This is a genomic window from Lactococcus termiticola, from assembly GCF_003116835.1.
GTDB classification, from domain to species: Bacteria; Bacillota; Bacilli; order Lactobacillales; family Streptococcaceae; genus Lactococcus; species Lactococcus termiticola.
The window spans coordinates 1-57290 of record NZ_BFFO01000002.1; the positions used below are offsets into that span (position 1 = coordinate 1).

61 protein-coding genes are annotated in these 57290 nt (G+C 47.0%); 60 read left to right on the forward strand and 1 reads right to left on the reverse strand.

Annotated features, from left to right (window positions below):
• The 16 genes from NtB2_RS01415 to NtB2_RS01490 form a co-directional block, all read left to right on the forward strand.
• The coding region (locus NtB2_RS01415) for an integrase core domain-containing protein (protein ID WP_165814932.1) at nt 1-305 on the forward strand (305 nt) is incomplete at its 5' end.
• A 318-nt stretch (nt 306-623) separates the two neighbouring features.
• Nucleotides 624-1064, forward strand: a complete 441-nt coding sequence (locus NtB2_RS01420) for a MarR family winged helix-turn-helix transcriptional regulator (protein ID WP_109245164.1) — start codon at nt 624-626, stop codon at nt 1062-1064.
• Nucleotides 1065-2042 carry a beta-ketoacyl-ACP synthase III gene (locus NtB2_RS01425; protein WP_109245165.1) on the forward strand — a complete coding sequence of 326 codons (978 nt, stop codon included), beginning with the start codon at nt 1065-1067 and terminating at the stop codon, nt 2040-2042.
• 71 nt (nt 2043-2113) lie between these two features.
• Nucleotides 2114-2338, forward strand: coding sequence for an acyl carrier protein (locus NtB2_RS01430; RefSeq protein ID WP_109245166.1), 225 nt, complete (start codon nt 2114-2116; stop codon nt 2336-2338).
• Nucleotides 2339-2435: 97 nt separating this feature from the next.
• Nucleotides 2436-3356 carry an ACP S-malonyltransferase gene (fabD, locus tag NtB2_RS01435; protein ID WP_109245167.1) on the forward strand — a complete coding sequence of 307 codons (921 nt, stop codon included), beginning with the start codon at nt 2436-2438 and terminating at the stop codon, nt 3354-3356.
• Between the two features lie 2 nt (nt 3357-3358).
• Entirely contained in the window at nt 3359-4090 is a 732-nt protein-coding gene (gene fabG / locus NtB2_RS01440; protein ID WP_109245168.1) for a 3-oxoacyl-[acyl-carrier-protein] reductase, read from the forward strand.
• A gap of 61 nt (nt 4091-4151) precedes the next feature.
• A complete protein-coding gene (locus tag NtB2_RS01445; protein ID WP_109245169.1) occupies nt 4152-4346 on the forward strand; it encodes a hypothetical protein in 195 nt (64 codons plus the stop codon).
• 12 nt (nt 4347-4358) lie between these two features.
• Entirely contained in the window at nt 4359-5585 is a 1227-nt protein-coding gene (gene fabF / locus NtB2_RS01450) for a beta-ketoacyl-ACP synthase II (protein ID WP_109245170.1), read from the forward strand.
• Between the two features lie 8 nt (nt 5586-5593).
• Nucleotides 5594-6058 carry an acetyl-CoA carboxylase biotin carboxyl carrier protein gene (gene accB / locus NtB2_RS01455; protein WP_109245171.1) on the forward strand — a complete coding sequence of 155 codons (465 nt, stop codon included), beginning with the start codon at nt 5594-5596 and terminating at the stop codon, nt 6056-6058.
• On the forward strand, nt 6055-6237 hold the full coding sequence (locus NtB2_RS01460; RefSeq protein ID WP_109245172.1) for a hypothetical protein: 183 nt from the start codon (nt 6055-6057) through the stop codon (nt 6235-6237). The genes accB and NtB2_RS01460 overlap by 4 nt, the downstream gene beginning before the upstream one ends.
• Nucleotides 6238-6246: 9 nt before the next feature.
• The gene (fabZ, locus tag NtB2_RS01465) at nt 6247-6681 is read left to right on the forward strand and encodes a 3-hydroxyacyl-ACP dehydratase FabZ (RefSeq protein ID WP_109245173.1); all 435 of its coding nucleotides are present in this window, start codon (nt 6247-6249) and stop codon (nt 6679-6681) included.
• A 9-nt stretch (nt 6682-6690) separates the two neighbouring features.
• Nucleotides 6691-8058 (forward strand): acetyl-CoA carboxylase biotin carboxylase subunit, encoded by a 1368-nt coding sequence (gene accC, locus NtB2_RS01470; protein ID WP_109245174.1) that lies wholly within the window; start codon nt 6691-6693, stop codon nt 8056-8058.
• Nucleotides 8059-8168: 110 nt separating this feature from the next.
• Nucleotides 8169-9017, forward strand: coding sequence for an acetyl-CoA carboxylase, carboxyltransferase subunit beta (gene accD, locus NtB2_RS01475; RefSeq protein ID WP_109245175.1), 849 nt, complete (start codon nt 8169-8171; stop codon nt 9015-9017).
• Complete coding sequence (gene accA / locus NtB2_RS01480) at nt 9010-9765, forward strand: acetyl-CoA carboxylase carboxyl transferase subunit alpha (RefSeq protein ID WP_109245176.1); 756 nt, start codon at nt 9010-9012, stop codon at nt 9763-9765. The genes accD and accA overlap by 8 nt, the downstream gene beginning before the upstream one ends.
• A gap of 173 nt (nt 9766-9938) precedes the next feature.
• Complete coding sequence (locus tag NtB2_RS01485) at nt 9939-10667, forward strand: hypothetical protein (RefSeq protein ID WP_125194929.1); 729 nt, start codon at nt 9939-9941, stop codon at nt 10665-10667.
• A 98-nt stretch (nt 10668-10765) separates the two neighbouring features.
• Nucleotides 10766-10966 carry a hypothetical protein gene (locus tag NtB2_RS01490; RefSeq protein WP_109245178.1) on the forward strand — a complete coding sequence of 67 codons (201 nt, stop codon included), beginning with the start codon at nt 10766-10768 and terminating at the stop codon, nt 10964-10966.
• A gap of 48 nt (nt 10967-11014) precedes the next feature.
• Here the strand turns inward: NtB2_RS01490 and NtB2_RS01495 are convergent.
• Nucleotides 11015-12141 (reverse strand): IS3 family transposase gene (locus NtB2_RS01495; RefSeq protein WP_109245179.1). Its coding sequence is split into 2 segments (ribosomal slippage): nt 11015-11925 and nt 11925-12141, totalling 1128 coding nucleotides; the frame shifts between segments, so codons are not numbered across the junction.
• Nucleotides 12142-12197: 56 nt separating this feature from the next.
• On the opposite strand from NtB2_RS01495, the gene NtB2_RS01500 reads away from it, so the two are divergent.
• From NtB2_RS01500 to NtB2_RS01710, 44 genes are all read left to right on the forward strand, one after another.
• Nucleotides 12198-12530: a MoaF-related domain-containing protein gene (locus NtB2_RS01500; RefSeq protein ID WP_109245180.1), complete on the forward strand. Its 333-nt coding sequence runs from the start codon at nt 12198-12200 to the stop codon at nt 12528-12530.
• 224 nt (nt 12531-12754) lie between these two features.
• Nucleotides 12755-13690, forward strand: coding sequence for an HPr(Ser) kinase/phosphatase (gene hprK, locus NtB2_RS01505; RefSeq protein WP_109245181.1), 936 nt, complete (start codon nt 12755-12757; stop codon nt 13688-13690).
• A 3-nt stretch (nt 13691-13693) separates the two neighbouring features.
• A complete protein-coding gene (gene lgt / locus NtB2_RS01510; RefSeq protein ID WP_109245182.1) occupies nt 13694-14488 on the forward strand; it encodes a prolipoprotein diacylglyceryl transferase in 795 nt (264 codons plus the stop codon).
• Between the two features lie 388 nt (nt 14489-14876).
• Nucleotides 14877-17240 (forward strand): formate C-acetyltransferase, encoded by a 2364-nt coding sequence (pflB, locus tag NtB2_RS01515; protein ID WP_109245183.1) that lies wholly within the window; start codon nt 14877-14879, stop codon nt 17238-17240.
• A gap of 803 nt (nt 17241-18043) precedes the next feature.
• A complete protein-coding gene (locus NtB2_RS01520; RefSeq protein WP_109245184.1) occupies nt 18044-18520 on the forward strand; it encodes an ArsC/Spx/MgsR family protein in 477 nt (158 codons plus the stop codon).
• Between the two features lie 115 nt (nt 18521-18635).
• Nucleotides 18636-19067, forward strand: coding sequence for a peptide-methionine (R)-S-oxide reductase MsrB (gene msrB / locus NtB2_RS01525; RefSeq protein WP_109245185.1), 432 nt, complete (start codon nt 18636-18638; stop codon nt 19065-19067).
• Between the two features lie 102 nt (nt 19068-19169).
• Nucleotides 19170-19883, forward strand: a complete 714-nt coding sequence (gene purC, locus NtB2_RS01530) for a phosphoribosylaminoimidazolesuccinocarboxamide synthase (protein WP_109245186.1) — start codon at nt 19170-19172, stop codon at nt 19881-19883.
• Nucleotides 19883-20125 carry a phosphoribosylformylglycinamidine synthase subunit PurS gene (gene purS, locus NtB2_RS01535; RefSeq protein ID WP_109245187.1) on the forward strand — a complete coding sequence of 81 codons (243 nt, stop codon included), beginning with the start codon at nt 19883-19885 and terminating at the stop codon, nt 20123-20125. The genes purC and purS overlap by 1 nt, the downstream gene beginning before the upstream one ends.
• Nucleotides 20122-20808, forward strand: coding sequence for a phosphoribosylformylglycinamidine synthase subunit PurQ (purQ, locus tag NtB2_RS01540; protein ID WP_109245188.1), 687 nt, complete (start codon nt 20122-20124; stop codon nt 20806-20808). Before purS ends, purQ begins: the two co-directional genes overlap by 4 nt.
• Nucleotides 20808-23009: a phosphoribosylformylglycinamidine synthase subunit PurL gene (gene purL / locus NtB2_RS01545; protein WP_109245189.1), complete on the forward strand. Its 2202-nt coding sequence runs from the start codon at nt 20808-20810 to the stop codon at nt 23007-23009. Before purQ ends, purL begins: the two co-directional genes overlap by 1 nt.
• Before the next feature lie 445 nt (nt 23010-23454).
• Nucleotides 23455-24912, forward strand: a complete 1458-nt coding sequence (gene purF / locus NtB2_RS01550) for an amidophosphoribosyltransferase (protein ID WP_109245190.1) — start codon at nt 23455-23457, stop codon at nt 24910-24912.
• A 123-nt stretch (nt 24913-25035) separates the two neighbouring features.
• Nucleotides 25036-26028 (forward strand): phosphoribosylformylglycinamidine cyclo-ligase, encoded by a 993-nt coding sequence (purM, locus tag NtB2_RS01555; protein ID WP_109245191.1) that lies wholly within the window; start codon nt 25036-25038, stop codon nt 26026-26028.
• Nucleotides 26025-26576, forward strand: a complete 552-nt coding sequence (gene purN, locus NtB2_RS01560) for a phosphoribosylglycinamide formyltransferase (protein WP_109245192.1) — start codon at nt 26025-26027, stop codon at nt 26574-26576. Before purM ends, purN begins: the two co-directional genes overlap by 4 nt.
• 52 nt (nt 26577-26628) lie before the next feature.
• A complete protein-coding gene (locus NtB2_RS01565) occupies nt 26629-27594 on the forward strand; it encodes an L-lactate dehydrogenase (RefSeq protein WP_109245193.1) in 966 nt (321 codons plus the stop codon).
• A 40-nt stretch (nt 27595-27634) separates the two neighbouring features.
• Nucleotides 27635-28243 (forward strand): dephospho-CoA kinase, encoded by a 609-nt coding sequence (gene coaE / locus NtB2_RS01570; RefSeq protein WP_109245194.1) that lies wholly within the window; start codon nt 27635-27637, stop codon nt 28241-28243.
• Nucleotides 28233-28379: a 50S ribosomal protein L33 gene (rpmG, locus tag NtB2_RS01575; RefSeq protein WP_109245195.1), complete on the forward strand. Its 147-nt coding sequence runs from the start codon at nt 28233-28235 to the stop codon at nt 28377-28379. The genes coaE and rpmG overlap by 11 nt, the downstream gene beginning before the upstream one ends.
• A gap of 102 nt (nt 28380-28481) precedes the next feature.
• Nucleotides 28482-30029, forward strand: a complete 1548-nt coding sequence (purH, locus tag NtB2_RS01580; protein ID WP_109245196.1) for a bifunctional phosphoribosylaminoimidazolecarboxamide formyltransferase/IMP cyclohydrolase — start codon at nt 28482-28484, stop codon at nt 30027-30029.
• Between the two features lie 217 nt (nt 30030-30246).
• Nucleotides 30247-31098, forward strand: coding sequence for a polyprenyl synthetase family protein (locus tag NtB2_RS01585; RefSeq protein WP_109245380.1), 852 nt, complete (start codon nt 30247-30249; stop codon nt 31096-31098).
• 1 nt (nt 31099) lies between these two features.
• Nucleotides 31100-31909: a TlyA family RNA methyltransferase gene (locus tag NtB2_RS01590; protein ID WP_109245197.1), complete on the forward strand. Its 810-nt coding sequence runs from the start codon at nt 31100-31102 to the stop codon at nt 31907-31909.
• Nucleotides 31909-32358: an arginine repressor gene (locus NtB2_RS01595; RefSeq protein ID WP_109245198.1), complete on the forward strand. Its 450-nt coding sequence runs from the start codon at nt 31909-31911 to the stop codon at nt 32356-32358. Before NtB2_RS01590 ends, NtB2_RS01595 begins: the two co-directional genes overlap by 1 nt.
• 9 nt (nt 32359-32367) lie before the next feature.
• A complete protein-coding gene (gene recN, locus NtB2_RS01600) occupies nt 32368-34029 on the forward strand; it encodes a DNA repair protein RecN (RefSeq protein WP_109245199.1) in 1662 nt (553 codons plus the stop codon).
• Between the two features lie 8 nt (nt 34030-34037).
• Complete coding sequence (locus NtB2_RS01605; RefSeq protein ID WP_109245200.1) at nt 34038-34946, forward strand: DUF805 domain-containing protein; 909 nt, start codon at nt 34038-34040, stop codon at nt 34944-34946.
• A 47-nt stretch (nt 34947-34993) separates the two neighbouring features.
• A complete protein-coding gene (proB, locus tag NtB2_RS01610) occupies nt 34994-35797 on the forward strand; it encodes a glutamate 5-kinase (RefSeq protein ID WP_109245201.1) in 804 nt (267 codons plus the stop codon).
• Nucleotides 35772-37037 carry a peptidoglycan bridge formation glycyltransferase FemA/FemB family protein gene (locus NtB2_RS01615; protein WP_225867032.1) on the forward strand — a complete coding sequence of 422 codons (1266 nt, stop codon included), beginning with the start codon at nt 35772-35774 and terminating at the stop codon, nt 37035-37037. Before proB ends, NtB2_RS01615 begins: the two co-directional genes overlap by 26 nt.
• Entirely contained in the window at nt 37037-38257 is a 1221-nt protein-coding gene (locus tag NtB2_RS01620; protein WP_109245203.1) for an aminoacyltransferase, read from the forward strand. Before NtB2_RS01615 ends, NtB2_RS01620 begins: the two co-directional genes overlap by 1 nt.
• Nucleotides 38257-39303, forward strand: coding sequence for a peptidoglycan bridge formation glycyltransferase FemA/FemB family protein (locus NtB2_RS01625; RefSeq protein ID WP_109245204.1), 1047 nt, complete (start codon nt 38257-38259; stop codon nt 39301-39303). Before NtB2_RS01620 ends, NtB2_RS01625 begins: the two co-directional genes overlap by 1 nt.
• Entirely contained in the window at nt 39304-40470 is a 1167-nt protein-coding gene (locus NtB2_RS01630; RefSeq protein WP_109245205.1) for a peptidoglycan bridge formation glycyltransferase FemA/FemB family protein, read from the forward strand.
• Nucleotides 40471-40516: 46 nt separating this feature from the next.
• Nucleotides 40517-41449, forward strand: a complete 933-nt coding sequence (locus NtB2_RS01635; RefSeq protein ID WP_109245206.1) for a DMT family transporter — start codon at nt 40517-40519, stop codon at nt 41447-41449.
• A gap of 6 nt (nt 41450-41455) precedes the next feature.
• Complete coding sequence (locus tag NtB2_RS01640; protein ID WP_109245207.1) at nt 41456-42043, forward strand: DUF1054 family protein; 588 nt, start codon at nt 41456-41458, stop codon at nt 42041-42043.
• A 1-nt stretch (nt 42044) separates the two neighbouring features.
• Nucleotides 42045-43211 (forward strand): chorismate synthase, encoded by a 1167-nt coding sequence (aroC, locus tag NtB2_RS01645; protein WP_109245208.1) that lies wholly within the window; start codon nt 42045-42047, stop codon nt 43209-43211.
• Nucleotides 43212-43215: 4 nt separating this feature from the next.
• Nucleotides 43216-43452, forward strand: a complete 237-nt coding sequence (locus NtB2_RS01650; RefSeq protein WP_109245209.1) for a hypothetical protein — start codon at nt 43216-43218, stop codon at nt 43450-43452.
• A gap of 103 nt (nt 43453-43555) precedes the next feature.
• Nucleotides 43556-43906 carry a YxeA family protein gene (locus tag NtB2_RS01655; protein WP_109245210.1) on the forward strand — a complete coding sequence of 117 codons (351 nt, stop codon included), beginning with the start codon at nt 43556-43558 and terminating at the stop codon, nt 43904-43906.
• 11 nt (nt 43907-43917) lie between these two features.
• Nucleotides 43918-44046 (forward strand): hypothetical protein, encoded by a 129-nt coding sequence (locus NtB2_RS08780; protein ID WP_263970101.1) that lies wholly within the window; start codon nt 43918-43920, stop codon nt 44044-44046.
• Nucleotides 44047-44805: an ABC transporter ATP-binding protein gene (locus NtB2_RS01660; RefSeq protein ID WP_109245211.1), complete on the forward strand. Its 759-nt coding sequence runs from the start codon at nt 44047-44049 to the stop codon at nt 44803-44805.
• Between the two features lie 8 nt (nt 44806-44813).
• Complete coding sequence (locus NtB2_RS01665) at nt 44814-46775, forward strand: FtsX-like permease family protein (protein WP_109245212.1); 1962 nt, start codon at nt 44814-44816, stop codon at nt 46773-46775.
• 87 nt (nt 46776-46862) lie between these two features.
• On the forward strand, nt 46863-47555 hold the full coding sequence (gene aroD, locus NtB2_RS01670; protein WP_109245213.1) for a type I 3-dehydroquinate dehydratase: 693 nt from the start codon (nt 46863-46865) through the stop codon (nt 47553-47555).
• 95 nt (nt 47556-47650) lie between these two features.
• Nucleotides 47651-48949, forward strand: coding sequence for an adenylosuccinate lyase (purB, locus tag NtB2_RS01675; RefSeq protein ID WP_109245214.1), 1299 nt, complete (start codon nt 47651-47653; stop codon nt 48947-48949).
• A gap of 129 nt (nt 48950-49078) precedes the next feature.
• Nucleotides 49079-50977 carry a BglG family transcription antiterminator gene (locus tag NtB2_RS01680; RefSeq protein ID WP_109245215.1) on the forward strand — a complete coding sequence of 633 codons (1899 nt, stop codon included), beginning with the start codon at nt 49079-49081 and terminating at the stop codon, nt 50975-50977.
• Nucleotides 50978-51277: a PTS sugar transporter subunit IIB gene (locus tag NtB2_RS01685; RefSeq protein WP_109245216.1), complete on the forward strand. Its 300-nt coding sequence runs from the start codon at nt 50978-50980 to the stop codon at nt 51275-51277. It begins immediately after the preceding gene.
• Between the two features lie 19 nt (nt 51278-51296).
• Nucleotides 51297-52670 (forward strand): PTS ascorbate transporter subunit IIC, encoded by a 1374-nt coding sequence (gene ulaA, locus NtB2_RS01690; protein ID WP_109245217.1) that lies wholly within the window; start codon nt 51297-51299, stop codon nt 52668-52670.
• A 127-nt stretch (nt 52671-52797) separates the two neighbouring features.
• On the forward strand, nt 52798-54777 hold the full coding sequence (gene tkt, locus NtB2_RS01695; RefSeq protein WP_109245218.1) for a transketolase: 1980 nt from the start codon (nt 52798-52800) through the stop codon (nt 54775-54777).
• A complete protein-coding gene (locus NtB2_RS01700; RefSeq protein ID WP_109245219.1) occupies nt 54777-55031 on the forward strand; it encodes a hypothetical protein in 255 nt (84 codons plus the stop codon). The genes tkt and NtB2_RS01700 overlap by 1 nt, the downstream gene beginning before the upstream one ends.
• Before the next feature lie 98 nt (nt 55032-55129).
• Nucleotides 55130-55423 carry an ArsR/SmtB family transcription factor gene (locus NtB2_RS01705; RefSeq protein WP_109245220.1) on the forward strand — a complete coding sequence of 98 codons (294 nt, stop codon included), beginning with the start codon at nt 55130-55132 and terminating at the stop codon, nt 55421-55423.
• A gap of 67 nt (nt 55424-55490) precedes the next feature.
• Nucleotides 55491-56651 carry an MFS transporter gene (locus NtB2_RS01710; RefSeq protein ID WP_109245221.1) on the forward strand — a complete coding sequence of 387 codons (1161 nt, stop codon included), beginning with the start codon at nt 55491-55493 and terminating at the stop codon, nt 56649-56651.
• Nucleotides 56652-57290: the final 639 nt, after the last annotated feature.

Below are 57290 nucleotides of genomic sequence, written 5' to 3' on the forward strand. Positions count from 1 at the left end.
TGCTTCATTCTGACCAAGGGAGTCAATATACAAGTCACGAGTACAACCAGCTTCTTGAGAGTCATAAAATCAAACATTCTTACAGTCGTAAAGGTTATCCTTATCACAATGCGAGCCTTGAATCTTGTCATGGTCACCTTAAAAGAGAATGGCTTTATCGTCATTCTATTAAGGACTTCAATCAAGCTAAGCATGAGGTCTTTTGGTATATTGAGAGCTTCTATAATAATAATCGAATTCATCAAGGACTCAATTATTTAACGCCCAATGAATTCGAAAATAAACAACTAAAATTAGCCGCATAGGCAGAAAGGTAATTTACCCATTTTGGTGTCCAGTTTCTTGACTTAATGTCAAAGGTAATAAAAAAATCGCTAGATGGTATTATAAATAATAATTTTTAGATAATGACAAGATAAGGTTCAAGATAGCGTAATTTACAAATAAGTTGAAGTTTCAGCCTGCCTGACTGACACATAACACCCCAAAGAGCAGTTATCTTACCTCTCTACCAGACTCAACAAAACTGTCAAGCGACAGCAAAAGAATAAATTCTTGTAAAAAATATAATTTGTGATATAATTTGATACAGAAAACTATTAGCAGTATAAAACAGAGGCTTAATGAAAACAGATTTTGACCAGGTCAATGAATGGCTGATTCAGCTCTTCCACGACTTTATGATATTAGAAGAACAGTTCCTAAAAGAATCCGACTATTCTGAGGTCACAGTGAAAGAGCTCCAACAGCTGACACTGGTCCATACGCTGGGTTCTTGCCGGGCAACCGATATTGCCAAAAACCAGAAGCTGGCCCTCTCGACCATCACGATTACGCTCAACCGCCTAGAAAGCAAGGGCTACATCAAGCGGGACCGCTCTGAAAAAGACCGTCGGGTGACCCATGTCGCCCTGACTGACGAGGGAGAAGCCCTCTGTGCCAAGCATAGAGAGTACTTCCGTAGCATTACTGAAAGCCTGATGAATTCCGTCTATGGCACCACAGAAAACAAGTTGGCTGGCGAGCTTTCGAGCTTGCACAAGCATCTTGAGGATATGAAATAAATGCCTTTTGCAAAAATAAAAGCTGTCGCACACAGCGTGCCAGAGCAAGTCGTGACCAATGACGACCTGGCAAAAATCATGGATACTAGCGACGAATGGATTTATTCCCGAACCGGTATCAAACGACGTCACATCTCTATCGATGAAAACACCTCAGACTTGGCCGCCCAGGTCGGCCAAAAACTCCTTGAGCAGACGGGCTACGAGGCGGATACGCTCGACTTTATTATCGTCGCGACCATCACACCAGATTCGACCATGCCAAGCACGGCGGCTCTTGTTCAGTCTAAAATAGGAGCAAATCGGGCCTTTGCCTATGACTTGGCTGCGGCCTGCTCAGGCTTTGTCTTTGCCTTGTCCACAGCTGAAAAGCTGATTGCTGGCGGCTACAAGCGGGGTATGGTCATCGGGGCCGAGGTCTTCTCCAAGTCCATCGACTGGACAGACCGGACCACAGCCGTCCTCTTTGGAGACGGGGCTGGCGGTGTCTTGCTTGAAGCCGATGACAGCCAACCGCTTGTGATTGCTGAAAAGCTTGAGAGCGATGGTAGCCGTGGTGGCAGTTTAACGGTGAATCAATTAGAGCTAAATTCTCCCTTTTCTGATATAATAGAGAAGGAAAAAACAAGCCTCCAGATGGATGGCCGGGCCATCTTTGATTTCGCTGTCAGAGACGTGCCAAAGAACATCAAGGCTACGCTTGAGCTGGCTGACTATGAAGTGGACGATATCGACTACTTCATGCTCCACCAGGCTAATTCAAGGATTCTTGATAAGATGGCGAAAAAACTCGGTGCTGACCGGGAAAAATTCCTCCAAAATATGGAAGAATACGGTAACACCAGTGCGGCGACCATCCCGATTCTCTTGTCAGAAGCTGTCGAATCTGGCAAGGTCCGCCTGGACGGCTCACAAAAGCTGGTCCTGACTGGCTTTGGTGGGGGCTTGACCTGGGGAAGCCTGGTCATCCACATTTAATAACACAATGGTTATAACCGCAGCCTAGCTGCTTATAATAAAATATTTTCTAAAATTAAAGGAGAAATATCATGGCTGTATTTGAAAAAGTGCAAGATATTATCGCAGACGAACTTGGCAAAGAAAAAGACGAAATCCAAATGGATACAACCTTTGAAAGCCTTGACGCTGACTCACTTGACCTCTTCCAAATCATCAACGACATCGAAGATGAATTCGACGTTGAAGTTGACACTGACGAAGACCTCAAGACTGTCTCTGACTTGGTGAAATACGTAGAGGCAAACGCTAAATAAGAATGAAAGAGGCTCGACAGATTCTGTCAGGCTGCCTTTGTTGGCAGTAGAGCCTCTCTTTTTCTTCTTTCCACTTCATTAGAAAATGCAAAGTAAAATGACAAAAACAGCCTTTTTATTTTCTGGTCAAGGGGCCCAAAAACTGGGCATGACCAGGGATTTATATGATACTTATGATGTCGTCAAAGCGACTTTTGACCGGGCAAGCGAGCTCCTGGGCTATGACCTGAGAGAGATCGTCGACTCAGACGAAGCCAAGCTCAATGAGACCCAATACACCCAGCCTGCGATTTTGACAGCCTCTGTGGCCATTCTTCGCTTACTTGAAGAACACGGCGTCAAGCCTGACATGGTAGCCGGCCTTAGCCTTGGCGAATACACAGCCTTGGTAGCTTCTGGAGCACTCAGCTTTGATGATGCCGTCCAGCTGGTGGCTAAGCGTGGTCAATACATGACTGAAGCTGCTCCGACCGGTTCCGGTAAGATGGTGGCGGTCATGAACACTGACCCAGCCCTGATTGAAGAAATCTGTCAGAAGGCGGCTTCTAAGGGTATCGTGAGTCCAGCCAACTACAACACGCCGTCACAGATTGTCATTGGCGGAGAAGTTGAGGCCGTTGATTATGCCGTTGAACTCCTGCAAGAAGCCGGAGCCAAACGCCTGATTGAGCTCAAGGTCTCTGGCCCCTTCCATACGGCCATTTTAGAGCCTGCCTCCGTCAAGCTGTCGGCTGAACTCGAGAAGGTCAACTTCTCTGCCTTCCAGCTCCCGCTGATTTCCAACACGACCGCCCAGGTCATGAAGAATGATGAGGTTAAGGCCTTATTGACCCGCCAGGTCAAAGAACCGGTCCGCTTTTATGAGTCTGTCGCGACCATGCAGGAACTCGGTGCGACTCGCTTTATCGAAGTCGGCCCAGGCAAGGTCCTCTCTGGCTTTATCAAGAAAATCGATAAGTCTGCTGACTTTAGCAATGTAGAAAATCTGGCAGATTTTGAAAAATTAACAGGAATTTAATTATGGATATTAAAAATAAAAACGTCTTTATCACAGGTTCGACCCGTGGAATTGGTAAGGCGATTGCCATGCAGTTTGCACAGGCAGGCAGTAACGTCATCATCAACGGCCGCTCTGCGATCACAGACGAGCTCTTGAGCGAGTTTACAGCTCATGGTGTCAAAGCCATCGGGATCTCTGGCGACATCTCAAGCTCAGAAGATGCCAAACGCATGGTCGCTGAGGCGACTGAAGGTCTCGGCTCTGTCGACATTCTCGTCAATAACGCCGGCATCACCAAGGATGGCCTCTCGCTGAAAATGTCTGAAGAAGACTTTGAGAGTGTCCTTAAAATCAATCTGACCGGTGCCTTCAACATGACGCAGGCTGTCCTCAAACCTATGACCCGGGCCCGCGAGGGAGCGATCATCAATATCAGCTCAGTCGTTGGCCTCATGGGGAATGCTGGTCAAGCCAACTATGCGGCCTCAAAAGCCGGCCTTATCGGTCTGACCAAGTCAATCGCCCGTGAAGTCGCCGGCCGTAACGTCCGTGTTAACGCTGTCGCTCCAGGTTTCATCGATTCTGACATGACGGCAGAGCTTTCTGACAAGGTCAAAGAGATGATGCTGGGACAAATCCCAATGAAGCGTTTCGGTAGCCCAGAAGAAGTGGCGACTGTCGTGACCTTCCTGGCTGAGCAAGACTATATGACAGGTCAAGTCCTGACCATCGACGGTGGCATGGTCATGTAAGATGAAAAAGTTTAACTTTTTTCATCTTTCGTTTATAATAAGTACATTCGCTTGGCTACAGATGCTGATTTTTCATCAGCTTGTTGACCAAAGTTTGATGGCAATCGCTTTGATTTCTTTTCTAGGCCTGGCCTACTGCCTGGTCAAGAGAAAGTATCTGGCCTTTAACATCATAGGCCCTCTGGTCTTTCTACTAGAGGTCATCTATCTACTGATGAGCCTGACCCTCTTTTGGGTCGGCCTCTCATTTCAATAAAAGGAGTAAACAATGACAAATCGCGTCGTTATTACAGGATACGGTGTCGTATCTGCTATCGGGAACAGCCCAGAAGAATTTTGGAACAGCCTCAAATCTGGCAAGAGCGGGATTGGTCCTATCACCCACTTTGATGCTGAAGCAACAGGCATTTCAGTAGCAGCAGAAGTTAAAGATTTTCCATTTGATAAATATTTTGAGAAAAAAGATGCCCGTCGTATGGATACTTTTAGCCTTTACGCTGTGCATGCTGCGCTTGATGCCTTTAACATGTCAGGCTTGACAGAAGAAAATACTGACTTTGACCGTCTCGGCTGTATCATGGCTTCTGGTATCGGTGGTTTGGAGCAATCACAAAAGAATGCCCAGGTTATCGCTGCTAAAGGTCCACGTAAAGTGGCACCACTCTATGTACCACTTGCCATTGCCAATATGGCGACAGGTAACGTAGCCCTCCGTACCGGAGCCCGTGGTGTTTCACGTGCCGAAGTCACTGCCTGTGCGGCTGGTGCCAACTCTATCGGTTCAGCCTTCCGTGAAATCAAACACGGCTACGCTGACGCCATGATTGCCGGTGGTGCTGAAGCAGCCATCTGCGAACTCGGTATTGCTGGTTTTGCGAACCTGACTGCCCTCTCTAAGCAGACCGACCCAACAATCGCCTGCCGCCCATTTGACAAAGACCGTGATGGTTTTGTCATGGGTGAAGGAGCTGGTGCTGTAATCCTTGAAAGCCTGGAACACGCCCAAGCACGTGGTGCCAATATCCTTGCTGAAATCGTCGGTTACGGTAACACCAACGATGCCTTCCACATGACGACACCATCTGGTACAGGTGCTGAAAAAGCCATCCAATTGGCACTCGATGAAGCCGGTCTTAAGGCCGAAGAAGTGGACTATGTCAATGCCCACGGAACTTCAACTCACGCCAACGAAGAAACTGAAAGCAAGGCCATCCACAATGTCATCGGTGACAAGGCCCTGGTCTCATCTACTAAGTCATTCCACGGCCATGCCCTCGGCGGAACAGGCTCTATCGAAGCTGTTGCGACCATTATGGCTATGGAAAATAACTTTGCTCCAGTCAACGCTGGAACAAAAGAACTTGACGAAGGCATGACCATCAACGTTGTCCTCGGTGAAGGTAAAGAAGCAAACATCGATGTTGCCATCAGCCAAGACTTCGGTTTTGGTGGTCACAACGCCGTGCTTGCCTTTAAGAAATGGACTGGAGAATAAGAAGTAAAATGAACATCAAAGAAGTAGAAGAACTCCTCCACGAGTTTGACCAATCAAGTCTCCGTGAATTTGCTTGGAACAATGGCTCTGACCAGCTCTCATTTTCTAAAAATGACGGCCATGCTGCTCCCGCTGCAGCAGTTGCGAATCCAGTAGCAGTCGCAGCTCCAGTAGCACCTGCCGCTAGTGAGACAGCAGCTCCAACTGAAGCGGTAGCTTCAGCAAATAGCTCAGCTGAAGGCGAAGCGGTCACAAGTCCCCTCGTCGGCGTGGCTTACCTCAAGCCAGCCCCTGATAAATCTGAATTTGTCAAGGTCGGTGACACAGTCAAAAAAGGCCAGACCCTCCTCATTATCGAGGCGATGAAGGTCATGAATGAAATCCCGGCTCCAGCTGATGGTGTCGTGACTGAAATCATGGTCAGCCCTGAAGATGTCGTCGAATACGGCCAAGAACTGGTTCGTATCAAATGAAAAAAGAGATTAAAGTAGATGCAGATGTCTCAGGTGCTTTTTACGGCACTGGATTTCTGCTTGCTCTAGGAATGAATCTTGCAGTGACCAACAACTGGTGGTCAGCTATCTGGCACGGCTTCTTGAGCTGGGGCTATGTAGGCTACTGGTTTGTAAAGTTTCTGACTCATTCCCTATAAGGAGATTAAATGTCTGAAGTAAACATCGACGTCACAAAAATCATGGAGGCCCTGCCTCATCGATATCCTATGCTCTTAGTAGACCGGGTGATTGATATCTCAGAAGATGAAATCACAGCGATTAAGAATGTGACTATCAATGAAGAATTCTTCCAAGGTCACTTCCCGCAATACCCAGTCATGCCAGGCGTCCTTATCATGGAGGCCCTGGCTCAGGCTGCCGGTGTTCTTGAGCTTTCAAAGCCTGAAAACAAGGGGAAGCTCGTCTTTTATGCCGGCATGGATGATGTCAAATACAAGAAGCAGGTTGTGCCAGGCGATCAACTGGTTCTCCATGCTAAATTTATCAAACGCCGTGGTCCGATTGCAGTCGTAGAGGCTGACGCCAAGGTCGACGGAAAGCTTGCGGCGAAAGGGACTTTAACCTTCGCTCTGGGTAAATAAGGAAGTATTATGTTTAACAAAATTCTCATCGCCAATCGTGGCGAGATTGCAGTCCGGATTATCCGTGCAGCCCGTGAACTCGGTATTGAAACCGTCGCGATTTATTCAGAAGCAGATAAGGATGCTCTCCACGTGGCACTGGCTGACGAAGCCATCTGTGTCGGGCCAGCCCGTGCGACCGATTCATATCTCAATATGAATAATATCCTTGAAGCAGCTATCGCTACTGGAGCGCAAGCCATCCACCCAGGCTTTGGTTTCTTATCAGAAAACTCGAAGTTTGTCGGCCTCTGTGAAGAGATGAATATCAAATTTATCGGCCCATCTGCAGAAGTCATGGACTCAATGGGAGACAAGATCAATGCCCGAGACCGGATGCGTAAGGCCGGTGTCCCTGTCACACCGGGTTCTGAAGGCGAAGTCTACACGACCGATGAAGCGCTAGCTATTGCTAATGAAATCGGCTATCCTATCATGCTCAAGGCCTCTGCCGGCGGCGGTGGTAAGGGCATCCGTAAGGTTTCTTCAGCTGAAGAACTCATCCCTGCCTTTGAAGCGGCTACAGCAGAAGCCAAGGCCAGCTTCGGGAACGGCGCCATGTTCATCGAGCGGATGATCTATCCTGCCCGTCACATTGAAGTGCAAATTCTTGGTGATAGCCAGGGCAATGTGATTCATCTTGGAGAACGGGACTGCTCACTTCAAAGGAATAACCAGAAGGTCCTTGAAGAAAGTCCTTCTGTCGCCGTTGGGGCTAGCCTCCGTGAAAAAATCACCTCTGCTGCGGTGATGGCAGCCGAAGCGGTGGGCTACGAAAATGCGGGTACCATCGAGTTCCTCCTTGATGAAGCCTCAGGCAATTTCTACTTCATGGAAATGAACACCCGTGTCCAGGTCGAACACCCAGTCTCTGAGTTTGTCTCTGGTGTTGACATTGTCAAGGAACAAATCCGGATTGCTAACGGTGAGGAACTTTCTGTCAAGCAGGAAGACGTGCATTTTAAGGGCCACGCCATCGAATGCCGAATCAATGCTGAAAATCCTAAATTCAACTTTGCTCCAAGTCCAGGAAAGATCCAAAGCCTCTACCTACCGTCAGGTGGTGTCGGCCTCCGTGTTGACTCTGCCATGTACGCAGGCTACACGATTCCGCCATACTATGACAGCATGATTGCCAAGGTCATCGTCCACGGCGAAAACCGCTTTGAAGCCCTGATGAAGATGCAGCGGGCCCTGATGGAGTTTGATGTGGAAGGCCTGACGACCAATATCGACTTTCAGCTCGAGCTCATCTCTGACCCTCATGTCATCGCAGGCGACTATAATACAGGTTTCTTGGGAGAAACTTTCTTACCTGAATATTTGAAAGAAGACTAATGCATAGTCTTTTTTTATGTCTTAAAAACAGAAAGAATCTCTGCCAGATCCTTAAATTTTTGGTATAATAAGGGATAGTTAATTATTTGAAATGTCAAAGGAAAAGAAGCATGGCCCTCTTTCAAAAGAAAAAGTATATTAAAATCAATCCCAATCGGGCGGTGAGAAATCAAGAGCAAGTTCAGCCAGAAGTGCCAGATGAGCTCTTTGCAAAATGTCCGAGCTGTAAGCACTCGATTTACAACAAGGACCTGGGCGATGAGAAGATTTGCCCACATTGTGGTTACAGTTTTAGAATTACCGCTTCAGAGCGTCTGGCCTTGATTGCTGATGATTTTGAAGAAATGTTTACAGGGATTGAAACGAAGAACCCACTGGATTTCCCAGGCTATTCTGAGAAATTGGAACAGACGAAGGCGAAGACTGGGCTTGATGAAGCCATCGTCACAGGGATCGCGACAATCAAGGGACAAAAGACAGCCCTTGCTATCATGGATTCAAGCTTTATCATGGCTTCAATGGGGACGGTGGTCGGTGAGAAGCTGACCCTTCTCTTTGAGCATGCGACAGCTGAAAGGCTTCCCGTTATCGTCTTTACGGCCTCTGGTGGGGCCCGCATGCAGGAGGGGATTATGAGCCTCATGCAGATGGCAAAGATTTCTGCTGCCGTTAAGCAGCATTCTAATGCCGGCCTGCTCTATATCACGGTTTTGACAGACCCTACCACAGGCGGTGTGACCGCGAGTTTCGCCATGCTGGGTGATATTATCCTGGCTGAACCCCAGTCACTGATTGGATTTGCCGGCCGTCGGGTCATCGAGCAGACCGTCCGCCAGACCCTGCCTGATGACTTCCAAAAGGCTGAGTTCCTGCAGAGTCATGGTTTCGTAGATGCCATTGTTAAGCGGACAGAGCTCAAGGAAAAACTCGCATTCTTGTTGGAGGTGCATCATGTCTAAGATTGCTGAAATTATTAATAAAGCCCGGGCGGCTGACCGAATTTCTGCACGTGAAATTTTTGAGACGGTCTTTGATGACTTCTTCGAGCTTCACGGCGACCGTCAGTTCATGGACGATGAAGCCGTAGTGGGCGGCATTGCTAGGTTTGAAGGACAGGCGGTCACAGTCATCGGAATTCAAAAGGGTAAAAACCTTGAAGAAAACCTGGCGACCAACTTTGGTCAACCCTCACCAAATGGCTACCGCAAGGCCCTCCGCCTGATGAAGCAGGCCGAAAAATTTGGCCGTCCAGTCATTACTTTTGTCAACACAGCAGGTGCCTACCCAGGGATTGAAGCCGAAGAACGGGGACAGGGTGAAGCCATTGCCCGCAATCTCCTTGAGATGTCCGACCTCTCCGTGCCCGTCCTGACCTTTATCACAGGTGAAGGCGGCTCTGGTGGTGCACTGGCCTTGGCGGTTGCCAATAAGGTCTACATCCTTGAAAATGCCGTCTATTCGGTCTTATCACCAGAAGGCTTCGCGACCATCTTATGGAAGGACGGTTCACGGCGTGATGAGGCGGCGGAGCTCATGAAGATGACTTCTGACAAGCTCTTTGAGAGCGGGGTTGTTGACGGTGTGATTGCTGAGGATAACTTGGAAGAGAATCTGAAGACAGCGATTCGTGAGAATCTGGTAGAGCTCTCTGGCATGTCTTCTGAAGAACTTGAAAAACAGCGTTATGAACGTTTTAGGAAATATTAAGAGCAGTAGCTCTTTTTTTTTGAACTCCAATACTTAGACAGAGTCAAAATCATCCGTCAAATCTGAGTCATCGCTATTTTTTAGACTTGTCTTTGAATGATCTCATTCTTCACCTCAAACATCTAATTGAATAAAACTGAATGAAATTAAAATCCAAGGTGAAAGGAAAAAATATGGCAACAAAAGAAAGATGGCGGGAGTATTTCAAACTGATAAATGATAGAGAGCCGACCTTGGAAGATTTTCGGACAGCCATTAAAAATGGAGAGATTGAAAATATGTCGGATGCATCAGAGAATGATGCGACAATCCCCAATATAAACAAGACGGGTGATATTCCGCCTAAAGAAGAGCATCCAAAAATTCAGACGGAACAAAAAGTTACGCAAACAGCTGAGGCGAATAAAGTAGGAAATATTACGCCGACTACTGTTCTAGGAGTGAAGTCTCTGGCGAGCTCATACGCCTCAGGAAACCGGATAACCTATTTGCAAAAGAAACAACAATCTGTGTGGGGAGTTGTGGTCATAGCTATCGTTGCGATTGGCTTTGCAATATGGGGAATCGGAAATATCGTCAATACGGGAACGCCACCTAATGGCACATACCACGCAACGAGTGATACGATAAGTGAAAATATCGGACTGCTCTACTTCGTGACAGATGCTGATAAGATTACTTTTACAGAAACATCCTCAACTGGAGGCTCGTGGAGTTATCAGACGGGCGACTATGGTAGTGGTAGTGGCAGTACGGATGGAACATATTATGTTTCAGGGGGGACATTGACGATGTCCGGTTACACGCTAGGAACGAAGCAGTTTAAGTATAGTAAAAATCTTTGGGGAAAGATTAGTCTTAAGGACACTTCAAACGATGTAACACTCACTTTTAAGAAGTAAAACAATAAACGAAAGAGAACTATCGCGGGTGGATTTTCAGAAAGCTGTAAAAACGCTGAGATAATTGCTTTACTTATACATTTTATAGGAGAAATAATATGAAAAAATTAAAAGTAGCTGTGATAATCCTGCTTATGATGCTTGGTTTCGGGGGACTAGCCGCTTGCTCAAATTCGAGTACGGATCAGCAAGCAGCCAGTGAATTAACTCAGGATAAGGTATATAATTACCTTCAGGAAGCTCAATATACAGGTCTTTCAAAGTTCAATCAAACCTTTGAGGGATTGGATGATGCCTGACATTAAGTCAAGAAACTAGACACCAAAATGGGTAAATTACCTTTCTGCCTATGCGGCTAATTTTAGTTGTTTATTTTCGAATTCATTGGGCGTTAAATAATTGAGCCCTTGATGAATTCGATTATTATTATAGAAGCTCTCAATATACCAAAAGACCTCATGCTTAGCTTGATTGAAGTCCTTAATAGAATGACGATAAAGCCATTCTCTTTTAAGGTGACCATGCCAAGATTCAAGGCTCGCATTGTGATAAGGATAACCCTTGCGGCTGTAGGAATGTTTGATTTTATGACTCTCAAGAAGCTGGTTGTACTCGTGACTTGTATATTGACTCCCTTGGTCAGAATGAAGCAATAGACCCTTAGAAGTGCCTCTAAGTCGAATCGCTTTCTCTAGTGTTCTATTGACTAAATCAGTCGTCATTCTCTGACTGATGTCCCAGGCAATGATTTTCTTAGAATAGCGGTCCATAATCGTTGAGAGATAAACCCAGCCTTGGGTCTGTGTATGAATGTAAGTAATGTCCGTTGACCAAACTTGATTCATTGCGTGAGGTTCAATAACGATAAGATTCTCTCTTGAAATATTATCTGACTTATTTCTCGCAGGTTTAAATTTCTTATTAACAACTGACTTTATTCCTTGTTCATGCATGAGCTTCTGGACAAGTTTAAGACCAACAGTTATTCCTTTTTGAGCCAACTGATGATGAATTTTAGGCGCACCATAAATTTGTTTAGAGGATTCATAGAGTGATTTAATCTCAAGGGCTAAAGTTCTTCTACGTTGTTCTGAAGAAGAAAGTTTCCGTTGTGTTTGGTCATAAAAACTCGAGCGATTGAGTCCAAATAGGAGGCAAGATTGGGTAATATTTAAGTGTTCTTCTTGAATCATCCGAATCATTTCTGGGTTGGTCATTTCTTTTTCTCGGCGAATAGGGTCAATACTTTTTTTAAGAGGTCACGTTCTTCTTGGACACGAGATAATTCTTTCTTGATGGCAATAAAATCAGCCTTAGAGTACTCTTGTCCTCCTTTCTTTGAGTATTTTTCAATCCATTTATAAAGTGTCGTTTGTGCAATACCATATTCGCTTGATAGACTCGGAACACTTTGCCCTGAGTCATAAAGTTCTACTAGAGTTTCTTTGAAACCTTGTTCATATCGTTTAACCATAAATTGAGTGTACCAAATTACCTAAACGGCTGTCCATTTTTCTAGGATAACATCACATGTTCAAATATAACGGAAAAGCGATTGTTGTCGATTACGAAAACGGCTATCTCTTCCAGATTGATTATCTCAGTGATAGCGAACTCAAGTTTACCTCGCTCAAAGAGCGGACCGATGGTGGTCCGATGACTGAGACAGAAACTTACTTCTATAAAGAGTTGGCTGATGATATTTTCTTTGTCAACTGGGTCGAAGAAGCAGGCGTGGTCGTCTCTCAGATTCTTGATTTCAATAAGATGGAAGTCGATACCTTTATGACCTGGGATCAGGAAGCTGCTCGGGGTGGTCGTGGACATCTGGTGAATCATGGTGTGATTCGCTTTCCTGAGTGATTTACTAAGGGCAAGATGATGAAAAACACTTCAATTGAGAGGTGCTTTTTTTGACTAACAAGCTTCTATGACCTAATATCTCTGAAAGTAGTGATAGGCAAGAGCTACTGATGTTGGCGAACTGCTGACATTTTCAATAAGAAAATAACCAGCAAAAGCAAAGCTTTTCCCCGCCTTCCCCACCGATATGTTATAATTTAGAAAAAGCCAAAGAAGGAAAACCTATGCCAGTAACCGTCGCTGACCTGATGAAAAAAATCACGTTCACCCCTATCTATATCACAGAGACTGCCTTGAAAAAGGAAATTTCCACCTCAGATATTCTCAGGCCGGGCCTGGAGATGTCGGGCTATTTTGACTACTTCCAGCCTGAACGTATCCAGCTTTTTGGGATGAAGGAGTGGTCTTATGCCATGAATGTGGTCGGCGATGAGCGCTATGACCTCTTCAAGGCCATCATGACTGAGGTAACGCCTGTCATCATCGTGGCCCGGGGCTTAGAAGTACCGGACGAGATGGTTGCGGCAGCCAAGCGACAGGATGTGGCCATTCTCCAGTCAAGAGAGGGGACCAGCCGTCTGAGCTCGATCATTACGACCTATCTGGATGAAGAGCTGGCCGAACGCTTTACCATTCACGGTGTCCTCATGGATATTTATGGGGTCGGTGTCCTGATTCAGGGGGCTAGTGGGATTGGTAAGTCTGAAACGGCCCTTGATTTGGTCGGGCGTGGACATCGTCTGGTCGCTGACGACCGGGTTGATGTCTACCAGCGGGATGCCTTCACGCTTGCTGGCGAGCCGGCTGAGGTCCTTCGAAACATGCTTGAGCTCCGTGGTGTCGGCATCATTGATGTGATGAACCTTTATGGTGCCCGTGCCGTCAAATCTTCTTCAGACGTGACCCTTGCGATCTATCTTGAACCTTTTGATACAGAAAAAGAATTTGACCGCCTGGGCAATGGCATCCATCATGTCAGCTTCGCTGAAGTTGAAGTGCCCCAGATTACGATTCCGGTTAAGACCGGTCGAAACGTGGCCAGTATTATCGAGGCAGCAGTTATGAACTTCCGGGCCAAGGCGATGGGCTACGATGCCACTCAGACCTTTGAAGACCGCCTGACCGCCCTGATTGAACAAAATGAAAGTGAAAAGAATTAAGACATGCAAGAAATTTCACTGCCAAGCCTGGCCCTGAGTAAAATTGCCTTACAACTTGGCCCCTTTGCCATTCACTGGTACGCGATTTTCATCACGCTGGGCGGTGCCATCGCCTTTTGGCTGGCCCTGCGAGAAGGAGCCAGAAAGAAGATATCTTCAGATGATGTGACAGACCTGATGATTTGGTCGGTCCCCTTTGCCTTGGTCGGAGCCAGGGCTTACTATGTCATCTTCCAGTGGGGCTACTACAGCCAGCATCCTGACCAAATCATTGCCCTCTGGGACGGTGGTGGAGCCATCTATGGCTCGTTAATTGCCATTGCCATCGTCATCTTCGTCTTTTGTTACTACAGAGTACTCCGGCCCCTAGACATGATGGACATCTATATTCCAGGCATCATGCTGGCCCAGGCCATGGGTCGCTGGGGAAATTTTGTCAATCAAGAAGCTTATGGACGTGCCGTCAGCAATCTCAACTGGCTTCCTAGATGGATGCAGAAGCAGATGTACATCGACGGGGCCTACAGGCTCCCGACCTTTTTATTTGAAAGTATCGGCAACCTGATTGGCTTCGCCCTCATCATGCTCTTCCGCCATCGCCTCCATCTCAAACGAGGCGAAGTCTTCTTTTTCTACCTTATCTGGTACGGCAGTCTCCGCTTCATCGTTGAAGGCATGCGGACAGACAGCTTGATGATAGGACCCTTGCGTGTGTCGCAGATGCTCTCGGCCGTTCTTGTCCTTGTCGGCCTAGTCTTGATTATTGTGAGAAGAAAAAGAAAAACGTTAAAAGTGTAGTAGAGGAAATTCTGAAAACACTGTGAAAAAGGCAAATGGCGAGACCGTAAGGGCTCGCCATTTAGCGATGTAAGGAGAAAAACATAGTTTTCCTTATTCTGGCTCCCAATGCTCCTGGAGGTCACATTGCTGGGTCAGAGCTCTTTCCAATCGAACTAGCGGCCCCACTGTGTCTTGCCCGATTTCCGGAAGGAAAGGCTACCTATCAAAAGAAGTAAAACAGCTTCTTTTTTATTCTCAAGAAAATATAACAGAATCCGAAATATGCCTAACTGTACTAGTAAAGAAAGTGATTACATTTCAGATTTCGTATTGATTTCCCTTTTCTGTATGATATAATAATCATGTACACTAAAACAGTCGTTATAGACAAAGGAGACTTGCAACCATGAAAACAGAAGTCACAGAAAACATTTTTGAACAAGCCTGGGACGGGTTCAAAGGAACTGACTGGCAAGATAAAGCCAGCGTTACTCGCTTCGTGCAATCTAACTACACGCCTTACGATGGAGACGAAACTTTCTTGGCAGGTGCGACAGAACGTACCCTCAAAGTAAAGAAAATCATTGAAGACACTAAAGCTCACTATGAAGAAGTCGGCTTCCCATTTGATACTGATGTCGTTACTTCTATCGACAAGATCCCTGCAGGCTATGTTGATCCAAACAACAAAGACCTTGAATTGATCTACGGTATGCAAAACAAGGAACTTTTCCGTTTGAACTTCATGCCAAAAGGTGGTTTGCGTGTTGCTGAAAAAATCTTGACTGAACACGGTCTTGAAGTAGATCCTAAGCTCCATGATATTCTCAGCCAAACAATGACTTCAGTAAATGACGGTATCTTCCGTGCTTACACTTCAGCTATCCGTAAAGCACGTCACGCTCACACTGTAACAGGTTTGCCTGATGCTTACTCACGTGGACGTATCATTGGTGTTTATGCACGTCTTGCCCTCTACGGTGCCGATTACCTCATGAAGGAAAAAGCTAAAGAGTGGGATGCCATCACTGAAATCAACGAAGAAAACATTCGCCTTAAAGAAGAAATCAACATGCAATATCAAGCATTGCAACAAGTTGTAAACTTCGGTGAACTTTACGGTCTTGACGTTCGTCGTCCAGCAATGAACACTAAAGAAGCCATCCAATGGGTGAACATCGCCTACATGGCAGTATGTCGTGTCATCAACGGTGCTGCAACTTCACTCGGACGTGTACCAATCGTTCTTGACATCTATGCAGAACGTGATTTGGCTCGCGGAACATTCACAGAAGAAGAAATCCAAGAATTTGTTGATGACTTCGTATTGAAACTCCGTACGATGAAGTTCGCTCGTGCTGCTGCCTATGATGAGCTTTACTCAGGTGACCCAACATTCATCACCACTTCTATGGCTGGTATGGGTAACGACGGACGCCACCGTGTCACTAAGATGGACTACCGTTTCCTCAACACTTTGGATACCATCGGTAACGCGCCAGAACCAAACTTGACAGTCCTTTGGGATTCTAAACTCCCATACTCATTCAAGCGTTACGCCATGTCTATGAGCCACAAACACTCTTCAATCCAATACGAAGGTGTTGAAACAATGGCTAAAGACGGTTACGGTGAAATGTCTTGTATCTCTTGCTGTGTGTCTCCACTTGACCCAGAATCAGAAGAAGGCCGCCACAACATCCAGTACTTCGGTGCCCGTGTAAACGTGCTTAAAGCAATGTTGACAGGTCTGAACGGTGGTTATGATGACGTTCATAAAGACTATAAAGTCTTCGACATCGAACCTGTCCGTGACGAAATCCTTGACTACGATACCGTTATGGCAAACTTCGACAAGTCGCTTGACTGGTTGACTGATACATATGTTGATGCGATGAATATCATCCACTACATGACTGATAAGTACAACTATGAAGCAGTTCAAATGGCATTCTTGCCGACAAAAGTTCGTGCTAACATGGGATTCGGTATCTGTGGTTTCGCAAATACAGTAGACTCACTTTCAGCAATCAAATACGGACAAGTTAAGACTATCCGTGATGAAAATGGCTACATCTACGACTACGAAACAACTGGAGACTTCCCACGCTATGGTGAAGATGATGACCGTGTCGATGACATCGCTAAACTCGTGATGAAGATGTACCACGAAAAACTTTCACGTCACCAACTTTATAAGAACGCTGAAGCAACTGTTTCACTCCTTACCATCACTTCAAACGTGGCATACTCTAAACAAACTGGTAACTCACCAGTCCACAAGGGTGTATTCCTCAACGAAGATGGTACAGTGAACAAGTCTAAACTTGAATTCTTCTCACCAGGTGCGAACCCATCTAACAAGGCTAAGGGTGGATGGCTCCAAAACTTGCGTTCACTCGCTAAATTGGACTTCAAACATGCCAACGACGGTATTTCATTGACAACTCAAGTCTCACCACGTGCCCTTGGTAAGACCCGTGACGAACAAGTCGACAACCTCGTTCAAATCCTTGATGGCTACTTCACACCAGGCCAATTGATGGCTGGTACAGACATGGCTGGTCAACACGTTAACTTGAACGTTATGGACCTCAAAGACGTTTATGACAAGATCATGGCTGGTGAAGATGTTATCGTACGTATCTCTGGATACTGTGTTAACACTAAATACCTCACAGCAGAACAAAAACAAGAATTGACTGAACGTGTCTTCCACGAAGTCCTTTCACAAGATGATGATGAAGTAATGCATACATCTAACATCTAATTGAAATTGAAAGTCCCTTTCGGGGCTTTTTTGCTAGACTTTTGAGGAAAGATTGCGACCAAGGGGAGCAATCTTGACCAAAAGTCTGCAAAAAAGGTGGCGAATAAAGAAAGCGAAGCTTTCCACTTTTGTACCTTGCAGGCGACTTTTCCCTTCGGGTTGGGGATGTTTCTAGTAGTGGGTGCTCGCGGAACTAGCTTCGATTGTTGCTAAGCCCTACTTAGCCAACAACCTCACATCTTCGATATGAGGTCAGGCTGTCCCGGAAGTCTAAGTGCTAAAACACTAAGACCCTCGGGCAGTCTCGCTTGCACGAGCCGTCGCAGGGCAAAGCAACACTACTTGCGGATTTCCGCTCCGCGGATTACACGACAGCAGAGCTGTCGGTAATCCCACTACTAGAAAATCCCCTGAGCTAGCCCTTCGGCCGTTTGGCTAAGCCAAAGCCGCGAAGCGGTCCGCCTTTCAAAGGCGGAAAGGCGAAGTCCTTATTCTAATAACGCGAAGCGATTCGCCGCAGGCGAGGGCGAAGCCCTAAAAAAGGGGATTTTCTAATAATGGGAAGACAAGCAGCTTTGCTGCTTAGTCTTCCGCACAGGGGAGATCCGCAAGTACTATTTCTTAGTGGCTCGACGGCTCCCGCAGGGAGACTAAGAGACACTTAGAAATAGTCGAAGCTAGCTCCCCGAGCACTCCATTATTAGAAACATCCCCAACCCCGAAGGGAAAAGCCGCCTGCAAGGCACAAATCCCCCGAGGGATTTTCATTGCATTCTCCTCCAAAAGAAGCTATACTAGATAACATGAATTACCTCTTTTACACAAAAAAAGACCGGGTGACCAGCTCGATACGGGACTGGCTTCTCCGGGAAGACATAGATTTTATTGAGTTGCCGACCTCAGAGATGACGATGACGCATCTGAGGGAAATCCTCAGCCTTTGTGAGGATGGCTTTGACAACATCATCAACTACCAGTCCTACGAGTATCAGACCCTTTATGAGGAAGTCGGAAACTTTTCTGAACTCAAGGCCAACTTCTTTATGAAGCTCCTCCTCATGCATCCTCAGGTCTTCAAAAACGGCCTTTTGGTCAATTTTGAGAAGAAGCAACTGACAGTAGGCTTTTCTGCTGAGCAAATCCGTACCTTCCGCTCAAGAAACCGCAGGGATACTGCCCGTGTGATGCGGGGTGTCACTCTCTATGGCTATCGTGCCATCAATTTTGGTAAATCTGATGCGACTCAGGGCGAAAAGAAAATCAGAGTAGACAAGGGCTAAAAGTAAGCTTTTAGCTCTTTTTTATCTGAGAAAATCACAGAAAATCCCAGTTAAAATCTCGTTCATTTCCTCTAAAAGTCTTGTATAATGGTCTTAATTAGGAAAGGAGAACAAAATGGAAGATAAACAAGCACTCAAGGCCCGGCTTTCTGCAGAAAGCTACCGGGTCACTCAGGAAAACGGCACAGAGGCTCCTTTCACGAACGAATTTGATGACTTTTTTGAAAAAGGCCTCTATGTCGATATTGTCAGTGGCGAGCCCCTCTTTACTAGTGAGGACAAGTATAATTCTGGCTGTGGCTGGCCGGCCTTTACCAAGCCCATCGACCGCAAGCAAATCCAGGAGAAGCGGGACCAGTCTCATGGTATGGAACGGGTCGAAGTTCGTTCTAAAGGGGCAGACAGCCACCTGGGCCATGTCTTTACAGATGGGCCTGCCGCAGAAGGCGGCCTGCGTTACTGCATCAACTCTGCTGCCCTTCGCTTTGTGCCTTTTGAAAATCTTGAAAAAGAAGGCTACGGAGAATATAAAGACAATTTTAATTAAAATCCGAACAATAAAAATAAAAAGCTGGAGCGAAGTTCACTCCGTCTTTTTTTTCACTGTTAAAAAAGTTAGACTTAGATTATAGAAAACAAGGAGGCTGTTGTGACAGAAAAAGGGGAATTGCTCTACGAGGGCAAGGCGAAGAAGCTTTACAAGACAAGCGATGAAGGCGTGCTTTGGGTGGCATACCAGGACCAGGCGACCGCTCTTAATGGAGCCCGGAAAGAGCAGATTGCCGGCAAGGGTGAGCTCAATAATCAGATTACATCATTGATTTTTGAGAAGCTCAATCAGGCCGGCTTTGAGACGCATTTCATCAAAATGCTCTCTAAAACCGAACAATTAAATCGTGAGGTAGAAATCATTCCTCTGGAAGTGGTCTTGCGCAATGTGGCGGCTGGTTCCTTCTCAAAGCGCTTGGGGATCAACGAAGGTGAAGTCCTGCCTGAGCCAATCGTCGAGTTTTACTACAAGGACGATGCCTTGGACGACCCCTTTATCAACGATGAGCATGTTCGCTTTTTGAATCTGGCCACAGAAATTGAAATCGAGTATCTGAAAAAGGAAACCCGCCGGATCAATGACTTTTTGAAGGCGATGTGGGCTGAGCTGGACTTGACCTTGATTGATTTCAAGCTGGAGTTTGGACGACTTCCTGATGGGCAGATTATTCTGGCAGATGAGATATCGCCGGATACCTCAAGACTCTGGGCGGCAGATGGTTCGCACATGGATAAGGATGTTTTCCGCCGGAACTTGGGTGACTTGATTAGTGTTTATGAAAAAGTGTTAGAAAAATTGGAGGCAGCAAAATAATGGCAAAAATCGAAGTGTATGTGACTTACAAAGACTCAATCTTAGACCCTCAAGGGCAAGCAGTACAAAAGGCAGCAGCAAAACTTGGCTTTGACCAAATCTCAGGCGTTCGTATCGGGAAATACTTTGAGATTGAAGTGACGGGGGATGTGGCTTCTGCTCAAGAGCAAGTTGAAAAGCTTTCTAATGAGTTGTTGGCTAATCCAAATATGGAAACATATCGTGTGGAGGTTTCTGAATGAAGTTTGCAGTGATTCAATTTCCAGGCTCAAACTGTGACTTTGACTTGCTTTGGGCGATTCGTGACATCATGGGCGCTGAAGCCGAGTTTATCTGGCATGACAGCGACTCGCTCGAAGGCTTTGACGGCGTCTTAATTCCTGGTGGTTTCAGCTATGGAGACTACCTGCGTTGTGGTGCGATTGCTTCATTTGCCAATATCATGCCAGAAATCAAGCGCTTGGCAGAGGAAGGGAAACCTGTCTTTGGCACTTGTAACGGCTTCCAAATCTTGATTGAAGCTGGACTTTTGCCTGGCGCGCTTATCCGTAATGACAGCTTGAAGTTTGTCAGTAAATGGCAAGGGCTGCAGGTTAATAATCAAACGGATTTTACCAGTGAATATGCAGAAAATGAAGTGATCAAACTCCCGATTGCCCACGGAGAAGGCCACTATATCGCTGACGAAGCAACACTTGCGGACTTGAAAGCGAATAATCAAATTGCTTTCACTTATGTCGGCAAAAATCCAAATGGTTCCGTAGAAAACATCGCAGGAATTACCAACAAAGCAGGAAATGTCCTCGGCATGATGCCCCACCCAGAACGTGCGGTTGAAGCACTCCTCGGTGGGGCTGACGGTGCGAAGTTGTTTGCGAGTGTTTTGAAGAATTTTGTCAATAAAGAAGAAGAGGTAAAGGCTTAATGACCATCGAAATGAGTCCAGAACAAATCCGCGACAGTAAAATCTACCTCGACTGGGGACTGTCAGAGGAAGAATACGCAAAGGTTCAAGAAATCTTAGGCGGTCGCCTTCCGAACTTTACGGAAACAGGCATGTATGCGGTCATGTGGTCTGAGCACTGCTGTTACAAGAACTCTAAACCCGTTTTGAAAAAATTCCCGACAACTGGACCTCAAGTCCTGATGGGGCCTGGTGAAGGTGCTGGTGTCGTTGATATTGGCGATGACCTCGCGGTGGTCTTCAAGGCTGAAAGCCACAACCATCCCTCTTATGTCGAGCCTTACGAGGGCGCGGCGACAGGTTCTGGCGGGATTATCCGTGACATCTTCTCGATGGGTGCCCGTCCGATTGCTATTCTCGATAGTTTGCGTTTTGGTCAAATTGACAATCAAAAGACTCGCCATATCGTTGATCAAGTCACTGCTGGGATTGCGGGTTACGGTAACTGTATCGGGATTCCGACCGTTGGTGGTGAAGTTGCCTTTGACGAAAGCTATGCAGGCAATCCTTTGGTCAACGTTTTGTGTGTCGGTTTGATTGAACACAAACATATCCAAAAAGGTCAAGCCAAAGGTGTGGGCAATTCGATTTTCTACGTGGGTGCCAAGACCGGTCGTGATGGCATTCATGGTGCCAGCTTTGCCTCTAAAGAATTTGGTTCTGGAAATGAAACCCAGCGTTCAGCGGTTCAAGTCGGCGATCCATTTATGGAGAAATTGCTCCTTGAAGCTTGTATTGAAGTGATTCAAGAGCACGGCGATGTGCTTGTTGGCATTCAAGATATGGGTGCTGCTGGACTTGTTTCTTCAACATCTGAAATGGCATCTAAAGCGGGTTCGGGCCTTGTCTTGAATTTGGACGACGTGCCACAGCGTGAAACAGGCATGATTCCTTATGAAATGATGTTGTCAGAAAGTCAAGAACGGATGGTGCTTTGTGTTAAAAAAGGACACGAAGAAGAAATTGTCAATGTCTTTAAGAAATATGACCTTGATGCGGTCAATATCGGTCATGTGACGGATGACGGCTTCTATACCCTTTACCATAAAGGTGAAATGGTCGCTCAAGTCCCTGTAGATTCCTTGGCTGAAGATGCACCGACTTATTACCGTGAATCAGAAGTCCCTGCGCGTATTGCTGAGTTTGGGGCAGCAGAGAAGTTCATTCCTGAAGTGAAAGACCCAGCAAGCACTTTGAAGGCGATCATGGCACAACCTACGATTGCATCTAAACGTTCAATCTATGAGACCTATGACTCTCGTGTGATGACAAATACGGTCGTTGCACCAGGCTCTGATGCCGCTGTCCTGCGTGTGCGTGGCACGCGTAAAGCCCTTGCCATGACAACCGATTGTAACGCCCGCTATCTCTATCTTGATCCAGAAAAAGGTGGCGCGATTGCAGTTGCTGAGGCGGCACGAAACATTGTCGCCTCAGGTGGGAAACCTTTGGCTATCACAGATTGTCTTAATTTTGGAAATCCTGAAAAGCCAGAACAATTCTGGGAATTGTCGACTGCTGCTGACGGTATTTCACGTGCCTGCTTGGCTTTGGATACACCCGTTATTTCTGGGAATGTTTCACTTTATAATGAAACCAACGGTTCAGCGATTTTGCCAACACCAATGATTGGTATGGTTGGCTTGATTGAAGATACTGACCAGATTACCACGCAAGATTTCAAGTCTGCTAGCGATGTGATTTACCTGGTCGGTGAGACAAAGGACGATTTTGCAGGCTCTGAGCTTCAAAAGATGCTGACAGGCAAGCTGTCAGGGACCATCGACTTTGACCTGGAAGCTGAGAAGGCCAATCAAGACCTTGTCTTGAAGGTGATTCAGGCTGGTATTGTGGCTTCAGCGCACGACTTGTCAGAAGGGGGGCTGGCTGTTGCCTTGGCTGAGTCTGCCTTTGCAGGTAAGTTTGGTGTTGATGTGACGACTGGCTTGTCATCAGCACAGCTCTTTAGCGAGAGTCAGGGACGCTTTGTCCTGTCTGTGAAGCCTGAGGCTGTAGCTGATTTTGAGGCTCTGGCAGGTGCTCAGGCGACGAAGCTGGGAACTGTGACAGAAGAAGCCGTGCTGAAAATCGACGGCCTTGAATTGGCGACGGATGAGCTGTTTGAGATTTATGAGACAGCGATTCCTAATTTGATGAAATAGGATGAATCAGGTTGAGAGACCTGGTTTTTATTTTGCCTACTATATAGCAATGGTCAAAAACTCTCCTATTTTCTTGAGAGTCAAAAAAGCATAGAAATAGGCTAAATGAAGAAATAATATCATCACCATTTTAGAAAAGAAGCTATGACTTGTTCCGACTCTGACACAAACCAAACCAAAGCTTTGAAATTGTTTATTTTGAGGAAAATCTGCTAGAAGAAGGCTAGTCTAAGAAAACTAAGGAGATTGAGGGCTTTATCTATGCTGTCGCTATCAAACGAAAATACTCTAAATTACTGTCCTAGATTAGGCCAAACCAAAACCTAAAAATCCGAACAATTAAAAAAAGACCAAGCCAAATTCCCGACTTAGTCTTTTTATTAACGAACAATAAAGATAAAATAAGACTATAACGTAAGAAAAGCGAAGAAAAATCGGAGAAGAGATGGTTTACGAAGTGAAGAGCTTGAATGAGCCCAAGGGCTATGAAATTCCCCTTGATGAGGCAAAGAGTCTGAATGAAGAGTGTGGCCTTTTCGGCATCTGGGGGCATCCCCAGGCTAGTCAGCTGACCTATTTTGGTCTTCATGCCCTGCAGCACCGTGGACAAGAAGGGGCGGGTATTCTGAGCAATGATGGCGGACGCCTCATGCGACACCGGGACCTTGGCCTTGTTACAGAAGTCTTCCGTGAAGAAAAAGACCTGGCTGACCTGACGGGAACGTCTGCGATGGGACACGTCCGCTATGCGACAGCGGGTTCGGCGGATGTCAATAACATCCAGCCTTTCCTTTTTGACTTTCACAATGGCTCGCTGGGGCTGGCTCATAACGGCAATTTGACCAACGCTAAGAGCCTCCGCTGTGAGCTTGAAAAGAATGGGGCGATTTTCTCATCCAGCTCTGACACTGAAATCCTCATGCACTTGATTCGGCGCAGTCATCATCCGGACTTTATCGGCCGGGTGAAAGAGGCTTTGAACACGGTCAAGGGCGGCTTTGCCTACTTGATGATGACGGGCAATGCCTTGGTTGCTGCCCTTGATCCAAATGGTTTCCGGCCCTTATCGATTGGCAAGATGTCCAATGGTGCCTGGGTGGTGGCCAGTGAAACTTGTGCTTTTGATGTGATTGGGGCGGAATTCGTCCAAGATGTGGAGCCAGGGCAGATTGTTGTCATTGACGACAGCGGCATTCACTTTGACCAGTATACGACAAATACGAATCTCACGATTTGCTCGATGGAGTATATCTATTTCGCTCGGCCTGACAGCACGATTCATGGAGTCAATGTTCACACGGCTCGTAAACGCAGCGGTCGGATCTTGGCCCAGGAGGCTAACATCGATGCGGATATGGTGATTGGTGTGCCAAATTCTAGCCTCTCTGCGGCTTCCGGCTATGCGGAGGAATCTGGTCTGCCCTATGAGATGGGCTTGATTAAAAATCAATATGTGGCCAGAACCTTTATCCAGCCCACGCAAGAGCTTCGCGAGCAGGGCGTTCGTATGAAGCTTTCTGCTGTGCGTGGCGTGGTGGAAGGCAAGCGGGTCATCATGGTAGATGACTCCATCGTGCGTGGCACGACCAGCCGACGGATTGTGAACCTGCTGAAAGAGGCGGGGGCAGCAGAAGTCCATGTGGTGATCGCCTCTCCACCACTCGCCTATCCATGTTTCTTCGGTATCGATATTCAGAGTCGTGAGGAGCTGATTGCAGCCAGCCATACAGTTGAGGAAATCAAGGAGGCCATCGGGGCTGATAGCCTGACCTTCCTGTCACAGCAGGGTCTGGTCGATGCAATTGGCCACGACGACCTCTGCCTGTCCTACTTTGATGGGGTATATGAGACAGGGCTTTATGATTATGAAGAAGAGTATTTAGCAAGCTTGAACAAGATGTAAGATGAGTCCGCTTAGAAAGCTGGAAATTTAGGAAATCACAGCTTCTGCCGAAGGCAGGTTCTCGGATTTGTCTCATTTCCCAGCTTTCTGGCTCATCGAACTCAATTAAAAAAGGAGCAAATAATGTCAAATAATGCATACGCCCAGTCGGGTGTGGACGTTGAAGCAGGATATGAAGTTGTCGAACGGATTAAAAAACATGTGGCAAGGACTGAGCGAGCGGGCGTTCTTGGTGCCCTTGGTGGCTTTGGCGGGGCCTTTGACCTGTCAGCGACAGGCGTGAAAGAGCCGGTCCTGATTTCAGGCACTGACGGTGTGGGGACCAAGCTCATGTTGGCGATTCAGGCCGACAAGCACGATACGATTGGGATTGACTGCGTGGCCATGTGTGTAAATGACATCATTGCGGCTGGTGCCGAGCCCCTTTACTTTCTCGACTATATTGCTACGGGAAAGAATATCCCTGCCCAGCTTGAGCAGGTGGTGGCAGGAGTTGCTGAAGGCTGTGTTCAGGCCGGTGCCGCGCTTATCGGTGGGGAAACCGCTGAGATGCCCGGCATGTATGGCGAGGGTGACTATGACCTGGCGGGGTTTGCGGTCGGTGTGGCTGAGAAGAGCCAGCTGATTGATGGCGAGCGGGACGTACAGGCAGGCGATGTCCTGATTGGCCTGCCTTCTTCTGGTGTTCACTCGAACGGCTATTCATTGGTTAGAAAGATTATTTCACAGATGGAAATGACGGCCGAACTTGAGGCCAAGCTTCTCGAGCCGACGAAAATCTATGTCAAAGAGGTCTTGCCCTTGGTCAAACAAGGCCTCCTGCACGGAATTGCCCATATCACAGGCGGTGGTTTCCATGAAAACATCCCCCGCATGTTTGCTAAGGGCCTGACCGCCGAGATTGAAGAAGGCAGTTGGCCTGTCCTCGAGGTCTTCCAGCTGCTTGAAAAAGAAGGGCAAATCAAGCATGATGAAATGTTTGAAATCTTTAATATGGGGATTGGCATGGTCCTTGCCGTCGCACCTGAAAATGCAGAGACCGTCCTCGCCCAGGTCAAAGGCTACAAGATTGGCCAAATGACCGAAAATCAAGGCTCAGGAGTCATCATCAAATGAGAATCGCCATCTTTGCTTCCGGAAATGGAACAAACGCTGAAGCTTTAGCCAAGGCCTTTCCCGACCAGGTCAAGTTGATTTTCTCAGACCACCGGGATGCCTATGTCTTGGAGAGGGCTGAGCGGCTGGGCATAATGACAGAAGCCTTTGAGCTGAGAGAATTTGACGGCAAGCGAGCCTATGAAGAGGCGATTGTGGCCCTGCTAGAAGCTCAAAAGATCGACCTGGTCTGCTTGGCCGGCTATATGAAGATCATCAGTCAGACCCTCCTGTCGGCCTACGAGGGCCGTATAATCAACATCCATCCCTCCTATCTGCCGGCCTTTGGCGGGACCCCGCATGCGATTGAAGAATCCTGGCAGGCCAAGTCAGGCCTGGGCGTGACGGTACATCTGGTCGATGCCGGTGTGGATACGGGGATGATCATTGCCCAGAGGAAAGTTCCGTATATGGAAAAACTCGAAGACTATGAGGTGAGACTTCATCAAGTAGAACACGAACTTTACCCTGAAGTCATCAAAAATTGGATTGAAAAAGAGCAGTCATAATCTGCTTTTTTGCTATACTAGATAGAGAAACAAGAAGAAGGAGCGTGCGACCATGAACAAGGAAACAAAAAAAGTAGTGATTATCGGAGATGGTGCTGTGGGTTCGACCTATGCCTACACGCTAGTCACGAGCGATATTGCAGATGAAATCGGGATTTTTGACATCAATAAGGACAAGGCGAATGCAGATAGTCTGGACCTCCTGCACAGCCTGCCCTACTCGGCGGTTACGAATAAGAAAATATACGCTGCTGACTATGCAGACTGTAAGGACGCTGACATTGTGGTCATCACGGCTAATGCACCGGCGGCCAACTTTGACAAGGGCTTTGACCGCCTGCTCTTGCTCAAGAAAAATGTCTCTATGGTCAAGGGCATCACTGAAGAAGTGATGGCATCTGGCTTTGACGGGATTTTCTTGATTGCATCAAACCCGGTCGACGTCATGTCTCAGATTGTGGCCGAAGTCTCAGGACTGCCTAAGAGCCGTGTGATTGGGACGGGGACGATTCTTGAGACCGCCCGTTTGCGGACGATTTTGGCCGGGCACTTTCAGATTGACCCTAAAAACATCCACGGCTATGTCCTTGGCGAGCACGGGGCTTCTAGCTTTACAAGCTGGTCAACGACGACGATTGCCAGCCTTCCCTTGATGTCCTGGCTGGATCAGAAGCCAGTGGCTGATTTGCCAAGCTTTGATGCGATGGACGAGGAGGTCCGCCAGGTCGGCTTTGAGATTTTCAAGGGCAAGGGCAATACCAGCTTTGGGATTGCTGGTGTCCTCGCCCGGATTACTAAAGCGATTTTTAGAAATGAAAGCAGGATTCTTCCGATTTCCGCCCATCTGAATGGAGAATATGGCGAAGAAGGCCTCTATATCGGTGTTCCTGCGGTTATTGATGCGACCGGTGTCCGTGAGCTGATTACTGTCCCTCTTTCCGATGAGGAAATGGAAAAATTTAAGGCTTCAGCCCAGTTGCTGAGGGATCATTTTAATAGTATTAAGGACGAACTCTAAAAAGCCTGCAGAAGTCAGGCTTTTATGCTAAAATAAAGCCATGAACAAAGCAATCGGAATCACAGGTGGCATCGCAAGTGGCAAGTCAACAGTCGTTGACTTTTTGATGTCTGCGGGCTATGAGGTGGTCGATGCTGACAAGCTGGTTCGCTCGCTCCAGGCTCCTGGTGGCCAGCTCCATCAGGCGATTTTTGAGCATTATGGTCCGGATTTTTTTGATGAGCAAAATGAGTTAATCCGTGAAAAGTTAGGAAGCCGGATTTTTTCAGATGACAAGGCCAGAGCAGAGCTGGGGAGCCTCCAGGGCAAGATTATCCGGGCCAATCTCTATCGGCTGGCTGAAGAAAAAGTGGCTGAAAAATTAAAAGATGGCCTCTTTTTTATGGATATTCCCCTCTTATTTGAGCAAAACTATGATGAGCTCTTTGATGAAATCTGGCTGGTGGCCCTGCCAGAAGGCCAGCAGATAGAGCGACTGATGGCGAGGAATCAGCTGACAGAAGCAGAGGCGAGGCAAAGAATTGCAACACAGTTGCCTCTGGAAGAAAAAATAAAGCGGGCAACGACAGTCTTGGATAATTCAGGGTCATTGGAAGTCCTTCAAAGACAGGTTCAGACAGCCTTAGAGAAAGCAAGAAATGCGGGTTAAAATCACACTTCGCTGCACGCAATGTGGCAGTAAAAATTATATTAGCAGTAAAAATAAGGCCAGCCATCCTGAAAAGGTAGAGTCCATGAAGTTTTGTCCCAAGGAAAGGGCGGTGACTCTCCACAAAGAGGAATGATTTCCGAACGATTAAAATGTTAGACAGAGAAAAGTCCGTCCAGGGCTTTTTATTGTCGAACAATCTAGCTAAAATGAAGTTATAACAAATTTGGAGGAAATCATGACAAAAAGAGCACTCATCAGCGTTTCGGATAAGACGGGCATTGTAGCATTGGCAAACAATCTGGTCGATTTAGGCTGGGAGATTATTTCCACTGGTGGAACCAAGGCCAGTCTTGATGAGGCAGGGGTCAAGAGCCTTGCGATTGAAGAGGTCACTGGCTTTCCTGAAATGATGGATGGCCGGGTCAAGACCCTCCATCCTCTGGTGCATGGGGGCTTGCTGGGCCGTCGTGACCTGGAAGACCACATGTCAGCCATGGCAGAACACGGCATCCAGCCGATTGACCTGGTCGTGGTCAACCTTTATCCATTTAAGGAGACCTTGCTGGCTGGTGGAGACTACGCTGAGATGGTCGAGAAAATTGATATAGGGGGACCTTCGATGCTGCGTTCTGCGGCCAAGAATCACGCCAGTGTTACTGTCCTGACCGACCCGGATGACTACGCCCTGGTCCTGGATGAACTTTCCAAAAATGGAGAAACGAGCTTTGAGACACGTCAGAAATTGGCGGGGAAGGTCTTCCGCCATACAGCGTCCTATGATGCCCTGATTGCCAGCTACCTGACGGAGCAGTTGGAAGTCAAAGAGACTGAAAATTTAACGCTGACCTACCAGCTCAACCAGACCATGCGTTATGGAGAAAACAACCACCAGTCTGCGACCTTTTATGAGTCAGCCCTGCCGATTTCCTACTCGATTGCCCAGGCTAAACAGCTCAACGGCAAGGCCCTTTCCTTCAATAATATCCGTGATGCAGATGCGGCGATTAAGATTGCACGTGACTTCTTAGAAATGCCGACCGTTGTTGCTCTCAAACACATGAACCCTTGTGGTATTGGGCAGGCTTCCACGATTGGAGAAGCCTGGGACTTTGCCTATGAGGCTGACCCTGTTTCCATTTTTGGAGGGATTATCGTCCTCAATCGTGAGGTAGATGCAGAGACGGCCCAGAAGATGCACGAAATCTTCCTGGAAATCATCATTGCCCCAAGCTATAGCCCAGAGGCCCTTGAGATTTTGACAACCAAGAAGAAGAACATGCGGATCCTGGAGCTTGATTTTTCTGAAGCCGAGGCTTCTAAGAAAGAGGCTGAAGTGACCGGCGTGCTTGGCGGTATCCTGGTCCAAGAGCAGGATGTCATTGAAGAAGAGCCAGATAGCTGGGAAATTCCGACGGCTAAAAAGCCTACGGCGACTGAGTTTGAAGCCTTGAAATTTGCCTGGAAGGCCGTGAAATTTGTCAAGTCAAACGGAATCATCGTGACCAACGACCACCAGACCTTGGGTGTCGGCCCAGGCCAGACCAACCGGGTGGCTTCGGTCAAGATTGCCCTTGAGCAGGCGACTGAAAAAGGCCTGGACAATGCAGTCCTTGGTTCTGACGCCTTCTTCCCTTTTGCTGACAATATTGAAGTGATTGCTGAGGCTGGTGTGAAGGCCATCGTCCAGCCGGGTGGATCTGTGCGTGATGATGAAGTGATTGCAGCCTGCGACAAGCACGGGATTGCTATGGTATTTACTGGGATTCGGCATTTCAGACACTAAAAAGCATAAAATGAAGGGCAGGACCTCCTGTCTTTTTTTTGCTCTGTCTTCATGGTCTAATAATGTCGTTTTCTCTGATTTACGGTATAAGTGACACTGCTTATAACTCGCCTTGCTCGAACAAGCAGACGTCAGCTCTTATATGCGCTGACTAGTCACCTCGTTAGGAAAAAATAAACAATTGCCGTTTTTATTTTTTTCCGTTATAATTATGCTAATGACAACAAAGATTGAAAGGCTCGAGCGAGTCTTAGAAGACATATACCAGGACCAGGAAATCCCGCTTTCACTGCGGGCGGCCTGTAGTTATTCGTTGATGGCTGGGGGCAAGCGGATTCGGCCAGTGATGATGCTGGATTTGATGGAGGCTTTTGGCCTGGAGCTCAGTGAGGCTCACTACAGGCTGGCTGTGACGGTTGAGATGATTCATACCGGTTCTCTGATCCATGATGACCTGCCTGCCATGGATGATGATGACTATCGGCGTGGCAAGCTGACTAGCCACAAGCAATTTGACGAGGCGACCGCGATTTTGGCCGGCGATGCCCTTTTCTTTGATCCCTTCTGGTTATTGTCTCGACTGGATTTTCCAGCTGAGCAAGTCGTCAAGCTGGTCGAGGCTCTGGCCTATGCCTCAGGCAGTTATGGCATGGTGGCCGGTCAGATCTTAGATATGGCTGGGGAAGGCAAGAGCCTGAGCTTGGCAGAGATTGAAGCCATTCATGAGCGAAAGACGGGACGACTGCTGACCTTTCCTTTTTTAGCGGCCGGGATTGTCGCTGGTAAGGATGATGCCGAGCTTGAAAGCTTGCGTGAGACAGGGCAAAGCCTTGGCCTTGCCTTCCAAATCAGGGATGATATTCTGGATGTGACAGCGAGCTTTGAGGCCCTTGGCAAGACGCCGGGCAAGGACTTGGTCGAAGAGAAGTCGACCTATGTGTCGATTTTAGGCCTAGATGAAGCGAAGGCAACATTGAGCAAGCTTTTGAAGCAAGTAAAAGAAGAACTTTCCAAATATGGAAATCAGCCAGTGATGGACTTAATCGCTGGCCTAGAAATAGGACAATAAGGTGAAAGAAAGAGTAGATGTGCTCGCCGTCAATCAGGCCCTCTTTGAGACCAGAGAGCAGGCCAAAAGAGGCGTGATGGCAGGCTTAGTCGTAGATGCCAAGTCTGGCGAACGTTTTGACAAGCCGGGCCAGAAAATCGAAGAGAATACAGAGCTAAGGCTGAAGGGCGAAAAGCTCAAGTATGTTTCCCGAGGTGGCCTAAAGCTTGAGAAGGCTTTGGACGAATTTGAAATTTCCGTATCTGGAAAAACCTGTTTGGATATTGGTTCATCGACCGGTGGCTTTACAGATGTCATGCTCCAAAGCGGGGCAGAGAAGGTCTATGCCCTCGACGTCGGGACCAATCAGTTGGCCTGGAAGATCCGTCAAGACGAGCGGGTTATTGTCATGGAGCAGTTCAATTTTAGAAATGCGACACTGAGCGATTTTCAAGAGGGACAGCCAGAATTTAGCTCGATTGATGTGAGCTTTATCTCGCTGGATCTCATTCTTCCGACACTTTACGGGATTCTAAAAGAAGCAGGCCAGGTCGTCGCCTTGATTAAGCCACAGTTTGAGGCAGGCCGTGAACAGGTCGGAAAAAACGGCATTATCAGAGATGCTAAAGTCCACGGCCAGGTCATTGAAAAGGTTCTGACAACGGCGACCAGTCTTGGTTTTTCTGCCCGCCATCTTTCCTTCTCTCCGATTAAAGGCGGAGCCGGAAATGTTGAGTTTCTCGTTGAGCTTGTCAAAGATGGCAAGGGAGAGATTTCTGAAAATATTAGTATTCAAGCCGTATTGGCCCAGGAAAGGGAGGAATTGGATTGATGAAAAGAGAAGAGCGACTGGCTTTTATCTCAGATTTGATTGAAAAAGAAGAAGTGAAAACCCAGGATGACCTGGTGGAAAGCTTTACTGAGGCTGGTGTGACGGTCACACAGGCGACGATTTCACGGGATATTAAGAGCTTGGCCCTAGTAAAAATCCCCAGCCAGACCGGAGGTTATTGCTATGCCCTGCCTCAAAAAGCGGTGCAGGCGACGACCGACTATGCTTCGGATGACTTTTTAGCAGACATGGTCTTTCAGGCTAAAATTAAAGATGAGATGATCAGCATCACGGCAAAGCCAGGCACGACAGCCGTTATTAAGCGTGAGCTAGTCGCCCGCTTTGATGCCAAAGAGCTTTTTTCTATCTTAAATGATGATGACAGCCTCTTAGTGATTGCGAGCAGTAAGGCTTCCGCAAAGAAAATCTATCAGGCCCTGAACGATTAAGGAGTAGCAGTGTTACAAGAAATTGCCATCAAGGATTTTGCCATTATTGAAGAGGTCCACCTGGCTTTTGAGTCGGGCATGACTATCCTTTCGGGAGAGACGGGGGCTGGGAAGTCCATCATTATTGATGCCATGAGCCTCTTGCTTGGAGCTAGGGCCTCTTCAGACTTTGTCCGTCACGGGCGTGAAAAGGCCGAGATTCAAGGCCTCTTTTTTGCTGACCGCAATCCTGAGCTTGATGAAGCCTTGGAAGAAGCCGGTCTTGAAGCAAGCCAGGAGCTGATTCTCCGCCGGGAAGTCTTTGCCAATGGCCGTTCAAGCTGTCGGGTCAATGGCACGCTGGTCAATCTGGCGACACTCAAAAGGATTGGCGAATGCCTAGTCGACATCCATGGCCAGCACGACAATCAGGAGTTGATGAATGCCAAGCAACACCTGAATCTCCTGGATGAATTTGGCGACGAGGCCTTTGAGGCCCTAAAGTCAGACTATCAGGCAAAATTTGAGACCTATAAGCAAATCCGAAGCCAGCTGGACCTCAAGGCTAAAAATGAAGCTGAATTTGCAGAACGCATTGAAATTTTAGAATACCAGGTCGAAGAAATCGAAGGGGCCGACATTGACCTACAGACAGATGAGGCCTTGATTGCCCGCCGTGACAAGCTCCGTCATGCCAAGGAAATCGTCGATGCCCTGAACACGTCCCACATGGCCCTGGATGACGAAGAAATTTCCAGTCTTGGAAATATCCGGACGGTCATGGCTGAGCTCGAAGGCATCTCAGAGCTTGACCCAGAATATCAGAGGCTGAGCGAGCGGACGACCGATGCCTACTATCTGCTGGAAGAAGTCGATGACCGCATCCTTGCCCTGGTCGATGACCTGGACTTTAATCCGACCGAGCTGACCCAGCTAGAAGAGCGGATTTTGACGCTTAATACCCTCAAGAAGAAGTACGGCCCAGAGCTCTCTGACGTCCTGAATTACCTGGAAAAAATCCAGAAGGACCTGGCCAATCTGACAGGGACCGAAAGCAATGGCGAAAGCCTGGAAGATGCCTTAAAAACGGCCCAGTCAGCCTTGATAGAAGCCAGCAAGGCCCTGAGTAAAGCAAGACATGCCCTGGCCAGCGAGCTTGAGGATGATGTCAAGCAGGAGCTGGCTGACCTCTACATGGAAAAGGCTGATTTTAAGGTCGATTTCCAGCAGGGGAAATTCTCCAGCCGTGGAAATGAGCATGTCGAATTCTTTATCCAGGCCAATCCTGGTGAAGGCTTTAAGGCACTGGCCAAGACGGCCTCTGGTGGCGAGCTTTCCCGCCTGATGCTGGCCATTAAATCCAGCTTTTCAAGACGGGAAAACAAGACCTCTATCGTCTTTGACGAGGTCGACACTGGTGTTTCGGGTCGGGTTGCCCAGGCGATTGCCAACAAGATTTATAAGATTTCTCAGAGTGGTCAGGTGCTGGCCATCTCCCACCTGCCACAGGTGGTTGCTATTGCTGACACACAATTTTATATTGAAAAAATATCAGAAGATGACCTGACCACATCGACCGTCCGCAAGCTGAGCTTAGAAGAACGGGTTCAAGAGCTGGCCAAGATGCTGGCAGGCGATGACCTAACGCCAGAAGCACTGGCCCAAGCCGATCGTTTACTGAAGAAGAATTAAGGAGTGCGATGAAAGCAGTCTACCAGACATTTTGGAAAAATTATAGAGAAATTAATGGTCGAGCAAGCCGGCGGGATTTTTGGCTGACTCAACTGGTCCATCTGCTGGTCCTGGTCGGACTAGCCCTCTTGGCCTTGATTTTCAAGCTCCTTGACAGTTTTTCTGTCCTGCCGAGCTTTTGGACGGCTCTGAGACTGACCTCTCTGCTTTTGCTGGCGAGCTATCTGCTCATCAGTCTCCTGCCAAATCTGAGCCTGATGATTCGGAGGTTGAATGCAGTAGGCCTGCCAAAGCTCTTGGTCCTTTTGATGCTTGCTCCAGTCGTTGGTCAAATTGTACTTATCATCTTTTTATGCCTGCCTGACCAGCGTGAAAGATTGCTTTTAGGCCTTTCTCCAGTTGTGGAAGAATCTGAGAAGACAGGGCCAAAGCAGGCCTTGATGGATTATTTCCGGGGCTATTTTGACTTTACTGGTCGGACGAGCCGAGCTGGCTTTTGGTGGATGGCCCTTTTCCTGGTGATTCTCGGCCTTATCCTGACGGGGATTTATGGGACGGGCTGGCTTTTGTCAGCAGTCCTCCATCTTGAAGGTCCGGCTCCGATTCTTTTTGTCCCTGTAGTGGGGCTGTCTGTGCTTCTGGCAGTCGCCCTGGTCATCCCGACGCTGGCCATGCAGGTCCGCCGGCTCAGAGATGCTGGGCTTGCAGGTAAGTGGACGATCCTGATTTATGGGGGAATCCTGTTGAGCTTATTGTTGAGTCGTTCTTTGGCCTATGTCAGTCTTATCAGCTATGGGCGAAATAGCTATGCGATGCTTGAGCAACTCCTCTTTTTGTTGGCCCTGGTGCTGATGCTTGCGATTTTTGTTTTTAGTTTAACGCCAAAAGACGGTCTTCTGGAAGAGGTTGAAGACTGAAAAAAAGCCTGACTTTTTCAGGCTTTTTTGTTATAATATTGTAGATAATGATCAGAAAAAATATCCTCCAGGCCCGGCGTGTGGTCGTGAAAATTGGAACCTCGTCGTTGATTCTTCCCAATGGAAAGATTAATCTTTCTAACATTGATGATTTAGCCTTTACGCTCAGCGATTTGAACAATAAGGGCTATGAGGTCATCCTCGTGACCTCAGGTGCTGTGGGCGTCGGGATGAATGTTCTCGGTCTTGAGAAAAAGCCTGACGAATTAGAAAAGAAGCAGGCCTTAGCTTCAATCGGCCAGGTCGAGCTCATGAGCCTCTATACACAGGTTTTCCACCGCTATTCTCAAAAAGTCTCACAACTCTTATTAACCCGGGATGTGATTGACTATCCAGAAAGTAGGAAGAATGCGACCAATGCACTGGAAGCCCTGCTAGAGCTGGATATAATCCCCATCATCAATGAGAATGATGCGATTGCTGTCGATGAGATGGAACATCAGACCAGGTTTGGCGATAATGACACGCTGGGAGCCATTGTGGCTAAGCTTGTCGGGGCCGACCTGATGATCATGCTCTCAGATATTGACGGCCTTTATGACAGGAATCCTAATCTTTATGAGGATGCAAAGATATTTAGAGAAATCCATGAGATTACAGACAATCTGATGGCAATTGCCGGCGGTGCAGGTTCTAAATTTGGAACTGGAGGAATGGCCTCAAAGCTCACTGCTGCAGCGCTTCTCTTTGAAAATGGCCAGGAAATGGTCTTGAGCAATGGTTCTCGAATTCGTGAGATTCAGGCGATTGTTGAAGGAAAGGAAATTGGGACTTATTTTGCGAAATTATGATTTTGTAGAGCTTTCAGAAGAAGAATATAGAAATTATGCAAAGACTGTAAAAATCGGAAGCTTTTTACAGATGCCAGAGATGAAAGCCCTACTTCAGCCACTGGGCTGGAAGACTTATTATGTGGGAGTTAAGGAAGATGGCTTGATTAAACTGGCCAGTTTTTTGGTCGCCAAGCATATGACGGGTGGGATGCATTTTGAAATGCAATACGGCGTGATTACTGCCGAAAAAGATGAGCTGGCAGAAAACTTTTTCTATGAGCATCTTAAATATTTTGTAAAAGCTCATCATGGCTTGGAACTCCTGGCTATTCCTAATAATGACTATCAACATTTAGATGATAAGGGCGAAGCAATCACTGAAAAAGATGATGATTTTATCAATCGTCTGAATCATTTAGGTTATAAACATTGGGATTTTATAACGGGCTTTAATGATCGCGGAGAATCTATCTGGCACTATGTCAAGGATTTATCAGCTATTGCTGATAGCAAGAAGCTCATGAAGTCATATAGCAAGGCCGGCCAGCATTCTGTTAAAAAGACTCAACAATTTGGGATTAGGGTGAGACCAATGCAACGTGAGGAGCTATCGGTCTTTAAGGATATGACCGCTCAGACCTCAGAACGGCGGGGCTATGATGATCACGACCTCCCCTACTATGAGCATTTCTACGATGCTTTTGGAGAAAATTGCGATTTTCTTCTTGCTGAGATAAATTTTGCCCAGTATGCGAAAGGCCTAGAAGAAGACATTTCTAAAAATGAAGCTAAGATTCAAAGCTTGAATGCAGATATCGAGGCTTCAGATTCTGCCAAGAAAAAGAAACAAAGGGATGAGCTCGTTAAGCAGACAGCAAGCCTGCAGAAGCGGATGGATGAGGTTGCTGGCTATGTTGAGACCTATGGCGACCAGGCAGTTCCTCTTGCTGGAGCCCTCATGGTTTATAATTCTGCTGAGACTGTTTACCTGGCTTCAGGCTCTTATGAAAATTTCAAAAACTTTTATGCTCCCTTTGCTATCCAGCACTATGCCATGTCTAAAACGCTTGACTTAGGGATTTCAAGCTATAACTTCTTTGGTATTCAAGGAAAATTAGACGGGAGTGATGGCGTCCTGCGCTTTAAGGAAAACTTCGCTGGAGAGATTGTTGAGAAGATGGGCTATTTTGACTACGTCGCCCACCCTATGAAGCAAAAATCTCTCCTAGTGCTAAAAAAATTAATGAGGAGACATTAATGGAGCTTTCACTGATTTCCAAGGAAGAATTTACTGCCTTTGCCAATCAATACGCAAGGACTTTTTTACAGAGTCCAGAAATGGAAGGCCTGCTTGAAGCATCAGGATGGGACTGTCATCTGCTCGGTATCCATAAGACAGGGGAACTTGAACTGGTTGCCCTCCTGATTTCAAAGCCGATGACAGGTGGCCATCATTTTGAGCTCCAATACGGTCCTGTCTATAAGGATGAGAATGATGCCCTTGAAAGTTTCTTTTATGAGGCCCTCAAAGGCTACTTAAAACGAGAAAACTGTCTGGAATTTTTAGCAATTCCAAATGTCGATTACCAACGATTTAATGATAGGGGAGAAGCAGAAGGCCCTGCTAATGACGCCTTCATTGATAAGCTTAAAAAGTTGGGCTACAGCCATCAGGGACTGGAGAACGGTTATAATTCTCGTGGAGAAAGCACCTGGCACTACCTTAAAGATCTCTCTGCTCTTGAAAATGAAAAGCAACTGCTCAAGTCTTACAGCAAGGACGGGCAATATTCGGTCAAGAGAACTCAACAGTTTGGGATTCGGGTAAGGGCCCTGGCAAAAGATGAACTCTCTGTCTTCAAGAACATCACAGAACAAACCTCAGAACGTCGAGGCTATAATGACCATGACCTGGCCTACTATGAACGGCTCTTTGAGAGCTTTTCTGATAGGGCGGAATTCCTGGTTGCAGAGATTAATTTTTCGGATTATAAGGCTTCTATTGAAAAACGGATAGATGAGCTGGAGACTAAAATTGCTGCTATCAACAGCCCGCGTAAGGAAAAACAGCGTAAGGAGTTTGAAGACCAGCTCCGGACACAGAAAGTCCGCCATGAAGAAGCCATAGAGCTCCTGGAGAAGCACGGTGCAGAAGATATTGTTCTGGCTGGCAGTCTCTTTATTTACGGCCCTAATGAAACGACCTATCTCTTTAGTGGCTCCCTAGAAGCCTTCAAAAAGCTTTATGCCCCCTTTGCCATCCAGCATGAGGTCATGAAAAAGTCTATCGCAGCTGGCATTCCAAGCTATAATTTCTTTGGCGTTCAGGGCGTTTTTGATGGGACAGACGGCGTGCTTCATTTTAAGCAGAATTTTGCGGGTTATGTAGTTCAAAAGGTGGCCTACTTTAATTATTATCCAAGTCCTGCCAAGTTTAAGCTACTTCAGGCAACCAAAAAACTCTTAGGAAGAAAATAATGACCTTTCAAGAAATTACTAAAGACGAATTTGCTCAATTTTCAAGGCAATACAGTCAATCTTTTTTGCAGACCCGGCAGATGGCAGAGATGCTTGAAAAGCGGGGCTATCAGCCTTATTTTGTAGGAATTAAACAGAATGATGAGCTTAAGCTTGCTGCCTTTATGACCAGTCTTAAAGTTTTTGGGGGACTGAAGTTTGAGCTGAATTTTGGTCCGATTGGACAGGCTAATGAAGCAGAATTGGCCTCATTCTATAAGGGCCTAAAAGCTTTTGTGGCTGATCATCAGGGCTTGGAGCTCAGGACCTATCCAGATAGCAACTATAGGACCTATGATCCCAAGGGGGAAGCCATCGACCAGCCTAATGAGCGAGCTGTTGAGCAACTCAAGAGCTATGGCTTTGACTTTGTTGTCCGGCATATTGGTTTTGATGAGCAAGATGTGGTTGCAGAATGGCAGTATATCAAGGATTTAGCGGAGATTAGTGATGAAGAAACCTTACTAAAGAGCTATAACTCAAATGCTAAGCGAAATGTGAAGAAGGCCATCAAGAATGCTGTAAGCGTTCGTGTTGCTGATTTTGACGAGCTTGACAAGGTAGAAAAGCTTATTGAAGGGACAGGTGAAAAGCGGAAATTTGCTACAAAGGATCTGTCTTATTATCAGGAGCTTCATCAGGCCTTTGGTGATAAGGCTGAGATGCTCTTGACCGAAGTCGAGGGCAAGGCGATTGCGGCTGGAGTCTTTATCGAGGTTGGAAGTGAGTTTCTCTACCTCTACGGTGGTTCAGACGGAGCTTACGGCAAGCTTGGAGGACCTTTTCTCTTGCAACACACTGCCATGCTTCATGCCTTAGAACGCGGCCTTAAGTCTTATAATTTCTACGGAATTTCAGGGAAATTTGATGGCTCAGATGGCGTTCTTCGCTTTAAGCAGAATTTTGGCGGATATATCACACAAAAATTGGGTGAATTTGCCTATTATCCATCTAAGACAAAGTTCAAATTGATTGACATTCTTAAAAAAATAACAGGGCGTAAATAAATGTACAGTGTAAAAATCGGGCTTGACGCCCAAAGCCATGATGACTTTATCGAAAATTCTAAGCTGCCTAATCTCTTGCAGTCCAGCAACTGGGCCAAGGTCAAGGATAATTGGGGGAGTGAGCTCATCGGCTTTTTCCAAGATGATAAGCTCAAGGCCAGCTGTCTGGTCCTGATCCGACCCTTGCCGATGGGGATGAGCATGCTCTATATTCCTCGTGGTATTGCCATGGATTATGAGGATGAAGGCCTGCTAAAGTTTGTTATTGCTGAACTTAAAAAGTTTGCAAAATCTAAAAAGGCCCTCTTTACGAAGCTGGACCCGGCTATTAACTTTGGAGCAGCGAGACCGCTTATCTCGGCCTTAGAGCACTTAGGGCTTGAGTACACCGGTCGGACCCAGGATATGCATGATACTATCCAGCCCCGTTTTAATGCGGTCATCCACGAGGAAGACTTCAGCGAAGAGGCTCTGGACAAGAAGACTCGGCAGTTCTTGAGAAAGGCAAATAATTCTCATCCTATTGTCGTTCATGGCTCTAAAGAGCTGGTCCCTGTCTTTGCTGAGTTGATGAAAAAGACAGAATCTCGTAAGCAGGTTAGTCTGAGAAATGCAGACTATTATGAGAAGCTCTTAGACATCTATGGGGCTAAGGCCTTTATCAGCCTGATTCAGTTTGATATGGGAGCCGTAAAGGCAGACCTTGAGCAAAATGCTGAAAATGTCCGGTCAAATTTAGCTAAGGCGAAAAACGAAAAGCGGACAAGGGCCCTAAATGAAGAACTGGCTATCATCGAGAAGAACCTGTCAGAAACGCAGGCCCTCATTGAGCAACGCGGGGAAGTGATCCCTGTCGCAGCCTGTCTCACCATCAATGTCTTTGCTGCTGCAGAAACACTCTATGCCGGGACAGACACCGACTTCCAGAAATACTATCCAAGCTATCTGGCCTGGTATGAAACTATCAAGCATGCCTTTGAACAGGGGGCAATGACCCTCAACATGGGTGGCCTTGAAAATTCATTGTCGCCAGAAGACGGTCTGCTTCGTTTTAAGAAGCACTTTAATCCTCGGATTGAAGAGTATGTGGGCGAGTTTGACTTGCCGACACACCGCCTGCGTTACAAGCTGGCCAATTACTTCTATAAGCGGAAGAAAAGAAAATAAGCAAAGGCGGGGCTGGTCCCTGCCTTCTTTATGTTAAAATAGAGCTATGATCATCTACGCCCTCATTGCCCTTTTGGCAGGCATTTTGATTTCCAATCAAACGCCGATCAATACTGACTTAAAAAACTATTCGGGCACGCCACTTTCAGCTGGGCTCTTGTCCTTCTTCGTCGGGAGCATATTTCTAGCCCTCGTGACCTTTCTGACGACTGGCCGTCTTTTACCGGGCCCTGACTTTATAGCAAGTCAGCCGGCCTGGATATGGCTGGGTGGCTTTTTAGGGGCAATTTATCTGACCAGCAACATCTTTCTCTTTCCAAAGCTGGGAGCCCTGCAGACCGTGATTCTGCCGATTGTTGGCCAGATTGTCATGGGGACGATGATAGACAGTTTTGGCCTTTTTGGAGCGAGAAAAATCCCTTTTAGCCTCCTGCATTCACTGGCGATTTTGCTCTTGTTTGCTGGCTTAGTCGTCGCTGTTGTCCTGCCGACTTTTTTGGTCAAAAAAGAAAAGGCTTCGGTCCAAAGGTCAGGAAAGCTTATTGGTTGGCAGGTCTGGGGGATCATTATTGGTGGCCTTGGAGCCATGCAACAGGCCATCAACGGCCGACTCGGGGTGCTCTTGGCCAATACGCCCCAGGCGACCTTTATCAGCTTCTTGACAGGCGTGATTCTGATTTTTATTGTCGTCATGATTGTTGATAAAAAATTGCCTCGGCTTAGCAATTTGAGTCAGGCTAAGCCCTGGAACTTTCTCGGAGGTATCCTTGGAGCCCTCTTTGTCTTTGCGACAGTGGTTGCTGTTCCAAAAATCGGTACGGGTCTTAGCATCATGATGGGCCTGATTGGGCAAATCATCGGTGGGATGCTGGTCCAGCAGTTTGGCCTCTGGAAGTCCAAGAAGAACCCGGTTCAATTTCTACAGGTCCTAGGTGCAGTGATCATGGTCATTGCCGTTGTTTTAATAAAAATTTTGTGAGGTCACATGTTTACAGAAAAATCATTTCAAGTCTTTGACATTGAAGGGCTCGAGCCCAGAATGGAGGCCATCCGGGCTGAGATTCAACCCGTATTTTCCGAAATTGGAGAAATTCTCAGAGGACAGCTGGCTGAGGCTCTTCCAGAAATGGATTTTTATCTCCATATTGCCCAGCACAGACGGCGGACGGCCTATGCACCAGATAGTACCTGGTCAGCTATTTCGACTCAGAAGCGGGGCTATAAGATGGAGGCTTGCTGGACCTTGGGTATCTGGAAGGACCATGTCTTTCTTTACCTGTCGATGATTGACCAGCCCAAGGCTAAGGAGGCCTATGCTGAACTTTTGAGCAAGACAGCAATCAAGGGGGACTTTGCCATTTCTAAAGACCACACTCAAAACACCGTCTTTGGCATGGAAGAATTAGCAGTAGCCCTCGAGCGTTTCCAAAAAGTAAAGAAGTCAGAATTTGAAATTGGTCGAATCTGGCCAGCTGCGACCTTTGTAGAAAAGCCAGCAGACGAGCTTTTACAAGAGATGCAGGCGACTCTGACCGATCTCCTTCCAATTTATAAGAAATTACTAGAGGTATAAGATGCGTTATCTAACAGCTGGCGAAAGCCACGGGCCAAGACTGACGACCATCATCGAGGGCCTGCCTGCAGGCCTCGAGCTTTCGGCGAGCGACATCAATATTGAGTTGAAACGCCGTCAAGGTGGATATGGCCGTGGTGGACGGATGGCGATCGAGTCTGACCAGGTCGAAATCACATCAGGTGTCCGTCATGGCAAAACCCTAGGTTCGCCTGTCACGCTCAATGTGACGAATAAAGATTTTGTCCACTGGACAGAAATCATGGCGGCTGAAGAAGTCGAAGACAAGATCAGGACCCAACGTCGCCTGACCAAGCCCCGCCCTGGCCACGCCGACCTGGTCGGTGGCATGAAGTATGACTTTGACGACCTCAGAAATGTCCTCGAACGCTCAAGTGCTCGTGAGACGACCATGCGGGTCGCTGTCGGAGCCGTGGCTAAGAAGCTCCTGGCAGAGCTTGGTATCGAGTTGGCCAATCATGTCGTCAACTTTGGTGGCTTTGAGCTGGCGAGCTCAGAAGAACTGACGGTCGCTGAAATCAAATCAACTGCCGGTCAAAATGACCTTTCTATCGTCGATGAAGGCCAGGCAGATGACATCCGTGCTCATATTGATGCCATCAAAAAGGCGGGTGACACGATCGGTGGGATTGTTGAAGTCAGGGCTAGTGGCTTACCTGCAGGCCTCGGCTCCTATGTCCACTATGATCGTAAGCTTGATGCCAAGTTGGCCCAGGCCGTCGTGTCTATTAATGCCTTTAAGGGAGTGGAATTTGGCCTTGGCTTTGAGGCCGGCAAGCTCCGAGGATCTGAGGTCATGGACGAAATCAACTGGGAGGCGAAATCAGGCTATGCTCGCTCGAGCAACCATCTAGGTGGCTTTGAAGGCGGCATGACCAATGGCCAAGACATCATCGTCCGGGGCGTCATGAAGCCTATCCCAACCCTATACAAGCCCTTGATGTCAGTCGACACTGAGAGCCACGAGCCCTATAAGGCCAGTGTTGAGCGGAGCGACCCGACCGCCCTGCCAGCTGCAGGTGTGGTCATGGAAAATGTCCTTGCAACCGTCCTGGCCCAGGAAATTTTAGAAAAATTTAATTCAGACAATATGAAAGAGCTCAAGGAGGCTCTGAAAGCTTATCGCCAGAGGCTCGAGGAATACTAAGAAAATGAATGCGATTGAAATTAAAATCAACAAGCGGGAGACCATGGTCTTTGATGACTGGGACAATGCCAATCTCTTTATAGAAAGCTTTACCCAGGACTTTGCTGAAAATATTGTGATTTCAGCTCCAAAAGAGGCCCATCCTGATCATATCGAGATGTCAGCTGTCTTCTACCAGCCCAGAGAGCCCAAGCCACAAGGCCAAGAAGTGCTCTTGCTTGATATTAAATTGCCCAAATAGATGAGAAAAAATAAGCCATTCTTCAAAACTTACAAAATTGTAAGTTTAAGGCTTTTTTTTTCTGCTAAAATGAATTTATCAACTCAATAAGGAGATTAACATTATGAAAAAAATATTAATTGGAATCGTCGCAGTTCTCGTCATCATCGGAGCTGGAGGCTTTGGCTGGTATCAGCTGACCTATGGAGGCAAAGATTACTACGTACAAATCAAGACGGACGGAGAGAAGAGGACGGTTACAGCCAATGACGGCAACAAGTTCCCCATCTATACCTATAAAATCAAGGCCACTGAAAAATCTGGCCAGACCAAGGACATCGAATTTACAGCTGACCACAACCTCCGCCACGGTGCCTATCTTGACTTGACTTACAACAACAAGAAGGGCGTGACGAACTGGAAGGAAGTGCAAAAAGATGAGGTGCCAAAAGAAGCCCTCGACAAGCTCAACTAGGGAGGTAGCTTATGGATTTCACAATCTTTAACATCATATTAACCAGCTTTACAGCAGTCTCTGTCTTACTCATGGCAGGCTGTCTGGCCTTTAGTTATAAGCAATCTAAGACACTCTTAAAAAAGAATCGGGGAAGATAAATGTTAGTAGAAGTCAAACATCTTAAAAAAGTCTTTAAGACCAGATTTTCAAAGGAAGAAACCACAGCACTGGTCGACATCGACTTTACTGTCGAAGAGGGTGAATACATCGCTATCATGGGAGAATCAGGTTCAGGAAAGACCACCCTTCTTAATATTCTCTCAACTTTAGAAAAGCCAACAGCTGGCCAGGTCCTCCTGAGAAATAAGGACATCACAGCCATCAAAGAAGACAAGCTCTCAGCCTTCCGCCGAGACCATCTTGGCTTTGTCTTCCAGGACTTCAACCTCTTGGACACCCTCTCAGTCCGGGACAATATCTACCTGCCTCTGGTCTTGGCGAAAAAGCCTGTCAAATTAATGAAAGAACGGCTGGACCAGCTGGCTCCACGGCTCAATATCGAAGAGCTCTTGGACAAGCAACCCTTTGAGCTCTCAGGTGGACAGAAACAGCGTGTGGCCGTTGCCCGCGCCCTCATCTCAGAGCCTGATTTAGTACTGGCTGATGAGCCGACAGCAGCCCTTGACCATAAAAATTCAGAAGGTCTGCTCGAGCTCTTTGAAAACATCAACGACGCTGGCCAGACCATTATCATGGTAACTCACAGCTCACTTGCTGCGGCCCATGCCAAGCGGGTCCTCTTTATCAAGGACGGGATGCTTTACCATCAACTCTACCGGGGCGAGCAGTCTTCCAATGACTTCGCCAAGGAAATTTCTATGACCATGACTGCCTTCCTGAGTGAGGAAGCAGTTTAGGAGGCCTTATGTTAACATTCAAACTTGCAAAAAGAAATCTACAAGCGGCCTTCAAGAGTTTTGCTCCCTTCTTGATGGCGACCGTGACCATGTTTGTCCTCCTTTTTGTGACAGCAGCCATCGCCATGTCGCCAAGTGTCAAGCAACTCAAAGGGGGAGAGGCGGTCAGCACACTGATGACCTTCTCGATGATTATCCTGGCAGTCTTTGGAGCTATGATTCTGGTCTACAGCTACCGCTTTCTCCAGCTTCAGCGTCTGAGGGAGTTTGGCCTCTATGACATCCTCGGTTTTGGAAAGCCCCAGATTGCCATGGTCAGCTTTTGGGAGCTGATTCTGAGCTACCTGGCGACCCTCGTCGTCGGCATCCTTGCCGGTCTCGCACTGTCGAAGTTTCTCTTCCTGATTTTTGTCAATATCATCGGTGGCAATTACTTTAATCTGGTCATCAATCCGACGGTTATCGGTCTAGTCGCCTTTATCTTCCTGGTCTACTTCCTGATTCTTTTCCTGGTCGGAAGCTGGATCATCTACCGCTCATCTAGCCTTGACCTGTTGCATGAGTCATCAAAAGGCGAAAAAGAGCCTAAAGGGAATATCATTTTGGCCCTTGTCGGCCTGATTTTCCTGGGCGTTGGCTATTATTTGGCCCTCTCGGTCGACAATCCAATCAAGGCCATCACGACCTTCTTCTTCGCCGTCCTTGCGGTCATTATTGGGACCTATCTCTTCTACATCGCCGTGACAGTCTGGTATCTCCGCTGGCGGAAAAAGCGGGCTTCCTACTATCAGCCACAAAACTTCATCAATATCAGTAGCATGCTCTATCGGATGAAGCAAAACGCCGTAGGCCTTGCCAATATCACAGTCCTTTTGACCATGACCCTGGTGACGCTTGCGGTGACGGTTGGTATCTTTGCTGGGACGACGGCTTCAGTCAACAAGCAGTATCCTAGGGAAGGGCAGGTTGTTGCCCCTCAAGATATTAGCCGGGAGGTCTTGACTCAAAAGGTCAAAGAGACAGCAGAAAAACTGAATGTCCCTATTGGCAATCTGGCAACGATTCAAGCCAGTGTAAACACCTTCCAGGCTGAGCGGAACAGTGATAGCTTGAAGCTCAAGCAAGTCGAAGGAATAACCCTGGGCAAGGGCGTGATCAGCTTCCAGATGACCACTGTCAAAGACCTTGAGGCCATGGGGATTGAGGCACCAACTGGCCTCCTGCCAAATCAAGTCTATGCCTATGACTTATCGGGCAAACCAACAGAAAATCTGAAGCAAATCGACTATTTTGGTCAAGAGCTGACCGTCAAAGATCATCTGTCTTCGCTTAGAAACTGGCCTCAGCCAGCAAGCTTCTCAGAGGCCGCCCTTCTGGTCTTTGCTGATGATGCGAGCCTCAAGGCAACAGAAGCAGCCGGCAAAAAGAATGATGTTGACGGCTTGTCTTATGCACAGACCATCGCAATCTTTGATATGCCAAAGGATAAGAACGAAGCCTTTGACAAGGCCATTACCAATCAGACGGATGGTATTGGGTTCGCTGGCAGACAGCAAGAGCTCGATCAGAGCCGTGCCTTCGTCGGTGGCTTCCTCTTCATCGGCTTTGTCCTCGGCATTAGCTTTATCCTGGGTGCCGCCCTGATCATTTACTACAAACAGCTGGCTGAAGGCTACCAGGATAAGAAGGCCTTCAAGACCCTCCAGGAGCTTGGTCTCTCTCAAAAAGAGGTCCACAAGACGATTGCCGGCCAGGTCCGGATGGTCTTCTTCCTGCCAGTGGTCATTGCAGCCATCCACTTTGCCTTTGCCTACCGGATGCTGTCTAAGCTGATCAACATCTTTAGTGTCAATGATCCGCTTTTGATTATCGGTGTTAGTGGACTCGTGCTGGTCGTGATTCTGGTCCTCTACGCCTTGATCTACAAGTCTACTAGTCGCATCTACTATCAAATTGTAAAACGTAAATAAGAAAGGGCCCAGGCCCTTTTTTTGATGACATTTTTAGAAAAACGCCGGCTATGTTATAATGAAAGAAAAATGAGAAAGGAGGCAAGCATGTATCAGTCTAAAATTGTCGTGCCTATTATGCCAAAGTGTCTTAAAGATTTAGAAGCCTTAGAGGCTCAGGCTTTTAGTGGGGCAGACATCATTGAATGGCGGGCTGACTACCTGCCGTCAGGGCAGATTCTTGAGGCGGCCCCTATTTTTCTGGAGAAGTTTCAGGCCTATGAGACCCTCGTGACCATCCGGACCCGCAAGGAAGGTGGCGAGCTAGAGATTGATGAGCAGGATTATATCAGGCTCTTGCATGAAATCAATAAGTTGGGGCCGAGTTATCTGGACGTCGAGTATTTCACACATGAGCGGGCTTTTGGTAGCCTCCGGGACCTGAAAGATAAGATTGTCTTGTCTTATCATAATTTCCAGGAGATGCCGACGGATTTTACAGAGCGTTTATTTAAGATGGAGCGGGAGAAGACGGCCTTTGTCAAGATGGCTGTCATGCCCCAGCAGGAGTGCGATGTCTTGGACATCATGCAGATTACCCGAGACATGACCCTCGAGTACGGCCAGAAATTTATCACGGTTGGCATGGGCGAGCTGGGTAAGCTTTCAAGGATTTCAGGCTACCTGACCGGTAATGCCTGGACCTTTGCCAGCCTTGAGGAGGCCAGTGCTCCGGGCCAGTTGAGTCTGAAGGACACGGCCTATATTCTTGATTTATTAGAAAAAAACGTTCGGCTTTGACGGACGTTTTTTCCTTGCTCAGGATTTTTTTTAGTCGATTTCCGAAGAAGGCGGACGGACATGTTATAATTAGGTAAAAGAAAAGGAGACAACTCGTGGTTATCAATCGTTACGCTCGTCCTGAAATGACGAAAATCTGGTCTGAAGAAAACAAGTATCAAGCCTGGCTTGAGGTCGAAATCCTGGCGGATGAGGCCTGGGCAGAGCTCGGCGAAATTCCCAAAGAAGATGTGGCGAAAATCCGTGCCAATGCGGGCTTTAGTGTCGACCGCATCCTGGAAATCGAGCAGGAAACACGGCACGACGTGGTGGCCTTTACCCGTGCGGTTTCAGAGACCCTGGGCGAAGAACGCAAGTGGGTCCACTACGGTCTGACTTCGACCGACGTGGTCGACACTGCCTATGGCTACCTCTACAAGCAGGCCAATGACATCCTCCGTCAGGACCTGAAAAACTTCCTGGAGATCATCGGCAATAAGGCTCGTGAACATAAGTACACGGTCATGATGGGCCGGACTCACGGCGTCCATGCTGAACCTACAACCTTTGGCTTGAAACTTGCGACCTGGTATTCAGAAATGAAACGCAATATCGAGCGTTTTGAACGGGCTGCTGCCGGCGTAGAAGCAGGTAAAATCTCTGGTGCCGTTGGGACATTTGCCAACATTCCTCCATTTGTGGAGAAATATGTGACAGAAAAACTCGGCACCCGGGCCCAGGAAATCTCTACCCAGGTCCTGCCTCGTGACCTCCACGCTGAGTACTTCTCAACGCTGGCCTTGATCGCCACATCTATCGAGCGGATGGCAACAGAAATCCGAGGCCTGCAAAAATCTGAGCAACGTGAAGTCGAAGAGTTCTTTGCCAAGGGACAAAAGGGGAGCTCAGCCATGCCTCATAAACGGAATCCGATTGGCTCAGAAAACATGACAGGCCTTGCCCGTGTCATTAGAGGTCATGCTTTGACGGCCTTTGAAGATGTTGCCCTCTGGCATGAACGAGATATTAGTCACTCTTCAGCAGAGCGGATCATCGCACCAGACACGACCGAGCTTCTGGACTACATGCTCAATCGTTTTGGTAATATCGTCAAAAATTTGACGGTCTTTCCTGAAAACATGCTCCGCAATATGAACGAGGCCACTTTTGGATTGATCTACAGCCAGCATGTCATGCTGCTCTTGATAGAAAAAGGGATGACCCGTGAAGCAGCCTATGACCTGGTTCAGCCACTGACCGCCCAGTCTTGGGATGAGCAAATCATGTTCCGGCCATTGGTTGAATCGAGTGCCGAGGTTCGAGAATACCTGAGCGATGAGGATATTGCCGCCGCCTTTGATTATCACTACCATCTGAAGCGGGTGGATGAGATTTTTGAGCGGGTTGGATTGTAAGAGAAATAAAGCTGTTCCTAAGGGACGGCTTTTTTAAGTCCAATCAAATAAAAAAATCAAATCTAAAATTGTACTTAAATGAGTGTTTGATTAAAGAAAGATGTCATATAATTAAATAAAGGAGGTAACATGATTGACTATGACCTAGACATTATGCTCTTTTCAAAGCATCGCCTTTGGAAGAAGGAAAGGGCCCTAGAGCTACTAGAGCTTTCTGAGTCAAGTTTCATCTCTAAAATGAAGAAGCTGAATGAAAAGCTCGGAGAGCTGGCATTGACCTATGAAGATGGGCTTATCTCAGTTCCAAAAATGGAAGAGGATTTTGAAAGCATCCGTTTTGAAATTGATGCTAGAAGCTTTAGCCTTCAAGAGCTCGACAGACAGGCAGTGATTTTTTTATTGATTTATAGTCGAAAGGCAGTCTTTTCTACGGATTATCTCATCCAGACTTTGGGCGTGAGTAAGAACACGGTATTATCAGACCTCAAAAAGCTGAGGCAGGCTATTGCGATGGGTGCTTATCCGCTAGAGCTGGTCTCATCAAGGACGAGGGGCTTTTATTTAGAGGGCGAGGAACTGGAGCTCAGAAGACTGGTCTGGCATTATCTTCAGCAATTATCTGACGACAAGGCCTATTATGTCCTTTCCAGTTTTCTTAATAAAGAGGATGCTCTACATATCTATAAGGTCAAGAAAGTCCTCGATGGACATCTGGCGAGGCTAGAAGTCAGCTTGGTCTATAGTCGCTATATTCCCTGCCTTTTCTACTTTGCCCTGACCTCAGATGCCAATGAAAATCTTTTATTAGGCATGTCAGATGGGACGAGTCCCAGCCTGAAAGAAGACTTTCTTTACCGGATGGCCTTTGACATCATGCAAAATCTGATGCGGCTGACAGCCAATGACTTTGAGGATTTTACCACGACCTTTAACAGTCTCCTCCTTCATCTGGGGCCAGCTTACTATCGTTTGAAAGGAGGCTTTGAGCTTCAAAATAGCCTGCTTGAACGCATCAAAAAGGATTACAGTGAGCTATTTCGTCTGATGCCTAATATTTTAGAGGCCTTAGAAGCGAAAACTGGAAAAATTAGCGAAGGTGAGCTGGCCTACTTCGTCGTCTTGTTTGGTGGAGAAATCTATAAGGAAAAATATGCTTCTGGAAAACTGAGGGCGATTGTCCTTTGTCTCAACGGCATCAGCTCCAGTCTTATCCTAAAGAAACGTCTGGAAAGTCTCTTTCCCAATATCGAATTTATCTTATCAACTTCACTTTCAAATTTGGAAATGCTAGATAAGGCCAGCTATGACATTATCTTCTCAAGTGTCCCTGTCTACTCAGAAAAGCGAGTCTATCTGGTTTCAAGCCTGCCTTCAGCTCAAGAAGAAAGCGAGCTTTATAATCAGGTCATGCAGGACTACGAGCTGCCAGGCTACTTCATGCCAGAGGCAGAGAAAATCTATAAGGCCATCCTGCCTTATATCGACCTCAAAGCTTCTGTAAGCAAGAAGGAGCTGATCAATGTCATTAATAAAAAATTAAAACATCCCAGAAAAGAAAAGGAGAACTATCAACCTATGTTATCAGAGTTATTAAGGGCTGAGCATATCAGGTTCACAAATGAGAAATTAGACTGGCAGTCAGCCATCCGTAAGGCGGCAGAGCCCCTGCTCGATAGCCAGGCCATCGAAGCTTCTTATCCTGAAGCAATCATCAGCCGGGTATCAGAATATGGTCCTTATATTGACTTAGGCTTAGGAATCGCCCTCCCCCATGCGAGGCCTGAAGATGGGGTCAATAAGTTGGGGATGACCTTCCTCAAATGTGAAGAAGAGGTCCTGCTCAATGACGATCCTACCCACAAGATTCAAGTCTTTATCCTGCTTGCAGCGGTTGATAATGAGAGCCATCTTAGAGCCCTCTCAAGCCTAACTCAAATCCTGTCTGATAAAGAAGAGCTTGAGGCCTTAAAGGCAGCAAGCACCGTAGAAGAAGTCCAAAAAGTATTATCCACTAAGGAGGAAAAATAAATGAAATTTGTATGTGTATGCCAATCCGGTCTCGGAACGAGCTTTATGGTTCAGATGAATCTCGAGGCTCTCTTAAAAGAAGAAGGCGTGACTGAAGAAATCACAATCGACCACATGGACGTCGGTTCAGCAACAGCCGATGCAGCAGACTACTTTTTTGTCGAAGCAACACTGACGCAAGCCCTCTCCAACTTGCCTGAAGATCGTATTGTTCCCTTGTCGACCATTATTGATAAGGAAGTCGCCCGTGAAGCACTTAACTCGGTGCTTGATAAAGAAAATATTGCTTATAACAAATAAAATATAGGAGAACAACATCATGAATGGATTTTTGAATTTTATTGTTTCCTTTGCGACCACGCCGGCCTTGCTGGTCGGTATCATCGCAATGCTGGGACTGATCTTACAAAAGAAGCCTGCTACCGCTGTCATCCAAGGGGGCGTGAAGACCTTTGCTGGTTTCCTCGTCCTGACAGGTGGGGCTGGTATCTTGGTCAACTCACTGACCCCATTTTCAGCCATGTTTCAGCATGTCTTTGCGGTTAAGGGGCTTGTCCCTTCAAATGAGGCGGTTGTCGCCCTGGCCCTGGTTAAATTTGGGACGCCAGCGGCCTTGATCATGCTGGTTGGCTTTATTGTTAATATTATCTTGGCCCGGATTACCCGCTTTAAATACATCTTCCTGACCGGTCAAGCCATGCTCTATGTCTCAACTATGGCGGCAGTCGTCCTGGCGGCAGCAGGTCTTGGGACTTCCTGGGTGACTATCCTACTCGGTGGGATCTTTGAAGGAACCCTCTTGACGATTACGCCAGCTTTGACCCAACGTTACATGCGTAAAATCACAGGCAATGACGGTGTTGCTATGGGTCACACCGGAAATATGGGCTATGCCCTCTCTGGTTGGTTGGGCGAAAAGTTCGGTAATAAAGACCCGGAAAAATCGACTGAAAAACTGAATATTCCAAAGAGCCTCGGTTTTTTGCGGGACTCTACCGTCTCTATCTCATTGGTCATGATGGTGGTTTACATTATCTTGGCCTTGCTGGCTGGTCCTCATTTTGTAGAATCTAGTGAGCTCTCTAACGGAACAAACTATATTGTCTATGCCATTGTTCAAGCTGGGACCTTTGCGGCAGGCTTCGTGGTCGTCCTTCAAGGGGTCCGGATGATCTTGGCTGAAATCATCCCAGCCTTCCAAGGGATTGCCCAAAAGCTGGTGCCAAATTCTAAACCAGCCCTAGATGTGCCGATTGTCTTCCCTTATGCGCCTAATGCTGTATTGATTGGTTTCTTCGTCTCATTTGTAGTCGGCGTGCTTTCGATGCTTGCTATGATTGGCCTTCATACGACAGTCATCATTCCTGGGATTGTCGGTATCTTCTTCTGTGGTGGTGCCGCTGGTGTTTATGGGAATGCCTTTGGTGGCCTGCGTGGTGCGATTATCGGCTCTATCGTTAATGGCTTGATCCTCGCCTGGGGCCCACTCCTGATCATGCCGGCCCTGGGTAGCTTTGGTGCAGGGGCAGCCTCTACCTTTGCTGACTCTGACTATATTGTCTCAGGCGGCTTGCTTGGCTTAACCTCTAAGGCGGGCAGTCCTGCTTTGATTGCTCTGATCATCGGCTTCCTGGTCATCGTGCTCATCTTGAATGCCATCTTAAATGCGCGTGACAAGGCAAAAGAAAAATAAATCCTGAAAAAGGCTGGACTGATCGATGAAAAAAGAAAAAAAGATACATTTTTTTCTCGAAAGCAGTAAAGCCTTTTCATAATGTGATATAATATGAACTATAAAATAAAAATAATGGAGAAAATCTATGTTTGACAACACCGATCAACTGGCTGTAAACACCATCCGTACGCTTTCTATGGATGCCATCCAGAAGGCAAATTCTGGTCACCCAGGTCTTCCTCTGGGTGCGGCGCCAATGGCCTATGTCCTCTTTAGCAAGTTCATGAATGTGAACCCTGCCACAGGCCGCAAATGGTCTAACCGTGACCGCTTTGTTCTTTCTGCAGGGCACGGCTCAGCCCTCCTCTATGGCCTCCTTCATTTGTCAGGCTATCAGGTCAGCATGGAAGATTTGAAAAACTTCCGTCAATGGGAATCTAAAACACCAGGTCACCCAGAAGTGGATTGGACAGATGGCGTTGAAGCGACCACAGGACCACTTGGTCAGGGGATTGCGAACGCTGTCGGAATGGCTATGGCTGAAGCGCATCTGGCGGCCCAATACAACAAGCCAGGTTTCGACATTGTCGACCACTATACCTACGCTTTGAACGGCGACGGCGACCTGATGGAAGGCGTTTCTCAAGAAGCTGCTTCACTCGCCGGTAAACTCGGTCTTGGCAAACTTATCCTCTTTTATGATAGCAATGACATCTCGCTTGACGGTGACCTTCACAAGGCTTTTATCGATGATGTTCAAAAACGTTTTGAAAGCTATGGCTGGCAACATCTTTTGGTCAAAGATGGCAATAATTTGGAAGAAATTACAGCGGCTGTAGAGGCGGCTAAGGCTGATACAAGCCGCCCTACCATTATCGAAGTCAAGACGATTATTGGTTTTGGTGCTGAAAAGCAGGGGACTTCCGCTGTTCACGGTGCCCCACTGGGTGCTGACGGCATTAAATTTGCTAAAGCTTCTTACGGTTGGGACTATCCTGACTTTACAGTTCCTGAAGAAGTGGAAGAACGCTTCCAAGAAAGCATCCAATCACGTGGTGCAGAAGCTCAAAAGGCCTGGGACGAGCTCTTCAGCAAATATGCCACAGAATACCCAGCCCTGGCTGAGCAATATGAAAAAGCCTTTTCTGGCGAAACCCCTGAACTTGACATTCCAAAATACGAAGTTGACCCTACAGGGAAGGCTTCTCGCGTGACTTCTCAAGAGACCATCCAACACTTGTCAGCTCAAATGCCAAACCTTTGGGGAGGTTCAGCTGACTTATCAGCCTCAAATAACACCATGGCCAAGGAAGAATCTGACTTCATGCCAGACAACTACAAGGGCCGTAATATTTGGTTTGGTGTCCGTGAGTTTGCCATGGGAGCCATCATGAACGGGATTGCCCTCCACGGCGGCACACGTGTCTATGGCGGAACATTCTTCGTCTTCAGTAACTACATGCTTCCAGCTGTCCGCATGGCTGCCTTGCAAGAATTGCCAACGACTTATGTTTGGACCCATGACTCGATTGCCGTTGGTGAAGATGGTCCAACTCACGAACCTGTAGAACAGCTCGCCAGCGTACGCTCAATGCCAAATCTTGACGTGATTCGTCCAGCAGATGGTAATGAAGTCATTGCCGCATGGCGTCGTGCAGTAAATTCTAAGAAACGTCCTACAGCGCTTGTCTTGACCCGTCAAAACTTGCCAGTCTTGGAAGGCACCAAAGAACTTGCTGAAGAAGGTCTCAACCATGGGGCTTACATCATTTCTAAAGAAGAAGGTCAGCTTGAAGGCATCATCATCGCTACAGGTTCTGAAGTCGCCCTTGCCCTTGAAGCTAAGAAAGAACTCGGCGCTGGTGTCCGTGTCGTTTCGATGCCATCAATGAACCTCTTTGACGAGCAATCAGATGCTTATAGAGAAGAAATCCTGCCTAAGGCTGTCCGTCGTCGTCTGGCTGTCGAAGCCGGCACAAGCTTTGGCTGGGCAAAATATGTCGGCCTTGACGGTGCAACAGTAACCGTTGATAAATGGGGTGCATCTGCTCCAGCCTCTAAGGTCTTGCCAGCATATGGCTTCACTAAGGAAAACGTCATTGCTAAATACAAGGAGCTTGACTAATGATCGGCGTCCTTTTAGCAATCATCTCTGGCATCGCCGCCATCTGGAACTTTGGGAATCTTCACAGTAGCCTTTTAGCGATTGTGACCCTCATCATTGCCATAGCTGGCGTCGTCCTCTATCAGGGCCGCCGGAGCCGTAGAAACTATAGTAATCATGTCACGAGGATTTTCACCCTGCCTTTTGCTATCTGTATTCTTTCACTTGTAGGGAATGTTGCAGTGGCAGCAGCTGTGATTTTCCATCTGACTTAAAGAAAAACTTCGTCAAGCCTGGCGGAGTTTTTTGCTTTTGACCTTCTACAAATCCCCTAGCACTTGCAGATTAAAAATAAAAGTAGTATGATAGTTCTATGACAGTTGAACTATTAAAACTAGAAGATGAGCAAAGATGTAAGGTCTTCAAAGCCCTCTCAGAACCCATTCGCCTTGAAATCATAAGATTTTTAGTTAAAAAGGGGACAGAAGTGACTTGTGGAGAAATCGGTGATGGTGTGAATTTGACGAAATCAGCGGCTTCTTATCACTTTAAGACCTTGCGGGAGGCCGGCTTAACTTTTACAAGGAAAGAGTCCAGAGAGAAGTACGTTTCTATCAATTATGAGGCCTTTGAACAATTCCTTCCCAATTTACTGGACTCGCTTTGAGTCTGGTTAATTTTTAGCTTAAAGTTCAAAAGTTGTTTAACTATATAACTAAAAAGGAGTTATAAAAATGCGCAAATATGCTTTCATCTTTTTTCTAGTAATGTTTCTTATCGGGACAGATACATTCTTAATCTCCCCCTTGCTACCCACTTTGTCAAACTTATATCACATCAACCCTAATATCTCGGGTTGGATGGTCAGTGCCTATGCGATAGGTTATGCCCTCTTTGCATTGATCAGTGGTCCTATTTCTGATGGACGTGATCGTAAAAAAGTCATGCTTGTTGGTTTTATAGGCTTTGCCCTTTCAACTTTCTTGTGTTCTTTTGCGACAAACTTCAGCCTGATGATTTTGTTTAGATTCCTCGCAGGTGTTTCTGCCTCATTTGTGACGCCACAAGTTTGGGCAAGTATTCCAGTTGTCTCTCCGAAAGAAAAAATCGTTCAGATGATGGGGATTGCAAGTACTGGTCTTGCAGGCTCTCAGCTATTAGGTGTTCCGATTGGTTCATTCTTAGCCTCCATTTCTTGGAGAGTACCCTTCTATGCGATTTCAGGAGCATCAGTCATATTGCTTATCTTTATCTATTTCTTCATTCCAAGCTTGAATATTCAAGGGCAACTTGATCGAAGCAAGACGGTCTTGTCTATCTATTCAGAGGTCATGAAAAATAGTAAAACCCTTCAATACTTGATTGCCTATCTCATTTTTCAAACAGGGAACTTTGCCGTACTGAGTTTCATAGGAAGCTGGTTTGCCAAAGATTTCGGATTGAATATTGCGGAGATTGGTCTTGCGACCATGGTTATCGGTATTGGAAATGTATTGGGGACATTGTTTGGAAGTAAACTCATCAATAAATGGGGGCTTTCAAAATCGCTATTAGTAGGACTTCTGTCACTCTGCCTTCTCTATGTCATCACACCTTTTTCGGTTAATATAGAAATGGCAGTCATCGTCTTAGCGGTTGTATTCTTATTGAATGGATTTGTCTTCCCCATCTTTATGACCACACTTCAAAGTACAACCGAGACGGCAAGAAGTACGGTTTCATCCCTATCTAACGCAGCCATGTATCTCGGTACATTTATAAGCGGTATTGTAGGTAGCCTACTCATCTCTAATTTCAAGGGCTTCTTTGGCATTGCGGTCTTTACGATTGTCTTATATCTCATTGTTCTTTTAGTCTATAAACAGAGCAGTTTCTTTGCTAAGAAGAGAGTTTAAGAGAGGGTCTGCTTGAAATCCTGCGCTAGAAGCCTCTTGCGAAAATACAGCATCTGTGCTAGAATAACAACATGCGATGAGCTGACTTTCCATTTCCTAATGGAAATTTAGAGCATAAGGAAGTCGGGGCTGTTGGGTCAGCCGTCGAAGGATTCGATGCGACTTTGTCAATTTGTGTGAACCTTATTGGCACGGTGAAAACTGCCTTGGGACTGGTCTTTGGACCAGTTTTTTTAGTTGCTGGGAAAATTCTTTTAGACGGGGCCCTTGAAAGCCAAACATCATTGAAATCCCTCAACAATCATGTTATAATTAGACTAGTGTAATTTGAAAAAGACAAAATTCAGTCTCTTTCATAGATACGGCAAAAGCATAAAGACCGACACTCGTGAACCAGCAAGCCTGGAGGAGACGCGATGGGGTCTTGTTAAATAATGAAAAGTTTGTTAACTATTATTGTCCGGACTTCAAAAAGAGCTTGTTCTTTTAATAATGAATGGTACAAGTGGAGTGGAGGCAAGCAGCTGAATAGGCTGTGAAAAAGGCAAATCTGGAGACCAACGGGCTCCAGATTTAACAATGAGACGCCGAAGGTGGCTGCTTGTGTGCCTCACAGCCTTTCAGCTGCTTGTCGGAACG

Bases quoted from the DNA above. Each gene is read 5' to 3' on its own strand.
- purH (WP_109245196.1), top strand. From the start codon at position 28,482: ATGACAAAAAGAGCACTCATCAGCGTTTCGGATAAGACGGGCATTGTA.
- NtB2_RS01500 (WP_109245180.1), top strand. From the start codon at position 12,198: ATGTTCAAATATAACGGAAAAGCGATTGTTGTCGATTACGAAAACGGC.
- hprK (WP_109245181.1), top strand. From the start codon at position 12,755: ATGCCAGTAACCGTCGCTGACCTGATGAAAAAAATCACGTTCACCCCT.
- NtB2_RS01490 (WP_109245178.1), top strand. From the start codon at position 10,766: ATGAAAAAATTAAAAGTAGCTGTGATAATCCTGCTTATGATGCTTGGT.
- NtB2_RS01650 (WP_109245209.1), top strand. From the start codon at position 43,216: ATGAATGCGATTGAAATTAAAATCAACAAGCGGGAGACCATGGTCTTT.
- tkt (WP_109245218.1), top strand. From the start codon at position 52,798: ATGTTTGACAACACCGATCAACTGGCTGTAAACACCATCCGTACGCTT.
- NtB2_RS01445 (WP_109245169.1), top strand. From the start codon at position 4,152: ATGCTGATTTTTCATCAGCTTGTTGACCAAAGTTTGATGGCAATCGCT.
- NtB2_RS01460 (WP_109245172.1), top strand. From the start codon at position 6,055: ATGAAAAAAGAGATTAAAGTAGATGCAGATGTCTCAGGTGCTTTTTAC.
- NtB2_RS01605 (WP_109245200.1), top strand. From the start codon at position 34,038: ATGAAAGCAGTCTACCAGACATTTTGGAAAAATTATAGAGAAATTAAT.
- NtB2_RS01420 (WP_109245164.1), top strand. From the start codon at position 624: ATGAAAACAGATTTTGACCAGGTCAATGAATGGCTGATTCAGCTCTTC.
- accB (WP_109245171.1), top strand. From the start codon at position 5,594: ATGAACATCAAAGAAGTAGAAGAACTCCTCCACGAGTTTGACCAATCA.
- accD (WP_109245175.1), top strand. From the start codon at position 8,169: ATGGCCCTCTTTCAAAAGAAAAAGTATATTAAAATCAATCCCAATCGG.
- NtB2_RS01665 (WP_109245212.1), top strand. From the start codon at position 44,814: ATGTTAACATTCAAACTTGCAAAAAGAAATCTACAAGCGGCCTTCAAG.
- NtB2_RS01700 (WP_109245219.1), top strand. From the start codon at position 54,777: ATGATCGGCGTCCTTTTAGCAATCATCTCTGGCATCGCCGCCATCTGG.
- NtB2_RS01430 (WP_109245166.1), top strand. From the start codon at position 2,114: ATGGCTGTATTTGAAAAAGTGCAAGATATTATCGCAGACGAACTTGGC.
- purN (WP_109245192.1), top strand. From the start codon at position 26,025: ATGAGAATCGCCATCTTTGCTTCCGGAAATGGAACAAACGCTGAAGCT.
- NtB2_RS01485 (WP_125194929.1), top strand. From the start codon at position 9,939: ATGGCAACAAAAGAAAGATGGCGGGAGTATTTCAAACTGATAAATGAT.
- proB (WP_109245201.1), top strand. From the start codon at position 34,994: ATGATCAGAAAAAATATCCTCCAGGCCCGGCGTGTGGTCGTGAAAATT.
- fabD (WP_109245167.1), top strand. From the start codon at position 2,436: ATGACAAAAACAGCCTTTTTATTTTCTGGTCAAGGGGCCCAAAAACTG.
- NtB2_RS01585 (WP_109245380.1), top strand. From the start codon at position 30,247: ATGACAACAAAGATTGAAAGGCTCGAGCGAGTCTTAGAAGACATATAC.
- NtB2_RS01630 (WP_109245205.1), top strand. From the start codon at position 39,304: ATGTACAGTGTAAAAATCGGGCTTGACGCCCAAAGCCATGATGACTTT.
- NtB2_RS01685 (WP_109245216.1), top strand. From the start codon at position 50,978: ATGAAATTTGTATGTGTATGCCAATCCGGTCTCGGAACGAGCTTTATG.
- purQ (WP_109245188.1), top strand. From the start codon at position 20,122: ATGAAGTTTGCAGTGATTCAATTTCCAGGCTCAAACTGTGACTTTGAC.
- fabF (WP_109245170.1), top strand. From the start codon at position 4,359: ATGACAAATCGCGTCGTTATTACAGGATACGGTGTCGTATCTGCTATC.
- purL (WP_109245189.1), top strand. From the start codon at position 20,808: ATGACCATCGAAATGAGTCCAGAACAAATCCGCGACAGTAAAATCTAC.
- coaE (WP_109245194.1), top strand. From the start codon at position 27,635: ATGAACAAAGCAATCGGAATCACAGGTGGCATCGCAAGTGGCAAGTCA.
- NtB2_RS01640 (WP_109245207.1), top strand. From the start codon at position 41,456: ATGTTTACAGAAAAATCATTTCAAGTCTTTGACATTGAAGGGCTCGAG.
- NtB2_RS01620 (WP_109245203.1), top strand. From the start codon at position 37,037: ATGGAGCTTTCACTGATTTCCAAGGAAGAATTTACTGCCTTTGCCAAT.
- rpmG (WP_109245195.1), top strand. From the start codon at position 28,233: ATGCGGGTTAAAATCACACTTCGCTGCACGCAATGTGGCAGTAAAAAT.
- NtB2_RS01425 (WP_109245165.1), top strand. From the start codon at position 1,065: ATGCCTTTTGCAAAAATAAAAGCTGTCGCACACAGCGTGCCAGAGCAA.
- lgt (WP_109245182.1), top strand. From the start codon at position 13,694: ATGCAAGAAATTTCACTGCCAAGCCTGGCCCTGAGTAAAATTGCCTTA.
- aroD (WP_109245213.1), top strand. From the start codon at position 46,863: ATGTATCAGTCTAAAATTGTCGTGCCTATTATGCCAAAGTGTCTTAAA.
- NtB2_RS01655 (WP_109245210.1), top strand. From the start codon at position 43,556: ATGAAAAAAATATTAATTGGAATCGTCGCAGTTCTCGTCATCATCGGA.
- NtB2_RS01635 (WP_109245206.1), top strand. From the start codon at position 40,517: ATGATCATCTACGCCCTCATTGCCCTTTTGGCAGGCATTTTGATTTCC.
- pflB (WP_109245183.1), top strand. From the start codon at position 14,877: ATGAAAACAGAAGTCACAGAAAACATTTTTGAACAAGCCTGGGACGGG.
- ulaA (WP_109245217.1), top strand. From the start codon at position 51,297: ATGAATGGATTTTTGAATTTTATTGTTTCCTTTGCGACCACGCCGGCC.
- NtB2_RS01705 (WP_109245220.1), top strand. From the start codon at position 55,130: ATGACAGTTGAACTATTAAAACTAGAAGATGAGCAAAGATGTAAGGTC.
- NtB2_RS08780 (WP_263970101.1), top strand. From the start codon at position 43,918: ATGGATTTCACAATCTTTAACATCATATTAACCAGCTTTACAGCAGTC.
- NtB2_RS01710 (WP_109245221.1), top strand. From the start codon at position 55,491: ATGCGCAAATATGCTTTCATCTTTTTTCTAGTAATGTTTCTTATCGGG.
- NtB2_RS01565 (WP_109245193.1), top strand. From the start codon at position 26,629: ATGAACAAGGAAACAAAAAAAGTAGTGATTATCGGAGATGGTGCTGTG.
- purS (WP_109245187.1), top strand. From the start codon at position 19,883: ATGGCAAAAATCGAAGTGTATGTGACTTACAAAGACTCAATCTTAGAC.
- fabG (WP_109245168.1), top strand. From the start codon at position 3,359: ATGGATATTAAAAATAAAAACGTCTTTATCACAGGTTCGACCCGTGGA.
- NtB2_RS01520 (WP_109245184.1), top strand. From the start codon at position 18,044: ATGAATTACCTCTTTTACACAAAAAAAGACCGGGTGACCAGCTCGATA.
- purM (WP_109245191.1), top strand. From the start codon at position 25,036: ATGTCAAATAATGCATACGCCCAGTCGGGTGTGGACGTTGAAGCAGGA.
- NtB2_RS01595 (WP_109245198.1), top strand. From the start codon at position 31,909: ATGAAAAGAGAAGAGCGACTGGCTTTTATCTCAGATTTGATTGAAAAA.
- aroC (WP_109245208.1), top strand. From the start codon at position 42,045: ATGCGTTATCTAACAGCTGGCGAAAGCCACGGGCCAAGACTGACGACC.
- NtB2_RS01625 (WP_109245204.1), top strand. From the start codon at position 38,257: ATGACCTTTCAAGAAATTACTAAAGACGAATTTGCTCAATTTTCAAGG.
- NtB2_RS01680 (WP_109245215.1), top strand. From the start codon at position 49,079: ATGATTGACTATGACCTAGACATTATGCTCTTTTCAAAGCATCGCCTT.
- accC (WP_109245174.1), top strand. From the start codon at position 6,691: ATGTTTAACAAAATTCTCATCGCCAATCGTGGCGAGATTGCAGTCCGG.
- NtB2_RS01660 (WP_109245211.1), top strand. From the start codon at position 44,047: ATGTTAGTAGAAGTCAAACATCTTAAAAAAGTCTTTAAGACCAGATTT.
- purF (WP_109245190.1), top strand. From the start codon at position 23,455: ATGGTTTACGAAGTGAAGAGCTTGAATGAGCCCAAGGGCTATGAAATT.
- msrB (WP_109245185.1), top strand. From the start codon at position 18,636: ATGGAAGATAAACAAGCACTCAAGGCCCGGCTTTCTGCAGAAAGCTAC.
- accA (WP_109245176.1), top strand. From the start codon at position 9,010: ATGTCTAAGATTGCTGAAATTATTAATAAAGCCCGGGCGGCTGACCGA.
- fabZ (WP_109245173.1), top strand. From the start codon at position 6,247: ATGTCTGAAGTAAACATCGACGTCACAAAAATCATGGAGGCCCTGCCT.